47 protein-coding genes and 1 riboswitch are annotated in these 57,141 nt (G+C 73.1%); of the genes, 14 read left to right on the top strand and 33 right to left on the bottom strand.

Annotated elements, in window-relative coordinates:
- The first annotated feature begins 221 nt into the window (after window positions 1-221).
- Window positions 222-434 carry a GlsB/YeaQ/YmgE family stress response membrane protein gene (locus tag AC060L_RS09555; RefSeq protein WP_483798260.1) on the top strand — a complete coding sequence of 71 codons (213 nt, stop codon included), beginning with the start codon at window positions 222-224 and terminating at the stop codon, window positions 432-434.
- Between the two features lie 94 nt (window positions 435-528).
- Here the strand turns inward: AC060L_RS09555 and AC060L_RS09550 are convergent, their stop codons facing one another.
- The 4 genes from AC060L_RS09550 to AC060L_RS09535 all read right to left on the bottom strand — a co-directional run bounded on the left by AC060L_RS09550 (window position 529) and on the right by AC060L_RS09535 (window position 5,376).
- Window positions 529-2,796 (bottom strand): ABC transporter permease, encoded by a 2,268-nt coding sequence (locus AC060L_RS09550; protein ID WP_483798167.1) that lies wholly within the window; start codon window positions 2,794-2,796, stop codon window positions 529-531.
- The gene (locus AC060L_RS09545) at window positions 2,793-3,554 is read right to left on the bottom strand and encodes an ABC transporter ATP-binding protein (RefSeq protein ID WP_483798166.1); all 762 of its coding nucleotides are present in this window, start codon (window positions 3,552-3,554) and stop codon (window positions 2,793-2,795) included. Before AC060L_RS09545 ends, AC060L_RS09550 begins: the two co-directional genes overlap by 4 nt.
- Entirely contained in the window at window positions 3,551-4,075 is a 525-nt protein-coding gene (locus AC060L_RS09540; protein ID WP_483798165.1) for a PadR family transcriptional regulator, read from the bottom strand. Before AC060L_RS09540 ends, AC060L_RS09545 begins: the two co-directional genes overlap by 4 nt.
- Before the next feature lie 89 nt (window positions 4,076-4,164).
- Window positions 4,165-5,376 (bottom strand): MFS transporter, encoded by a 1,212-nt coding sequence (locus AC060L_RS09535; RefSeq protein ID WP_483798164.1) that lies wholly within the window; start codon window positions 5,374-5,376, stop codon window positions 4,165-4,167.
- Window positions 5,377-5,784: 408 nt separating this feature from the next.
- Here AC060L_RS09535 and lepB point away from each other — a divergent pair, with 408 nt between their 5' ends.
- Window positions 5,785-6,807 carry a signal peptidase I gene (gene lepB, locus AC060L_RS09530; RefSeq protein ID WP_483798163.1) on the top strand — a complete coding sequence of 341 codons (1,023 nt, stop codon included), beginning with the start codon at window positions 5,785-5,787 and terminating at the stop codon, window positions 6,805-6,807.
- 83 nt (window positions 6,808-6,890) lie between these two features.
- Here lepB and AC060L_RS09525 read toward each other — a convergent pair whose 3' ends face one another.
- The 11 genes from AC060L_RS09525 to AC060L_RS09475 all read right to left on the bottom strand — a co-directional run bounded on the left by AC060L_RS09525 (window position 6,891) and on the right by AC060L_RS09475 (window position 24,226).
- Window positions 6,891-7,697, bottom strand: coding sequence for a 3-hydroxybutyrate dehydrogenase (locus tag AC060L_RS09525; protein WP_483798162.1), 807 nt, complete (start codon window positions 7,695-7,697; stop codon window positions 6,891-6,893).
- Between the two features lie 104 nt (window positions 7,698-7,801).
- Window positions 7,802-9,004: a winged helix DNA-binding domain-containing protein gene (locus AC060L_RS09520; RefSeq protein ID WP_483798161.1), complete on the bottom strand. Its 1,203-nt coding sequence runs from the start codon at window positions 9,002-9,004 to the stop codon at window positions 7,802-7,804.
- 69 nt (window positions 9,005-9,073) lie between these two features.
- Window positions 9,074-10,678 carry a glycosyltransferase family 39 protein gene (locus AC060L_RS09515; protein ID WP_483798160.1) on the bottom strand — a complete coding sequence of 535 codons (1,605 nt, stop codon included), beginning with the start codon at window positions 10,676-10,678 and terminating at the stop codon, window positions 9,074-9,076.
- 1 nt (window position 10,679) lies between these two features.
- A complete protein-coding gene (locus AC060L_RS09510) occupies window positions 10,680-13,496 on the bottom strand; it encodes a glycosyltransferase family 2 protein (RefSeq protein ID WP_483798159.1) in 2,817 nt (938 codons plus the stop codon).
- Between the two features lie 292 nt (window positions 13,497-13,788).
- Window positions 13,789-18,393: a beta strand repeat-containing protein gene (locus tag AC060L_RS09505; RefSeq protein ID WP_483798158.1), complete on the bottom strand. Its 4,605-nt coding sequence runs from the start codon at window positions 18,391-18,393 to the stop codon at window positions 13,789-13,791.
- Window positions 18,394-18,735: 342 nt separating this feature from the next.
- Window positions 18,736-19,872 (bottom strand): permease, encoded by a 1,137-nt coding sequence (locus tag AC060L_RS09500; protein ID WP_483798157.1) that lies wholly within the window; start codon window positions 19,870-19,872, stop codon window positions 18,736-18,738.
- On the bottom strand, window positions 19,872-20,600 hold the full coding sequence (locus tag AC060L_RS09495; protein WP_483798156.1) for a tRNA-dependent cyclodipeptide synthase: 729 nt from the start codon (window positions 20,598-20,600) through the stop codon (window positions 19,872-19,874). Before AC060L_RS09495 ends, AC060L_RS09500 begins: the two co-directional genes overlap by 1 nt.
- A 69-nt stretch (window positions 20,601-20,669) precedes the next feature.
- Window positions 20,670-21,113 carry a hypothetical protein gene (locus tag AC060L_RS09490; RefSeq protein ID WP_483798155.1) on the bottom strand — a complete coding sequence of 148 codons (444 nt, stop codon included), beginning with the start codon at window positions 21,111-21,113 and terminating at the stop codon, window positions 20,670-20,672.
- A 107-nt stretch (window positions 21,114-21,220) separates the two neighbouring features.
- The gene (locus AC060L_RS09485; protein WP_483798154.1) at window positions 21,221-21,502 is read right to left on the bottom strand and encodes a metal-sensitive transcriptional regulator; all 282 of its coding nucleotides are present in this window, start codon (window positions 21,500-21,502) and stop codon (window positions 21,221-21,223) included.
- Window positions 21,503-21,610: 108 nt separating this feature from the next.
- A complete protein-coding gene (locus tag AC060L_RS09480) occupies window positions 21,611-21,823 on the bottom strand; it encodes a heavy-metal-associated domain-containing protein (protein ID WP_483798153.1) in 213 nt (70 codons plus the stop codon).
- Between the two features lie 72 nt (window positions 21,824-21,895).
- Window positions 21,896-24,226 (bottom strand): heavy metal translocating P-type ATPase, encoded by a 2,331-nt coding sequence (locus AC060L_RS09475; RefSeq protein WP_483798152.1) that lies wholly within the window; start codon window positions 24,224-24,226, stop codon window positions 21,896-21,898.
- A 236-nt stretch (window positions 24,227-24,462) separates the two neighbouring features.
- Between AC060L_RS09475 and AC060L_RS09470 the strand changes: the two genes are divergently transcribed.
- On the top strand, window positions 24,463-25,134 hold the full coding sequence (locus AC060L_RS09470) for an MOSC domain-containing protein (RefSeq protein WP_483798151.1): 672 nt from the start codon (window positions 24,463-24,465) through the stop codon (window positions 25,132-25,134).
- Here AC060L_RS09470 and AC060L_RS09465 read toward each other — a convergent pair.
- Window positions 25,131-26,489 carry a helix-turn-helix domain-containing protein gene (locus AC060L_RS09465; protein ID WP_483798150.1) on the bottom strand — a complete coding sequence of 453 codons (1,359 nt, stop codon included), beginning with the start codon at window positions 26,487-26,489 and terminating at the stop codon, window positions 25,131-25,133. The genes AC060L_RS09470 and AC060L_RS09465 overlap by 4 nt on opposite strands.
- Before the next feature lie 179 nt (window positions 26,490-26,668).
- Here AC060L_RS09465 and AC060L_RS09460 point away from each other — a divergent pair, with 179 nt between their 5' ends.
- Window positions 26,669-27,532, top strand: coding sequence for a neprosin family prolyl endopeptidase (locus AC060L_RS09460; RefSeq protein WP_483798149.1), 864 nt, complete (start codon window positions 26,669-26,671; stop codon window positions 27,530-27,532).
- Window positions 27,533-27,912: 380 nt separating this feature from the next.
- Window positions 27,913-28,926, top strand: a complete 1,014-nt coding sequence (locus AC060L_RS09455) for an ArsR/SmtB family transcription factor (RefSeq protein ID WP_483798148.1) — start codon at window positions 27,913-27,915, stop codon at window positions 28,924-28,926.
- 48 nt (window positions 28,927-28,974) lie between these two features.
- Here the strand turns inward: AC060L_RS09455 and AC060L_RS09450 are convergent, their stop codons facing one another.
- Together AC060L_RS09450 and AC060L_RS09445 are read right to left on the bottom strand one after the other, a co-directional pair.
- Window positions 28,975-30,489 carry a UbiD family decarboxylase gene (locus tag AC060L_RS09450; protein WP_483798147.1) on the bottom strand — a complete coding sequence of 505 codons (1,515 nt, stop codon included), beginning with the start codon at window positions 30,487-30,489 and terminating at the stop codon, window positions 28,975-28,977.
- A 152-nt stretch (window positions 30,490-30,641) separates the two neighbouring features.
- Window positions 30,642-31,244: a UbiX family flavin prenyltransferase gene (locus AC060L_RS09445; protein ID WP_483798146.1), complete on the bottom strand. Its 603-nt coding sequence runs from the start codon at window positions 31,242-31,244 to the stop codon at window positions 30,642-30,644.
- A gap of 514 nt (window positions 31,245-31,758) precedes the next feature.
- Window positions 31,759-31,934, top strand: a riboswitch (M-box (ykoK) riboswitch).
- A 348-nt stretch (window positions 31,935-32,282) separates the two neighbouring features.
- On the opposite strand from AC060L_RS09445, the gene AC060L_RS09440 reads away from it, so the two are divergent.
- Complete coding sequence (locus AC060L_RS09440) at window positions 32,283-33,941, top strand: NRAMP family divalent metal transporter (protein ID WP_483798145.1); 1,659 nt, start codon at window positions 32,283-32,285, stop codon at window positions 33,939-33,941.
- Between the two features lie 114 nt (window positions 33,942-34,055).
- Here AC060L_RS09440 and AC060L_RS09435 read toward each other — a convergent pair whose 3' ends face one another.
- Window positions 34,056-34,562 carry a DinB family protein gene (locus AC060L_RS09435; protein ID WP_483798144.1) on the bottom strand — a complete coding sequence of 169 codons (507 nt, stop codon included), beginning with the start codon at window positions 34,560-34,562 and terminating at the stop codon, window positions 34,056-34,058.
- A 72-nt stretch (window positions 34,563-34,634) separates the two neighbouring features.
- Window positions 34,635-35,633 carry a 1-phosphofructokinase family hexose kinase gene (locus AC060L_RS09430; RefSeq protein WP_483798143.1) on the bottom strand — a complete coding sequence of 333 codons (999 nt, stop codon included), beginning with the start codon at window positions 35,631-35,633 and terminating at the stop codon, window positions 34,635-34,637.
- A gap of 138 nt (window positions 35,634-35,771) precedes the next feature.
- On the opposite strand from AC060L_RS09430, the gene AC060L_RS09425 reads away from it, so the two are divergent.
- Window positions 35,772-36,521 (top strand): SDR family NAD(P)-dependent oxidoreductase, encoded by a 750-nt coding sequence (locus AC060L_RS09425; protein ID WP_483798142.1) that lies wholly within the window; start codon window positions 35,772-35,774, stop codon window positions 36,519-36,521.
- A 77-nt stretch (window positions 36,522-36,598) separates the two neighbouring features.
- Window positions 36,599-36,985, top strand: coding sequence for a MerR family transcriptional regulator (locus tag AC060L_RS09420; protein WP_483798259.1), 387 nt, complete (start codon window positions 36,599-36,601; stop codon window positions 36,983-36,985).
- A gap of 147 nt (window positions 36,986-37,132) precedes the next feature.
- On the opposite strand, the gene AC060L_RS09415 is transcribed toward AC060L_RS09420, so the two are convergent.
- The 8 genes from AC060L_RS09415 to AC060L_RS09380 form a co-directional block, all read right to left on the bottom strand.
- Window positions 37,133-38,647, bottom strand: a complete 1,515-nt coding sequence (locus tag AC060L_RS09415; protein ID WP_483798141.1) for a carboxyl transferase domain-containing protein — start codon at window positions 38,645-38,647, stop codon at window positions 37,133-37,135.
- Window positions 38,648-38,720: 73 nt separating this feature from the next.
- Window positions 38,721-39,236: a DUF4231 domain-containing protein gene (locus AC060L_RS09410; protein ID WP_483798140.1), complete on the bottom strand. Its 516-nt coding sequence runs from the start codon at window positions 39,234-39,236 to the stop codon at window positions 38,721-38,723.
- Between the two features lie 31 nt (window positions 39,237-39,267).
- A complete protein-coding gene (locus AC060L_RS09405; protein ID WP_483798139.1) occupies window positions 39,268-39,750 on the bottom strand; it encodes a hypothetical protein in 483 nt (160 codons plus the stop codon).
- Between the two features lie 115 nt (window positions 39,751-39,865).
- Window positions 39,866-40,636: an anti-sigma factor gene (locus AC060L_RS09400; RefSeq protein ID WP_483798138.1), complete on the bottom strand. Its 771-nt coding sequence runs from the start codon at window positions 40,634-40,636 to the stop codon at window positions 39,866-39,868.
- Window positions 40,633-41,226 (bottom strand): sigma-70 family RNA polymerase sigma factor, encoded by a 594-nt coding sequence (locus AC060L_RS09395; protein WP_483798137.1) that lies wholly within the window; start codon window positions 41,224-41,226, stop codon window positions 40,633-40,635. The genes AC060L_RS09400 and AC060L_RS09395 overlap by 4 nt, the downstream gene beginning before the upstream one ends.
- A 183-nt stretch (window positions 41,227-41,409) precedes the next feature.
- Window positions 41,410-42,918 carry a methionine--tRNA ligase gene (metG, locus tag AC060L_RS09390; RefSeq protein ID WP_483798136.1) on the bottom strand — a complete coding sequence of 503 codons (1,509 nt, stop codon included), beginning with the start codon at window positions 42,916-42,918 and terminating at the stop codon, window positions 41,410-41,412.
- Between the two features lie 232 nt (window positions 42,919-43,150).
- Complete coding sequence (locus AC060L_RS09385; protein WP_483798135.1) at window positions 43,151-44,101, bottom strand: pyridoxamine 5'-phosphate oxidase family protein; 951 nt, start codon at window positions 44,099-44,101, stop codon at window positions 43,151-43,153.
- Between the two features lie 42 nt (window positions 44,102-44,143).
- A complete protein-coding gene (locus tag AC060L_RS09380; protein ID WP_483798134.1) occupies window positions 44,144-44,647 on the bottom strand; it encodes a VOC family protein in 504 nt (167 codons plus the stop codon).
- Between the two features lie 145 nt (window positions 44,648-44,792).
- Between AC060L_RS09380 and AC060L_RS09375 the strand changes: the two genes are divergently transcribed.
- A complete protein-coding gene (locus AC060L_RS09375; protein WP_483798133.1) occupies window positions 44,793-45,383 on the top strand; it encodes a CGNR zinc finger domain-containing protein in 591 nt (196 codons plus the stop codon).
- Window positions 45,384-45,570: 187 nt separating this feature from the next.
- The gene (locus AC060L_RS09370; protein WP_483798132.1) at window positions 45,571-47,265 is read left to right on the top strand and encodes a chitinase; all 1,695 of its coding nucleotides are present in this window, start codon (window positions 45,571-45,573) and stop codon (window positions 47,263-47,265) included.
- A 7-nt stretch (window positions 47,266-47,272) separates the two neighbouring features.
- Here AC060L_RS09370 and AC060L_RS09365 read toward each other — a convergent pair whose 3' ends face one another.
- The 4 genes from AC060L_RS09365 to AC060L_RS09350 form a co-directional block, all read right to left on the bottom strand.
- Window positions 47,273-48,118 carry a nucleotidyltransferase gene (locus AC060L_RS09365; protein ID WP_483798131.1) on the bottom strand — a complete coding sequence of 282 codons (846 nt, stop codon included), beginning with the start codon at window positions 48,116-48,118 and terminating at the stop codon, window positions 47,273-47,275.
- Window positions 48,119-48,201: 83 nt separating this feature from the next.
- On the bottom strand, window positions 48,202-48,642 hold the full coding sequence (locus AC060L_RS09360; protein ID WP_483798130.1) for a cupin domain-containing protein: 441 nt from the start codon (window positions 48,640-48,642) through the stop codon (window positions 48,202-48,204).
- 79 nt (window positions 48,643-48,721) lie between these two features.
- Window positions 48,722-49,870, bottom strand: a complete 1,149-nt coding sequence (locus AC060L_RS09355) for a M48 family metalloprotease (protein ID WP_483798129.1) — start codon at window positions 49,868-49,870, stop codon at window positions 48,722-48,724.
- Window positions 49,871-49,959: 89 nt separating this feature from the next.
- Window positions 49,960-51,321 carry a PP2C family protein-serine/threonine phosphatase gene (locus AC060L_RS09350; RefSeq protein ID WP_483798128.1) on the bottom strand — a complete coding sequence of 454 codons (1,362 nt, stop codon included), beginning with the start codon at window positions 51,319-51,321 and terminating at the stop codon, window positions 49,960-49,962.
- Between the two features lie 148 nt (window positions 51,322-51,469).
- Here AC060L_RS09350 and AC060L_RS09345 point away from each other — a divergent pair, with 148 nt between their 5' ends.
- On the top strand, window positions 51,470-53,017 hold the full coding sequence (locus AC060L_RS09345; protein WP_483798127.1) for an outer membrane protein assembly factor BamB family protein: 1,548 nt from the start codon (window positions 51,470-51,472) through the stop codon (window positions 53,015-53,017).
- On the opposite strand, the gene AC060L_RS09340 is transcribed toward AC060L_RS09345, so the two are convergent.
- Window positions 53,007-53,516 (bottom strand): gamma-glutamylcyclotransferase family protein, encoded by a 510-nt coding sequence (locus tag AC060L_RS09340; protein WP_483798126.1) that lies wholly within the window; start codon window positions 53,514-53,516, stop codon window positions 53,007-53,009. The genes AC060L_RS09345 and AC060L_RS09340 overlap by 11 nt on opposite strands.
- Before the next feature lie 147 nt (window positions 53,517-53,663).
- Here AC060L_RS09340 and AC060L_RS09335 point away from each other — a divergent pair, with 147 nt between their 5' ends.
- The 3 genes from AC060L_RS09335 (at window position 53,664) to AC060L_RS09325 (ending at window position 57,049) form a co-directional block, all read left to right on the top strand.
- On the top strand, window positions 53,664-54,650 hold the full coding sequence (locus AC060L_RS09335) for an EamA family transporter (protein WP_483798125.1): 987 nt from the start codon (window positions 53,664-53,666) through the stop codon (window positions 54,648-54,650).
- Between the two features lie 109 nt (window positions 54,651-54,759).
- On the top strand, window positions 54,760-54,996 hold the full coding sequence (locus tag AC060L_RS09330) for a hypothetical protein (protein ID WP_483798124.1): 237 nt from the start codon (window positions 54,760-54,762) through the stop codon (window positions 54,994-54,996).
- A 190-nt stretch (window positions 54,997-55,186) separates the two neighbouring features.
- Complete coding sequence (locus tag AC060L_RS09325; protein ID WP_483798123.1) at window positions 55,187-57,049, top strand: peptide-N4-asparagine amidase; 1,863 nt, start codon at window positions 55,187-55,189, stop codon at window positions 57,047-57,049.
- Window positions 57,050-57,141 lie beyond the last annotated feature (92 nt).

The following is a 57,141-nucleotide window of genomic DNA, read 5'->3' as shown; positions in this document are numbered from 1 at the left end:
TCGGCACGGAAAAAAACGGGTGGTACCCCGGGCGGCTGTTTTCTCCCTTCCCCCCGCACCCGTCCACAGGCGGTCGGTGCCACTGCTCGTCACCTGCCCCGGATGCCGGGCCGGGGCGTTCGTCCTACGCTCGGGACAGTGCCCGTCCGCATCTTGGAGGCATCGTGTTCCAGATCATCTGGATCCTCATCATCGGCCTCGTGCTCGGCCTGCTGGCCAGGATGCTGCTGCGCGGGCCGCAGGCGATCCCGCTCTGGCTGACCGTGCTGCTCGGGGCCCTCGGGGCGCTGCTGGGCAACGCCGTGTCGGGGTGGATCGGGGTCCGGCACACCTCGGGGATCGACTGGATCCGGCACATCCTGCAGATCCTCTTCGCGGTCGTGCTGGTCGGCACGATCAGCCCGATGTGGGGCAGACGCAAGGTCAGCAGGTAGGGCCCCGGGCACGCGGCGACGACGGCGGCGGTCGGGGCAACCCGGACCGCCGCCGCCGTCATGCCGCGCCAAGGCCCCCCGGCCCCGGGCCCGGCTACTCGTTGCGGGCCGTCTCCGGCCCGGTGATCCGCTTCAGCAGCGGCAGCGTCCCGGCGATCACCGCGAGCGAGGCCGCCAGGCCGGCGACCACCATCGCGTAGTACGTCACGCCCGGTGCCCGCAGCGAGTAGCCGAACTGCGCCTGCAGGAAGAGCTGCGCGGCCAGGAACCCGAAGCCGATCGCGACGGCCGCGACGACCAGCAGCGGGACGGCGCTCTCCAGCAGCACCACCCGCCGCAGCACGGCGAGCCGCACGCCGGTCAGCCGCAGCAGGCTGAACGGGCGCTTGCGGTCGCTCAGGCCGCCGGCCACGCTCACCGCCAGGCTGCACCCGGCGATCGGCAGGCTGACCAGGATCACGATGTCGGCCAGTTGCTGGTATCCCGTCAGCACTGCCTGCCGCGAGCTGCGGTCCTCGCCGATGGTGAGGGGGACCTGTTCGGTGGGATAGGTGGTCGCGAGCAGCGTCCGGGCCTGCTCGATCGCCGACGTCGACCCGTTCGTCCCCACCACCACGCTCTCGACCGGCAGGCTCACCAGCTGTTGCGCGGAGATCGCCGCGGCCGGCCAGACGGTGGGCCAGGTGCCCAGTTCCTTGAGCCCGAAGGCGTCGAAGAACGGTGAGACCGAGGCCGCCTCGGCGCCGGCCGGGCAGGTGCTGAAGACCGGCATGGTGGCCAGCTGTGCGCACGAGGCCAGGCCGGCCTTGAGCGCGTTGCTGTCGGTCTGGTCTCCGAGCGGGGTCGGGGTGCCGAGCGGATTGGTGTGGACCACCGTCACGCCGGTCACGCCCGGTATCCCCTGGAGCTTCGCCAGTACCGGATCGGGCAGCGGGGCGGCGGGGGCCTTCGGGCGGCCGTCGGGCGTGAGGCCGTTGAGGTAGCTGGTGGTCACGGTGCTGCGCACCGTGTCGCTGCCCGCCGGCAGAGCTCGTTCGGCGACCTGGGCGTCGATCACCCCGACCGCGCCGCTGGTCACGCAGAGCGCCAGGATCAGCCCGCTGACCGCGCGGAAGCCGGCCTTGGGATCGTCCGCGAGCCGCCGCCCGGCGACCAGCAGGGCGGGCCGGCCGGTGCGCCGCGCCAGCAGCCGGGCGCCGACCATGGTCAGCCACGGCCCGGCGATCACCAGCCCGCTCATGATCAGCAGGATGCCCGGCACGTACGCCGCGATCTGCCCGTTGCTGGTCGGGGGCCGGCGGCCCACGAAGAACCCGAGTTCGGCGACGCCCAGCGCCAGCGGGATCACCCGGTAGACGCGCGGCGGGCTCGGCGTGACCCGCCGGGTGACGCCGAGCGGGGAGATCTGCACCCGGCGCAGCGCGATCCGGGCCGCGACCGCCGCAGCCACCGGCACGCCGAGCGCCGCGATCAGCACATCGCGCAGGCCGAGCGAGAGATCGCCGAGGAAGAACGGCGTCTTGGTGAAGTTGACCATCAGCACCAGTGGCCGGGCCAGGAAGAAGAGCACGAAGCCCAGCGCGCTGCCGACCACCGCGGCGACCGAGGACTCGACGGCCGAGAGCGCCGAGATCTGCTGCGGCGTCGCACCGACCAGGCGCATCGCGGCGAAGCGCTGCTCCCGGCGGGCGGCCGAGAGCCGGGTCGCGGTCCCGATCAGGATCAGCACCGGGAAGATCAGCGCGACCGCGGTCACGGAGAGGATCAGCTTCATGCCGTCGGGGTTCTCGCCGACCAGGCAGGCTCCGCAGTCGCCCGGCGACAGCGCCGAGATCGCGGTGATCCGGTGCACGTGGGGGTTGCCCGCGAGCTGGTCGGGGGTGTGGCCGATGACGATGATCAGCGAGTTCGGTCCGGGCAGCGCCGCGGGGCCGATCGTGCCGATCTGCCGGCCGGGGTAACGGTCGCCGAGTTCGGCGGCCGGGGTGCCGGCCAGCAGCTTGCCGAGCGCCGGTGAGGCGTAGAACTCGCCGGGGCCCGGCAGGTGCGGGATGCCCGGCGGGACGGGCGAGTTCGGCCCGGTCACGGCGACGTCGACCCGGCCGATCGGCTGGTCGTTGAACACGTCGCGCTGGATCGTCCACCAGACCGGGTCGGCGTTCGGCGCGGCAGCCGCGGCGGGGGCGCCGAGCCCGGTGTTGAGCCAGGCGTTGCGGTCGTTCTGGGTCTTCGTCGCGTTGATCGCGGCCAGCACGCTGAGCAGCATCGCGACGCCGACCGCCACCGCGCCGGCGATCAGGACCAGCCGGGTGATCGCCTCCCGGCCGCCGCTGACCGCCAGCCGCAGTCCGAGCCGGATCACCGGGCCACCCGCTCGGTCCGCCCGGCCGGTCCCGCAGCCGGTCCGGTCGCGGGAACGGCCGAGAGCGAGGTCACCTTGCCGTCGCGGACCACGACTTCGCGGTCCGCGCAGGCGGCCACCCGTGGCTCGTGCGTCACGATGACCACCGTGGTGCCCTCCTCGCGGGCGGCGGCGACCAGCAGGTCCATCACCTGCTCACCGGTGAGCGAGTCGAGCGAGCCGGTCGGCTCGTCGGCGAACAGCACGTCCGGCCGGGAGACCAACGCCCTGGCCAGCGCGACCCGTTGGGCCTGGCCGCCGGACAGCTCGCCGGACCGGCGGCCGCCCAGCCCGTCCAGGCCGAGCCGCCCGAACCACTCCCGGGCCTGCGCAAGCGCGCTCGCCCGGCGGGCACCGCCGAGCAGCAGCGGCATCGCGACGTTCTCCTCGGCGGTCAACTCCGGTATCAGCTGGCCGAACTGGAAGACGAAGCCGAACCGGTTACGGCGCAGCGCGCTGCGCTCGTTCTCGCCGAGCCGGTCGATCCGGCGGCCGTCGAAGCGGATCTCCCCGCCGTCCGGCGTGAGGATCCCGGCCAGGCAGTGCAGCAGCGTCGACTTGCCCGAGCCGCTGGGGCCCATGATGGCGAGGATCTCGCCGGCGGCCACCGCCAGGTTGGCGCCGCGCAGCGCCGGCGTCTGGCCGAAGGAGAGCGTGACGTCGCTCGCTTCGACGATGAACTCCTGTCCGCCCACGCCCTGTTCACCGTTCGCGCTCACTGGCCGACCTCCTCGGCGAGCGGGCCCAGCCGGGCCGCGGTCTGGTCGATCCAGCGCAGGTCGGCCTCCAGGTGGAACAGGCCGTGGTCCGCGAGCAGCCGGTCGACCAGCGAGCCGCTGCGCCGGATCTCGGTCAGCTCGCGCATCCGCTGCAGGTGCGCGGCGCGCTGGGCGTCCAGGTAGCCCGCGGCGTCGCGCCCCAGCATCAGGGCCAGCACCACCTTGGTGAACAGCACGGTCTGCAGGTGCGGTTCGGCCTCGGCCGGTTCGGCCAGCCAGGACTGCAGCTCGGTGGCGCCGAGATCGGTGATGACGTACCGCTTGCGGTCCGGCCCGTCGCCCGGCTCGACCTCACCGATCACCACCTTCCCGTCCCGGGCCAGCCGGCTCAGGGTCGAGTAGACCTGCCCGGGCGGCAGTGGCTTGCCCCGCCCGAAGAAGGCGTCGTAGTCGCGCTTGAGGTCGTAGCCATGGCTCGGAGCTCGCTCGAGTAACCCGAGAAGGGCGAGAGGGACTGTCATACCTAAGTATCTACACTCGGTATCTACTGCCAGTCAACACTCAGTATCTACTGCGTCGGCATGGGACCGGCCCGGAAGTTGACGCCAGGTCAGGCGGCGGGTGCGGTGGCCTGGGTCCGGTCGGACCAGCGGACGACCGGGGGGATCAGCAGGCCGGCGGTGAGGAAGACTCCGCCCATCAGCAGCCAGCCCGGTGCGCCCCAGGTGATGCAGAGGAGGCCGAGGACCGATGGGCCCGCTGCGTCGGCCAGGCCGCTGCCGAGTCTGGTCAGGCCGGCGTACTGGCCCTGGGCGTGGGCGGGGGCCAGGTGGTAGGAGAGCTCGAACGAGCCGGATGCCTGGAGGATCTCGCCGATCGTGAAGACGGCCGCGCCGAGCAGGATCACCAGCACGGCGAGCCGGCCGGTGAGGCCGGCGGCCAGGCCGAACAGGGCCATGCCGGCCAGGAACGCGACGCCCGCGCGGCGCCAGGCGCGGGCGGCGGTGGTGGCGCCGTCGATGCCGCGCCCGGCGCGGACCTGGAGTGCCACCACCATGCAGCAGTTGAGTAGCGCAGTCATCCCGACGAACCAGCGCGGCACGTGCGTGTGCCCGACGATCCAGAGTGGCAGGGCGAAGAGCATCACATCGCCCTGGAGCGAGGTGATCGCGTTCAGCACGGTGAACGCGAGGTACGGGCGGTCGCGCAGGGCCGGCCAGCGGCTGCTCCCCGGCGGCGCCGGCACCGGCGGGACGGACGGCAGCCGGCTGACCACGGCCGCGCTCGCCAGGAAGCTGAGCGCGTTGCCCAGCACCAGGCAGACGTACGCGGCGTGGGTGTCCGCCTGGACGACGAGCGCGGCCAGCAGCGCGCCGATGCCCGAGGCGAGGTTGACGGTCGCCCGCAGGTAGGCCCGGAACCGGGCCGGGCGCTCGCCGGCCAGGCCGCGGTTCAGCGGGGCGCGGGCCGCCGAGCTCGCCGACCCGGCGAGCTCGGTCAGCGAGACCACGGCCACGAAGAGCCAGAACGTGTGCACCAGGACCAGCGCCGCCATCGCGACGGCCTGGACGGCCAGCGTCAGCAGGTAGACCTCGCGCGGGCCGCGCCGGTCGGCCAGCCGTCCGATCGGCATGCCGGAGAGCAGCCCGACCAGCGCGCCGATCCCGAGCCCCAGCCCGACCCGCGTCACCGACAGCCCGACCGACCTGGTGAAGAAGAGCGCGGCGCTGATCATGAAGACGCCGCTGCCGATCTGGTTGACGAACGTCGCCGTGGCGAGAGTGCGCCGCGGGCCGCGTTCGAGCAGCAGGCCGCGGGCCACCGGCCATGACTGCCGGCCGGGCCGGTCGGGCTGCTCGGGCTGGTCGGGTCGGGCGGGCCGAGCGGAGGTATTCGCGTTTATGTCATTCGCCTTTCTCTCATCTTTCTCTCATCGAATGGTGCGACCTCGGAGTATGGAGTCATCGCAGCTCTGACCGGAAGTCATAAAGAGAAGGGGGAAAGTCACAGGCGGCACGGGAACGACCCGGCAGGAGGCCGCGTTGGGAGATATGAGAAACACCGCGGGTAAGGGATGCGGAAATTCGGTGAATTCAGGGCATTACCGGGCAGATGCCACGCAGTCCCGGCCCGGTTCACCCTGCTTACACCGACCACAGCCTGACCACGCGATGATGAGAACCGAACAGGTGGGCGGCCGCGCCCATACAGATCACAGCAGGGAGACGACGTGCGGGACGTGATGGCTGGTGCCGGTGAGCCCGAGGACTCGGGGAACCGGACCGCGGTCTCCGCGCCGGACGAGCCGGGACCGCCGGCGGGGCAGACCGCGGGGCAGACCGCGGGGGAGACGGCCGGCGGGTGGCGCAGCTGGGGCCGGCGGAACGGGTCCAAGCGGCCGTCCGGTCCGGCGAAGCGGCGCCCGTTCTGGCAGGAGCTGCCGATCCTGCTGGTGATCGCCCTGGTGCTGTCGCTGGTGATCAAGACCTTCCTGGTGCAGGCCTTCTCGATCCCGTCCGGCTCGATGGAGAACACGCTCCAGATCGGCGACCGGGTGCTCGTCGACAAGCTGACCCCGAGCTTCGGCGCCAAGCCCTCACGCGGCGAGGTGGTGGTCTTCCACGACCCGAACGACTGGCTCTCCGACGAGCCGGCGCCGCAGCCGAGCAGCAACGCCGTGGTGCGCGGCTTCCAGGACGCGATGAGCTGGATCGGCCTGCTGCCGGCGGCCAACGAGAAGGACCTGATCAAGCGGGTGATCGCGGTCGGCGGGGACACCATCAGCTGCCAGGGCACCGGGCCGGTGTACGTGAACGGCAAGGCGCTGGTCGAGCCGTACATCTACCCGGGTGCGACGCCGTGCGGCGACCACAACTTCGGGCCGTTCAAGGTGCCGGCCGACTCGATCTGGGTGATGGGCGACCACCGCAACGACTCCAGCGACTCCCGCTACCACATGTACGAGCCGGGCGGCGGTTCGGTGCCGGACAAGGACGTGATCGGGCGCGCCGTCGCCGTCGCCTGGCCGGTCACGCACTGGAAGACGCTCCCGCTGCCGGACACCTTCTCGCAGCCGGGCATCGGCACCCAGGCCGCCGGGGCACCGACGCCGGCGCCCGCCGCTGCGCAGCCGGCCGCCGCCGTGCAGCCGAGCTCGCTGCCGGTGCCGCTGAACAGCCCGGCCGCGGCAGGCCTGCTCGGCGCCGTCCCGCTCACGCTGCTGTACCGGCGCCACCGGCTGCGCCGGAAGTAGGGCCCGTCGGGAGAGGGGTGGTCACCGGAGCACTTGCCCTGGTGGCCACCCCTCTCGCGTCGGTGCGTCGGTGCGTCAGCGGGTCAGTGCGCCGTCCAGCCGCCGTCCATGGCGATGGACGTGCCGGTGACGTAACCGCTGTCCGGCGCGCAGAGCCAGAGCGCGGCGCGCGCCACCTCGTCCGGCTCGATCAGCCGCTTGATCGCGGTGCGCTCCAGCATCACCCGCTCGACCACCTGCTCGGCGGGGATCCCGTGCGCGAGCGCCTGGTCGGCGATCTGCCGCTCCACCAGCGGCGTGCGGACGTAGGCCGGGTTGATGCAGTTGCTGGTCACGCCGTGCGCCGCACCCTCCAGCGCGACCACCTTGCTCATCCCCTCCAGCCCGTGCTTCGCGGTCACATAGGCGACCTTGTACGGGCTGGCCCGCAGGCCGTGCACCGAGGAGATGTTGACCACCCGGCCCCAGCCCCGCCGGTACATGTGCGGCAGCGTGCGGCGCAGGATCCGGAACGGCGCCTCGACCATCACCCGCTGGATCAGCGCGAACCGGTCCGGCGGGAACTCGTGCACGGGGGCGACGTGTTGCAGGCCGGCGTTGTTGACCACGATGTCGGCGTCGGCCGGCAGCGCATCGACCGCCGCCGGGTCGGACAGGTCCACCACGTGCGCGGTGCCGCCGGTCAGCTCGGCGACGGCGGCGGCCGGCCCGGCCGCCAGGTCGACCACGTGCACCCGGGCTCCGGCCGCCGCGAAGGCGAGCGCGCAGGCCCGTCCGATGCCGCTCGCCGCGCCGGTCACCAGCGCGGTGCGGCCGGCCAGGAATCCGTCGGGGGTCGTCTCGGAAGGCTCATGGGAAGGCTCGTCAGAAGGCTCAGCTGTCCGCTCCATGCCCGCCACGGTAGGCACCGGACGCGCCGGGCCCTATGGCACCCGGGCCCACAGCGCGGCCGGCCCCCGTGTGCCCGGGCACCACCAGTCAGGCCACCACCAGTTCAGGCGGTCAGCTCCCGCTCCAGCGGCGTCCGGAACCGCGGCGTCACCCGGACCTCGCCGAGCCACCCGGCCAGCCGCTGCGCCTGCACCGCCACCGCCGCCTCCACCGCGGCGCGCTCGCGACTGCCCAGCCCGTCGAACAGCCGCCACACCACCTCGCCGTCCGCCCGCTGCGCCCAGCCGCCGACCACCCGGCCGTTCCACCAGAGCGTCGGCCCGGCGTTGCCGGCCCGGTCGAAGAGCGCGGGGACGTCCTCCGGGCGCAGGTACCAGTCCCGCCCGCGCCAGCCCATGGTGCTCGGGTCCAGTGCGGGCAGCAGCGCGGCCCACGGCTCGGGTTCGGGCACCGGGTCGAGGTCCTCGGGCAGCGCGACCCCCGGCCCGGCCGTCAGCCGGACCTCGACCGCCGCGACGTCGGCGAGCGCCTTGCGGACGTCCCCGAGCGTCCACCCGGTCCACCACTTGACGTCCTCGACCGTGGCCGGCCCGAACCGCGCCAGCCAGCGCCGCACCAGCTCCGCCTTCGCCTCGCGCACCGGCACCTCGGGCCACTGCGCCACCGGCGCCCACGGGTAGCTGCTGCTCAGCCAGGAGCCGAGCGGGCGGCAGCGGCGGACGTGGCCGTCCGAGGCGAGCAGCCGCAGCAGCCGGCTGCCCACGCTCTGCCGGGCCGCGTACGGCTTGTCCGGCGACATCAGCATGGTTTCCCGCAAGGCCGGTACGTCCTGCGCGAGTTGCGCGGTGGTCGCCTCGCCGCGGGCGGCCAGCGCGGCCAGCACCTCGCGCTCGGTCGCGGCGAGCCGGGCCTCGTCCCAGCTGCCGGGCTGCTCGGCGTTCTCGGTCAGGTGCTTCAGCAGGGCGCGCCGCTCCTTGACCGCGATCGCCCGCGCGCTCGACGAACTGACGTACGGCGCGGTCGAGTCGGTGACCGCGAAGATCGTGCGCCGCATCGAGAGCAGCTTCACCAGCGTGACGTCCTGGTACAGCGCCCGCTCGACCTCCGCGGCCGAGGGCCGGGCGAGCCGGGCGCAGGCGCTGAGGTAGACCGTCGCGGCGTCGGTCGCGTGCAGGCCGACCAAGGCGTCCGCGACCTGCTCCACCCGCTCGGCCCGGGCGGCGGGCACCAGCAGGTGCCGCTGCCCGAGCCGGGCGCGGCGCTGCTCGTCACTGATGAAGGGAATGGCTGGGGAGCGCGCTGTCATGGCCGGGAGCGTAGCGGGGGTGTAGGCCGGAATCCGACCTACACCCCCGCTGACACCACCTCGGCCCGCTCAGCCCGCCTCGGCCCGCCAGACGAACCAGGTCCCCGCGCCGTAGCTGCTGTCCGCCTTGACCTTGGCGATCAGCTTGTACCCCTTGCCCGCCGTCAGGTCCCCGTCGATCTGCCGGTCCAGCCCGGCGGTCGGGCCGTACCGCAGCACCACCAGGTCGAAGTACCGGTCCGCGATCGCCGCCTGGTACGCCGGGACGCCGGTGAAGTGCTGGCCCTTCTTGTTCGTGTACTCGAAGTAGTACGTCCCCGACCACTGGTACGGCTGCACCAGGTCGCGCAGGTAGTAGCGCGGGACCTCGGACTCCTCCGCCAGGTAGCGCCCGGTGGTCGGGCGGACCTGGGTGCGCAGCACCTGGACCAGCGGCGTGCTGTCCGGCCACTGCCGGAACAGGTCCGCGGACTGCTGGATGCCCAGGCCCGCGATCACCAGGCAGATGCCGAGCGCCAGCACCAGCCGGCGCGGGTCGTTCAGCCGGGCGCCGAGCAGCCGGGAGAGCGCGTACCCGGCCATCGGCGCCGCGAAGAACAGGCCGTAGCCGACGTGCTTGTGCAGCGAGGTGAGCGTGTGCAGGTGGATCTGGTACGCCGGTGCGAGCAGCGCGGTGCCGGTGAGCAGCAGGCCGAGCAGCAGCCGCCCGCGCCGCCCGCCGCCGCGCTTGCCGGTCCAGCCGTGGTGCGCCCGCACCAGCAGCACCGCGCCGGCGATCGCGAGCAGGAAGACCGCGCCGCCGTACTCGGCCGAGAAGCGCACCAGCACCCCGGTCGGGTCGGTGCCCTCGGCCCGCGCGGTCGTGGTGGCCTGCACGCCGACGATGAAGGCGTGCCCGGCCGCGCGCAGCAGCCCGTACCCGCAGGCGATCGCGGTGACCACGGCGAGCAGACCGCGCAACAGCGCCCGCCAGCGGCCGCGTTCGGGCAGCGCGGCCAGCACCACCAGGACCACCACGGTCGGTACGTACAGCGCCGCCGCGTACTTGGTCAGCGCGGCCAGCACCAGCGGCGGGCCGACCAGCGCCGCGGTCCACTTCGGCAGGCTGGCCGTGCGCACCGCGGTCCAGGAGGCGAGCGCGAGCAGGCAGAGCGCCATCGCGTCGTACGTGGCGAGCCGGCCCAGGAAGAGCGTCGGGCCGGTCACCGCGAAGACGGCCGCCGCCAGCAGCGCCGTCGGGCGGCCGAACAGCCGCTTCGTCAGCCCGTGCAGCATCAGCGTGGTGCAGAGCATGAAGAAGAGGCTCAGCGCCCGGGCGCCGTCCAGGCCGCCGAGCCTGTCGGCCGCGGCGCCCAGCACCGGGTAGAGGAACGGCGCACCGGAGAAGTAGGCCGAGTAGTTGTCGAAGGTCGGCGTTCCGTGCAGCAGGAAGTCGGTCTCCCGGTGCCCGGCGTACAGGTACAGCGACTCGTCCTGGAACGCGCTGTTGTTCAGCCGCCAGCTGAGCGCGCCCTGCAGTACCAGCAGGCAGATCAGCGGGCCGCGGGCCCGGACGGCCGGCCAGTACTCGTACGCCCGGGCCTTCAGCTGCGCGCCCCAGCGCTCGTCCCGGTAGATCCCGGGGTCGGCCGACTCGGCGGTGAGGCCGCCGGCGGGGGAGAGGACGTCGGTCATCTCAGTTCACCTCTCCGTTCGAGCCGGCACCGGCGTTGCCGGCGAGCCCGCGCAGCAGCCGGCTGACCGCGGCGGCGGTCTGCGGGTCGTCGGAGAGCGACCACGGGCGGGCCGCGCTGGTCGGCGGGTCGGCCTCCGGGCCGGTCTCCTGGTAGACGACGCCGGCCACGTCGGTGCGCGCCGCCACCGCCTTGCCCAGCCGGTCGATCCAGGCGGCCCGCTCGGCCGGGTCGCCGGCCGTGGCGACCGCGACCAGCAGCGGCTTGCCCGGGTGCGCGGCCGCCGCGCCGGCCAGCGCGGCGGCCGGATCGGTCCAGGTGGTGTGCGGGTACTCGAAGAGCGTCACGGCCACCGCGTCCACGCCGCCGGCCGGCGGCGTGTAGGCCTGGTCGCGCGCGGGGTCGGCCGGGCCCCAGACCAGCGCGGCGTTGGTTGCCCCGGCCTGGCGCAGGATCTGCCGGATCCGGGCCCAGGCCGGCGCCACGTCCTGCGGGATGCCGCCGTTCGCGACCGCCGAGCTGGCCGCGTAGTTGCGGTCCGCCTCGGGCAGCACGGTCAGGTAGAGCGGCTTGCCGTACGCGGCGATCTGCTGCGCCCAGCGGCGCAGCGGGCCGTCGTCCACGCCGTTCGTCACGGCGGTCAGTGAGGAGTCCAGCCCGGCCGCGCCGTGGTGCGCGAGCGACAGGGTCAGCCACGGGACGCCACCGCCCGCAGCCACCCGCTCGGCCCAGCCGGTGTCGAACTGCGCCTCGATCTCGTCGGTGCGCCCGCGCAGCCCGAAGCCGGTGCCCAGCAACTGCTGTGCGGCGAAGGTCTGACTGTCCGTCATCGAACTCACGCCGCCCAGCGGCCGGCCGGACCGGACGGCCGGCGGCGGACCGCCGACCGGGGTGACGGCCCCGCCGGCCGCCGAGACGGTGAAGGTCACCGCGCCGGCCCCGAGTGCGCAGGCCAGCGCCGCGGCCGGCGCGAACCGCCGCACGCCGCTGCGCTGTTGCCTGCGCTCGCGGACCGGGCGCAGGCGCCGGTCCGGCTCCTCGCCGCGCACCACGCGCACCGCGCCCGCCTCCGGCGCCGCGGCGGCGGCCGCCTTGACGTCCTGGCGGACCAGCGAGAGGTGTACGCAGATCAGCACGCACAGGTAGGCCAGCCAGAAGGCGGCCAGGTAGTAGGCGGGTTCGCGGTGCAGGGTGACCGCGAGGACCAGCGAGACGAAGCAGGCCACCAGCGAGACCAGGTGCCAGCGGGCGGTGCGCCAGGGCGAGTTGGTGGTGCGCTGCTTGGGTGTGATGGTGAACCGGCCGCGGTTGCCCGTGACCGTCATCCAGGTGGCCTTGAGCAGCGCCGGGAAGGAGCCGAAGCCGACCACGATGCTGCGCCAGCTGGTGGTCCGCCAGGCGGCGTGCGCGAAGGCCACCGTGGCCAGCAGGTAGTACGGCACGAAGTGCTGGAGGAACTGCCCGAGCGTCGCACCCTTCACGCCGGTCGCGCCGGTCACCAGGTAGACCACCGGGGCGATCAGGAAGACCAGGTCCCGGACGCCGGCCAGGTAGTGGGTCATCGCCAGGCCGTACTGGAACCGCTGCTGGGCGCTCAGCCCGCCGCGCCGCGGCAGCAGCACGTCGCGCCAGTGGCTGCCGATCACCGAGAGCGTGCCGCGGGCCCAGCGCTCCTGCTGCTTGAGGTAGGAGGGCAGGTCGACCGGGCCGAGCCCGACCGCGAGCACCTCGGGCAGGTAGACGCTGCGCCAGCGCGGGGCGAGCCGGATCGAGGCGGCGAAGTCCTCGGTGACCGAGTCGGTCGGCAGGCCGCCGATCTCGTCCAGCGCGCTGGCCCGCAGTACCACGTTGGTGCCGCAGATGAAGGCGGAGTTGTAGTTGGCCTTGCCGGGGCAGAGCAGCCGGTAGAAGAGCGACTGCTGGTCGTCGGCCCAGCGGGCGACCGGGTTCTCCCGGTTGCCGTAGAACTGGCCGGACTGCACCCAGCCGACCCGCGAGTCCGCCAGCGGCGCGAGGGTGGCCAGCAGGAACTCCTCGCGCGGGATCTGGTCGGCGTCGAAGACGACCAGCAGGGCGTCCCCGGTCGCGCCGAGCAGCTGGCGGGCGTTCTCGATGTTGCCGGCCTTGGCGCCACCGCCGACCTCGCGGGTGATGCAGAGCACGTCGAGCTTCTCGCAGAGCGCGATGATCTCGTCGCTGCACGCGGCGCCGGCCACCCCACCGTCGTTGCAGACGACGATGGTGATCCGGGCGTGCGGGAACTCGGCCAGGTAGGCGTCGCGGGCGGCCCGGATGCCGTCCAGCGTCTCGCCGACGATCTCGGCGCCCTCGTCCACGGTCGGCACGAAGACGTAGACCGGCTGCCGGGACGGGTCGAGGTCCTGCCGGGCGGGCTCGGCCCGGCGCGGCCAGACGGTGACGTGCAGGCCCACCGTGTGGACGGCGGCGTGCAGTTCGGCGAGGAAGAGTGGCAGGCCGAGGTACCAGCCCGACCAGGAGAGCACCGACAGGCGCCAGGCCAGGTAGTCGACGGCACTGACGTAGACGGCCAGTGCCAGCGCGATCGTGCGCAGCGCCTGGCCGTGCCAGCCGCCGACCCAGGCGATGCCGACGCCGAGCAGCAGGGTGGCCAGCGGCAGCAGTGGTCCGGGCTGGTACCAGGCGATGCCGGCCGCGCAGATCGCGACGGCGGCGCGCCCGGCCCAGAGTGCGAAGCGGCCGGGCTCGGTGTGGCCGGCCGAGGTCTGGGCGGTTTCGTAGGAACCGCGGCGGTTCGGTGGAGTGCCGGGAGTCCGCGGCGGTCCGAGCAGGGCGGTCACCGAGCCGACCCCCAGTTCAGGTTCTCGTTCGGAATCCCGTCGTTGCAGTGTCGTTCGCGCGCAGCGCAGCGCGGCGGTGCTGTCCGCACAGCCCGTCCCCCCCGAGCGCCCCCGGGCGCTCGTGCTGATCTTCATTTCCCCTGACGACCATCCTGCTATCTGATGGCCCTGTTGAGCGCGTCAATCCGGATAACGTCACGTCGAATTAACGCTGTGCTTGTTCGGGCTCCCGCTGTGGTGTAGGGAGCCCGAACAAGCGATCCGCCTGAATGGCGAAGGATCTGACCGAGTGTCAGCCTCCGTAACTGACGGTGGGCGTGCTCACCACGTGGTTGTCGCTGAGCCCGCCGGCGCCGCCGGTGAAACCGACCAGCACCTTGGGCGGCAGCGTGACCGCGGTGTCCATGATCTTGTTCCCGTCCATCAGTACCACCAGGTGGCCGGCCGCCGTGACCGTGACGTCCACCGCGTGGGTCGCCCCGCGCAGGGTCGGGATCGCGGTGGTCGAGCTGAGGGTGGTCAGCGACGTGTTGGCCGCCGAAGTGGTACCGATCGACGCGAAGTTGTACGAGTTGACGCCGCCGCCCGGGTAGGTCTGGAAGCCCAGGTAGGTGGCCGGCAGGCCGCCGACGCCCAGCGAGCCGCCGGTGCCGCCGACCGACTTGGCGTTCGCCCCGGCCGGGTCGAGCAGCGCCAGCGCGAGCCCGTCGGCGCCGGACGTGCCGGCCCCGCCGATCTGCTCGTTGAAGGTCACGTGCAGGCCGCTGGACGGCACCGCGGTGCCGTTGATCAGCGAACCGGCCGAGAACTTCTGGCCGTCCGCCGTCAGCGTCGCGGTGCTGCCCGCCAGCACGGTCGTTCCGTTCGCCGTCCAGCTCGGGTCGGCCAGCGCCGGCAGCGAGCTGATGGCGGGCTGACCGGCCGTGATGGAGACGTTGCGGACGATGTGGTTGTCGTCGCTGCCGCCGTTGGCCCCGGTGAACCCTACCAGCACGCTCGGCGGCAACTGGACCGCCTGGTCGAGCACTTGGGTGCCGTCCAGCTTGACCACCAGGTGCCCGGCCGCGGTGTAGTCGACGGTCACGTTGTGCGTGGTGGCACGCAGTGACGGGATCGACGTGTTGGAGCTGCTGTACGTCAGGTCAGGACCGGACCCGGCGGTCGAGGTCGCGACGCCGATGAAGTTGCCCGAGTTCAGCGTGCTGTTCCAGCTGGTGGAGAAGCCGATCGCGGTGCCGGGCAGTCCGGCGAAGCCGAGGCCGCTGCCGGGGGTGCCGAGCGCGGTGGTCGGGTCGGCCGCCGTCGGGTCCAGCAGGCCGAAGGCCAGGCCGTTGCCGCCGGTGCCGCCGTCCAGCTCGGTGGTGAAGGTGGCGTGCAGGCCGCTGCTGGGAACGGCCGTGCCGTAGAAGGAGGATCCGGCGCCGTAGCCGCCGCCGGCCTTGGTCAGCACCAGGTCGGAGCCGTTCAGCGCGGCCGTCCCGTTCCGGTCCCAGGACGGGTCGGTCGGGGCCGGCAGCGTCGAGCCGCCGGTCGCGACCGGGGCCCCGGTGCCGGTCAGCGGCATCGTGGTGGTGCCGCCGGTGGTGGTCACCGAGAGGCTCCCGGTCTGGGTGCCCGCGGTGACCGGTGCGAAGGTGACCGGGATCTGCACGCTGGCACCCGCCGCGAGGGTGGTGCCGGTGGCCGGCATGGTCGCGCTGAACGGGGCGGTGGCCGTGGTGACGGCGCTGATCCCGGTCGGCGCGGTGCCGGTGTTGGTCAGCTGGACGGTCAGGTTCTTGGTGGTGCCGGTGGGCACCGAACCGAAGACCAGCGAGGTGGGCGCGGCCGTCAGCGCCGGGCCGGTGGCCTGGCCGCCGCTGCTGATCGAGACCGCGCTGACGGTGTGCGCGTCCGCGCTGGAGCCGGTGCCCGCGGTGAAGCCGGCGTAGGCCGAGGTGGGCAGCGTGGGCGTGGTGTCCAGGTACTGCGTGCCGTCCACGCCGACCGTCAGGTGGCCGCCGGAGACCTGCACGGACACCTGGTGGGTGCCGGTGCGCAGCGAGGTCGGCAGCTTGGCGGTGGCCAGGTAGGTCAGGTTGTCCGCGCCGCTGTTGGGGCCCTGGGCCACCGCGACGAAGTTGCCCGAGCCGGCCTGACCGTTCCACGAGGTGACCAGGTCGACCGAGACGCCCGGCAGACCGGAGAAGCCGAGGCCGCCGCCGGTCGCGCCGACCGCCGAGGCAGTGGTCTTGGTCGGGTCCAGCAGGCTGAAGCTCAGCCCGTCACCGCCGGTGCCCGGGCCGAGCTGGGCGGTGAAGTTCGCCTTCAGCCCGTCGGTCGGCACCGGGTTGACGAAGAACGCCGAGCCGGCCTGCTGCTGGGTCTGCCCGGTCAGCTGGACGGTGCCCGAACCCGGCAGGGTGGCCGATCCGTTGGCCGTCCAGGTGCCGGTGGCCGGGGCCGGCAGCGCGCCGGTGCCGACACCGGTCAGCTGCTCGTACATCGCGCCCTGGCCGGCGTCGCCGGTCACCTCGTACGCGGAGTTCTCGGTGCCCGGCTGGGTCGGGGTGAAGGTGACGCTCTGGTGGACCGTCTGGTCGGGACCGATCACCAGGCCCTCGGCGAGCGGGTTGGTGCTGGTGAAGTCGTCGTTCGGCGCCTTCGCCTTGGAGACCGTGACCGGCACGTTGCCGGTGTTGGTGATGTCGAAGGAGGAGGTGGCCGAGCTGCCCAGCGGCACGTTGCCGAACGACACCGTCGGCGGGCTGAAGGTCAGGTGCCCGGCGCCGGCCACCGCGGTGCCGCTGATCGGGATGGTCAGCGTGCCGGAGGTGCTGGTCACGGTGATCTGGTCGCTGTTGGTGCCGCCGGCCGTCGGCGCGTACGTCACGGTCGCGACGAACGAGCCGCCCGGCGCGATCGAGGTGCCGTTGGCCGGCATGCCGGCCACGCTGAACGGCGCCGCCGGGGTGGTGCTGGAGCCGATCACCTCGGGCGCGGTGCCGGTGTTGGTGACCTGCACGTTGAAGGTCGCCGAAGTGCCGGCCGGCTGCTCGGCGAAGCCGACCGTGGTCGGCGCCGCCGCCAGGCCCGGCTTGGTGCCGACGCCGTGCAGGCTCAGCAGGAAGCTGCCGGTCGAGGTCTGCACGGTCAGCGTCCCGGTGGTCGCCCCGGCCGCGGTCGGCGTGAAGGAGACCGGCACCGAGAGCTGCTGGCCGGCGGTCAGGCTGACCGGCAGGGTGGGCGCGGTGGCGCCGAACGGCGCGCCGGCGCTGATCCCGGTCACCGTCGCGTTGCCGCTCGCGGTGAGGGCGGCGGTCGCGGTGCCGGTGCTGCCGACGGCGACCGAGCCGAAGTCCACCGGCTGGCCGTTCAGCACGGTCTGGGCCGGCCGGCCGTAGCCGATCAGGTTGCCGTCCCGGGTGCCGACGTAGAGCCGGTTGCCGTCGGTCGCCGGGACGGCGAACTTCACGGCGTTGCCGATCGGCGCGGAGTAGATCTGCTGGAGCACGCCGTTGGCGTCCGGCACGGCGTTGTAGCCGCGCAGCGTCGCGTTGGCGCCGCTCGGGCCGCTCGACCAGACCACCCAGACCACGGCGCTGCCGGAGGTGGAGCCGTCCGAGGTGACCACCGGCGAGCCGCTGGTGTAGTTGAAGGTGTCCTTGCTGGTGCCGGCGAGCGTGAGCGCGGGCAGGCCGGCGCCGGTCACGCCGGACTTCAGCGCGCGCAGCGGCCCGCCGTTGCCGACCAGGTAGACGTAGCCGCCGTCGCCGCCCCAGACCGCGGGGTGGCCCCACTGGCCCTGGTAGGGGCCGGTGACGCTGAGCGCCGCGTCGGTCCCGCCGGGGCCCTGGGAGCGGCCGCCGAGGCTGTCGCGGTCCAGCACGAAGACCCGGCCGTCCTTGCCCTGCTGCACCATCAGGTGCGGGTGAGCGGGCGTGCCGAAGCTGTCCGGCAGGCCCATCGGGCCGCCGGAGGCGAAGTCGGTGTCGTTCTGGTCCAGCGTCGGGGCGTTCGAGGGGGCGAAGAAGTCCGCGGTGGAGAGGCTCTGGTCGGCGTTCACCTGGAGCCGGACCACGGACTCGGAGAGCGTGCCCTGCGGCGTGGTGCCGGGGCCGGGGGCCGGGCTGATGCCGTTGCCGGTCGTGACGAAGATCCGCCCCGGGCCGTCCGACATCAGACCGCCGCCGGCCTGCCAGATGCCGCCGCCGTCGTTGCTCGCGCCGGTCTCGGAGGACCACATCGAGGAGACCGAGGCGGTCGTGGTGCTGACTCCGACGACGTAGCCGCGGTACGGGCCGAAGTCGCAGTGCGAGCCGAAGCCCGCGTAGACCACGCCGTTCATCAGCAGCAGCCCGGGGCGCTGCATCTCGCGGTACGGGTCGAACGCCCGGCTCGGGTCGGCCGGCGGCGCGCCCTGGATGGTGACCGGCCAGCCCGGACGCTCGGCACCGGTGGCCGGGTTGAGCGCGTGCATGTACCAGTGCGGGTGCTGGAGGTCGGGGCCGTCGTTGACCTTGGTGGTCAGGTAGACGGCGTTGCTCGCCGGGTCGTAGACCGCGGTCGAGGTGGAGCCGACGTTGGGCGCCAGGTCACCGCAGTTGATCGCGGAGGACGGCCAGGTCGGGCCGAGGTTGTCGGTCCACTTGATCGCGCCGGTGACCGGGTCGAGCCCGTAGACCTTGTCGTTCTCGGTGTTGGCGATCAGCGTGCCGTTCACCGACAGCGGCTGGGCGTATACCTGCCCGTCCAGCTGTGTGTTGAAGAGCTGTCCGAAGTCCGAGGACTGCACGGAGGACGGGCTCAGGCCCGGTTCGTGACTGTCCCAGCCGGTCCGCAGTGTGTCCGTGTCCACGGTCACCACGTCGGCGTGCGCCTTGCCGGCCATCGCGCTCATCGGCGCTGCCGCCAGCACGAGGGCGAGTACGGCCGCCCAACCCCTGCCTCTCGCCGCCCGTATCCGGGCATGCGTGACTATCCCCACTCTGGCAACCCCTGGCCCCCTGCCCGGTACGCACCGGGCCTCCCGCCGTGAACATGATCTGATGGTGCGAGGGCGCGGGTAGCACCTCACGGCAGGTCAGATTAGCTGCTTTCCATATGGCTTATGGAAGAGTGTGGGTAATCGGTGGATTGCGTCCGCATTTCGGAGCGCACTCCCGTGGCGCGCGCTCCCGAGGTGGGGGAGAGCGTATCCGAGTGAGCTGAGCGCTTCCTGGGTGAGCCGGGCGTGCGTCGGTGATGCGTCAGTGATTTGTCAGTGGTCCATCATTCGGAGCATGGCCAATCCGCCGGTTCGCAGGAAGCGCACCGACAGCGCGCCTGCCAGTAGCAGGAACACGATGTTCAGCCAGGTCGTGTAGTTCCAGGTGACGCCTTCCATCGGGATCCTGGCCGCCGCCTGACTCGGGATCAGCCCGAGCGCGCCGAACAGGAGCTCGACCACGTAACCCGCCCCGGCCATCGCGAGGTAGCAGGTTACCAAGAGGAAGAGCGCCATCCGCTTGCCATAGTACTTTCGATAGATGTTCAGAATCGGCAGGATCAGCAGATCCGCGAAGATGAACGCGATCACCCCGCCGAAGCTGATCCCGCCCTGCCGGAGCACCACGGCGAGCGGCACGTTGCCGATCGAGCAGACGAACGAGAGCAGCGCGACCAGCGGGCCGATCAGCGGTCCCCAGAGCTTGGCGGCAAGCGGGTGGCCGGCGAAGAAGAAGGCGTGCCAGAACGCGTCCGGCACCCAGGCCGCGATCGCGCCGGCGATCAGCAGCCCGAGCACCACGTCGCGCAGGATCGCGGCCCACTCCATCACGAAGACGTGCGAGGTCGCGGTGTAGCCCTCGGCGGAGAGCAGCCGGCGCCGGAACGAGCCCGCGCGCCGCACCGACATGTCCATCGCGGCGTGCCCCTCCATCGATCCGGGCACGCCGCGCTCGGCCTGCTCGCGCGCCTCGCGCAGCAGCGGCTCCCGCAGGAACCGCCGGAACAGCAGCGCGAGCAGCAGGATCATCACCGGCCCGCCGACGAACTCGGCGAGCGTGAACTGCCAGCCCAGCAGCAGCGCCAGGATCACACCGAGCTCGATCACCAGGTTGGTGGAGGCGATCTCGAAGGCCATCGCGGCGGTGAAGTCCGCGCCCTTGCGGAACAGTGAGCGCGCGAGCGCCACGGCCGCGTACGAACAGGACGAGGACGCCGCGCCGAGCAGCGCGGCGACGCCGAGCGTGCGCGGCCGGTCGTCGCCGAGCAGCCGGACGACGGTCGGTTTGCGCACCACGGCCTGCACGACCGCGGAGAGCGCGAAGCCCAGGATCAGCGCCCAGGTGATCTCCCAGGCCATCGCGCCGGTGATGGACAGAGCGTGCAGGATCGCGTGCGTGATCGGGTGCATCAGTGCGGTCGTACCTCCAGGTACCCCTGTGCGGGGACCGGCCGGCAGCCGAGTTCACCGCCGAAGAGGCGGCGCAGGAAGAGTGGCGTCTGGTGGTAGCAGAAGACCGACTCCGGCACGCCCGCGATCCCCGGCGTGTCCAGGAAGAGCGGCAGTTCGCCGAGCAGGTAGCGGCTCGCGGTGGCACGCTGCCCGGCGCTCGGTGCCGTCCCCGGTGGCAGCCGGCGCTCCAGCACCCAGTCGGCCGCCGCCAGGCAGGCCGCGCGGAAGGCCGGCTCGGCCTGGTAGCGCTGCTGCACCTGGGCGAGCAGCATGCGGTACCGCTCGTTGCCCGCGAGCGCCGAACCGTTGAGCACCAGCCGGCCGGGGTCCGGCACACCCAGCGCGGCGAGGGCGGCGGTCACCTTGTTGCACATGTGCTGGCCCTGCCGGCGGGCCTTCCAGGCAGCCCGGTCGGGCGGGTAGCCGATCGCCTCCAGGGTGTGCGCGGCGAGCGTGTCCGGGATGAAGAAGTGCACCTCGGTGAAGGAGTTCACCGCCCAGTGGGCCAGCTCGGCGATCCGCTGGGCGTGGTAGTAGCCGTTGAACGGGCTGATGCCGACGCAGGCGTGCGCCCGGCGGGCGGCGAGCTGGGCGCAGCGGGTGGTCAGGGGAGTGGTCAGCGGGGCGCTGAGCGGGTTTGTGGGAGTGAGGGTGCGGGCGTGCGAGGGTGCGAGGTCGATGGACATGGCGGTGCTCCGGTGCGAGAGGGCGTGCGCGGGCTCGGTCGGGGCGGGGCCTGACGACAGGCCCTGTGCTCAGGTCCGGCTGACGCAGAGGTCGAGCAGCCTCGCCTGCCCCGAGTGCCGCGTCGGCGGAGCGCCGTGGGCCGGGCGGGCGGCGCCGGGGCCGGCCGGGGACGGTGCCTCGTCCTCGGCCGGCCCGGCGGGAACGGGCGCGGCGGGCGGTGGTCCGCTCCGGCCGGCGCCTCCGGTGGACAGACGCAGCGGCGGCTGCTCGGCGTCGAGGCAGCAGTCGTCGGCGGCGGCGCAGTGGGCCACCGCGGGTGCGGGCTCTGCCGCTGCTTCACCCATCGCCATGGCGGCCGTCGCAGTGGGCACCGTGCCGCTCCGGGCCTCGGCCTGCGCCCGCGCGCACTGCGGCGGCAGCGCGAGCAGCACCAGCAGCACCGCGAACAGCGCGGTGACGCTCCAGTGCCGGGCGCGGCCGGCAGGGCGGGCGGGGCGGACGGGACGGGCCATGGTGACCAACGACGTTACCCGCCGACCCGGCGAAGCGCGCGAGCCCTCACCCGTTCAGGTGAGGGCTCGCGCGTCGTACCGGACGGGCGTTCTGACGGCGGGTCGGATCAGGAGCGGACCAGCCGGGCTATCGCCTCGTTGGCCTCCTGGAGCTTGGCCGCCGCCTCGGGCCCGCCCTGGGCGACCGCCTCGCGCACGCAGCCGGCCAGGTGCTGGTCGAGCAGCTGGAGCGCGAAGGACTGCAGGGCCCGGGTGGTGGCCGAGACCTGGGTCAGCACGTCGATGCAGTAGGTGTCCTGCTCGACCATCCGCTGCAGCCCGCGCACCTGGCCCTCGATCCGGCGCAGCCGCTTGAGCACGTCGTCCTGCTGCTTGCCGTAGCCGGTCATGGCTTGCCTCCGAGCCCGTGGATGCGACGGTGGCCCCGCCCTCGCGCGGTGCTCCGCTGCAACGAGGACCGGGCCACCGGTATTCCCCCTGGGGGTATGCGCCGGGTGTTACGCCGGGCCGGCCAGCTCGTAGCCCGCCTCGTCGATCGCGGCGGCGACCGCGTCGTGGGCCAGTGGCACGCTGCTGGCCACGGTGACCCGGCCGCCGGCCAGGTCGACCTGCACCTCGCTGACGCCGGCCAGCTTGGTCAGCTCGGCGGTGACCGCGCTGACGCAGTGGCCGCAGGTCATGCCGTCCACCTGGTAGGTCGTCTCGGTCATGGTGGGGCTCCTCATCATCGTTTCGGTGTCTTCGGTGGGATCGGTGTGATCGGTATTCGGTGTGATCATCGGTTACGGCTGTGCGGTGAAGCCGCGCAGTCGCAGGCTGTTGGAGACCACGAAGACCGAGGAGAGCGCCATGGCGGCTCCCGCGATCATCGGGTTGAGCAGTCCGGCCGCCGCCAGCGGCAGCGCGGCCACGTTGTAGGCGAAGGCCCAGAACAGGTTGCCCTTGATGGTGGCCAGGGTGCGCCGGGCGAGCCGGATCGCGTCCGCCGCCACCCGCAGGTCGCCGCGGACCAGCGTCAGGTCGGCCGCCTCGATCGCCGCGTCGGTGCCGGTGCCCATCGCGAGCCCGAGGTCGGCCTGGGCCAGCGCGGCCGCGTCGTTGACGCCGTCGCCGACCATCGCCACCCGCCGTCCCTCGGCCTGGAGCCGGCGGACCACCTCGGCCTTCTGCTCGGGCAGCACCTCGGCGATCACGTCCTCGGGCGCGATGCCGACCTCGGCGGCCACCGAGCGCGCCACCGCGGCGTTGTCCCCGGTGAGCAGGACCGGGCGCAGGCCCAGCGCACGCAGCCGGCCGACCGCCTCCGCCGAGCCCTCCTTGACCGTGTCCGCGACCACCAGCACGCCGCGCGCCGCGCCGTCCCAGCCGACCACGACGGCCGTCCGCCCGGCCTGCTCGGCCGCGGCCTTGGCGGCCGCCAGCTCGGCGGTCAGTGGCTGCTGCCAGTCGGTCAGCAGCCGCTCGCGCCCGACCAGCACGGCCGTCGTGCCGGTGTCGGTGCCCGTGTCGCTGTCGCTGCTGGTGTCGGCCACCAGACCCTGGACGCCGAGTCCGGGCAGGTTCTCGAAGCCCTCGACGGCCGGCAGCGGGCCCACCCGCTCGGCGGCGGCGAGCGCGATCGCGCGGGCGATCGGGTGTTCGGAGGCGTGCTCCAGGGCCCCGGCCAGGCGCAGCAGCCGCTCGGGCGACACGCCCGCCGCCGGGTGCACCCCGACCAGTGCCATCCGGCCGCTGGTCACGGTGCCGGTCTTGTCCAGCACCACGGTGTCGATCCCGTGCGCCGACTCCAGCACCTCCGGGCCCTTGATCAGGATCCCCAGCTGCGCGCCGCGCCCGGTGCCGACCATCAGCGCGGTCGGGGTGGCCAGGCCGAGTGCGCACGGGCAGGCGATGATCAGCACGGCGACGGCCGCGGTGAACGCCTCGCCCGCGTCGCCGGTGGCCAGCAGCCAGCCCGCCAGCGTGCCGAGCGCGAGCAGGATGACCACCGGCACGAAGATCCCGGAGATCCGGTCGGCCAGCCGCTGGACCTGTGCCTTGCCGTTCTGCGCCTCCTCGACCAGCCGGGCGATCCGGGCCAGCTGGGTGTCCGCGCCGACCCGGGTCGCGCGCACCAGCAGCCGTCCGCCGGCGTTCACCGTCGCGCCCGCCACCGGGTCGCCCGGACCGACCTCGACCGGGATGGACTCGCCGGTCAGCATGCTCGCGTCCACCGCCGAGGTGCCCTCGGTGACCACGCCGTCGGTGGCCACCTGCTCGCCGGGCCGGACCACGAACAGCTCGCCGACGGTCAGCTCGCCGATCACGATCCGCTGCTCGCGGCCGTCCCGCAGCACCGAGACCTCCTTCGAGCCGAGGTCCAGCAGCGCGCGCAGCGCGGCGCCGGCCCGGCGCTTGGAGCGCTGCTCGAAGTAGCGGCCGGCCAGGATGAAGCTGGTGACGCCGGCGGCGGCCTCCAGGTAGATCTCGCCCGCGCCGTCGGTGCGGCCGACGGTCAGCTCGAACGGGTGGGTCATCCCGGGGATCCCGGCGGTGCCGAAGAAGAGCGCGTACAGCGACCAGCCGAGCGCGGCGAGCGTGCCGACCGAGATCAGCGTGTCCATGGTGGCCGCGCCGTGCCGCAGGTTGGTCCAGGCGGCCCGGTGGAACGGCCAGGCGCCGTACGCGACCACGGGCGCGGCGAGGGTGAGCGAGAGCCACTGCCAGTTGGTGAACTGCAGCGCCGGCACCATGGCGAGCAGCACGACCGGCAGTGACAGCACGGCGGAGATCAGCAGGCGCTGCCGGAGCTCGTCGCTCGCCGCGCCCTCGGCGCCGGTGCCCGCCTCGGGGGCGTCCGGCGCGGGCACCGGGGGCAGCGGCAGCGTGGCGGTGTAGCCGGCCTTCTCGACCGCGGCGACCAGATCGTCCGGGGCGATCGCCGGGTCGTAGTGGACCCTGGCCTTCTCGGTGGCGTAGTTGACGGTGGCCTGCACGCCGTCCATCCGGTTCAGCCGCTTCTCGATCCGGGCGGCGCAGGAGGCGCAGGTCATCCCGCCGATCAGCAGCTCGATCTGCTCGCCACCGGGCGGGTCACCCACCGGGCGGGTCCGGTCCTGTGTTGCGGAGCTCATCGCTTCATCTCCCGTCGGGGTCCTCGGCTGAGCAGGCTCTTCATCTTCGCTTCATCCTCGGTGAAACCATACCCCCGTAGGGTATCAGGGGCAAGGAAGGCAAACCGTTGGCCGCGCTGTGCGGCCCCGGGCGATGATGGGCACATGTCTGTGTTCCGCTGCGCGAACTGCGGCGCGAAAGTCACCCACCCGGTCGAGGAAGTGCGGCAGACCGGTCGGCAGCAGAGGAGCGGAGCGTGAAGGTCCTTTCGGTGAACGTCGGCCGGCCCCGGCCGAACCCGTGGAAGGCGGCGCCGGGCGGCGGCGAGTCGCTGACCGGGATCGACAAGCGCCCGGTCGACGGGCCGGTGGCGGTCACGGCTCCCGGGCCCAAGGGAACGGGGGCGGTCGGGCTGGCCGGCGACCGGGTGTACGACCTGCGTCACCACGGCGGGGACGACCAGGCCGTGTACGCCTACGCCCGGGAGGACCTGGACGGCTGGCAGGGCGAGCTGGACCGCCCGCTCGCGAACGGCGTCTTCGGCGAGAACCTCACCACGCTCGGGGTGGACGTCAACGGCGCGCTGATCGGTGAGCGCTGGCGGATCGGGCCGCGGCTGCTGCTGGAGGTCTCCTGCCCGAGGATCCCCTGCTCGACGTTCCAGGGCTGGCTGGAGCAGACCGGCTGGAGCCGGCGCTTCACGGTGGCCGCCCTGCCGGGCGCATACCTGCGGGTGATCGAGCCGGGCGAGTTGCGGGCCGGCGATGCGGTGGAGATCGTGCACCGGCCCGCGCACGAGGTGACGATCGCGCTCACCTTCCGCGCACTGACCCTCGAATCCGAGCTGCTGCCGAGCCTGTCGGCGGCGGACGCGCTGCCGGCCGAGACCCACGAGCGCATCCGCCGCCGCACGGCGGACAGGTCCTAGAACGGCGGGCGGGCCGGGGCGGGGCCGAGGGTGGTGGTGCCCGGGGTGGCCTGGTGGCCGAGGCCGCGGCGGTAGGTGTCCAGGGCGTCTTCGGTGCGGCCGGTGCGGCGCAGCAGGTCGCCCAGCAGCCGGCACAGGTCGGCGAGGTCGGCGGCCGCGCCGGCCTGCTCCAGCACGGAGAGCGCGCTGCGGTAGTGGGATTCGGCGGCGTCGAGTTCGCCGCGCTCCTCGGCGATCAGGCCGAGCAGCCGGTGCGCCGCGCCCGCGTGGACGCCGGTGAGGCCCGGGCGCCGGGCGTCCAGCAGGTCGGCGAGCAGGCCGACGGCCTCCTCGGCGCGGCCGGCGCGGCGCAGGACGTCGGCCAGTTCGACGTCCACCTGATGCGTGTACAGGGTGGCCCGGCGTGCCGCGAGCAGGTCGCGGGCGGTGCGCAGTTCGGCCTCGGCCCGGACCAGGTCGCCCTCCTGGGCCCGCAGGTAGCCGCGCATCCAGTGGCAGTGCGCGAGTTCGCTGCCGATCTGCAGCTGCTGGTAGAGCTCCTGAGCCCGGGCCAGCGCGGCGTCCGCCTCGGCGGCGCGGCCCTCGGCGAGCAGCGTGCGGGCCACCCCGCGGTGCAGCCGGGCGACCAGTGCCGGATCGTCCACCCGGGGTGCCAGCGCCAGGGCGAGTTCGGCCGCCTGCGCGGCGCGGTGGTGCGCGCCCAGGTCCATGTACGGCGCGATCACCGCCGAGTAGAGCAGCAGCAGCGCGTTCGGATCCGGCAGCCCGGTCGCGTTGAGCTGGTCGATCGCGCTCTCCAGCAGGTAGCAGGAGTAGCGCAGGTCGCCCGCGAGCAGGTGGGCGACCGCCCGGCCGCGCAGCGCCGGCACCCGCTGCGGCAGTGGCTCGCCGGCCAGCAGCTCCTCGGCCGCGCTGAACCGGCTGATCGCCAGCTCGAGTTCGCCGGCCTCGGTGGCGCAGTCGCCGAGCCCGGTCAGCGCGGCCGCCTGCTCCAGCGGCAGCCCGTACCGCTCGGCGTCGGCGGCGAGTTCGGCGTACCGGGCGCGGGCGGTGGTCGGGTCGCCGTCGGCCAGCGCCTGGCGGGCCTCGGTCAGCCGTACCCGTAGCTCGGTGGCCAGGTGCGGCGGGCGCCCGGTGGTCAGCTGCTCGACCTCGATGCCCAGCCGTTCGGCGAGGAAGCGCAGCGCCGTCTCGGACGGGCGGACCTTGCCGGACTCCACCGTGGAGATGTACGCGGCGGTGTAGTCGGGGTGGGCCAGTGCCTTCTGGGTCAGGCCGCGTTCGGTCCGCAGCGCGAGCAGCCGGCGGCCGACCCCGGCCGGGTCCGCCTCGTCCGTCACCGTCTTCTTCGCCATCGGGTCGCGCTCCGTTCTGCGTGCGTCGCGCCCAGATTATTGCCGCGCGAGGTATTGCGTGGCCGGTGGCGACGGCGCTAGCTTAACCGCCAAGTTAAGTGAACTTATGTCAGCACTTAACTCCACGACTCGATCGCACGGCTCGACCCCCACCACCGGCACTGCAACGGAGCACCCCCATGCGCCTGGCACGGACGATCATCAGCGGCCTGACGGCTGCCACCGCGGTATTCGGCCTCTCGACCGCGGCCGTGGCCGCCACCCCGGCCGCACCCCTGCCGCCGCGTCCGCTGCCGGTCACCGCGCCGCCGCCCGGCGCAGCGGCGGCCCGCTCGCTGGCGGCCACCGCGGACGGCACCGGCCCGGTCTGCTGGTTCGGCGCCTGCTACGACTACGTGTCGGGCCGTCAGATCACCGACGCATCCGGCGCGACCGTGCGGATGCTGCAGGCCGACCCCGGGATCAAGCCCGGCGACACCGACTCGCACTCGCTCCAGGAGCTGGCCGTGCAGTCGACCGACCGCAAGTCCACCGTCGAGGTCGGCTGGACGGTCGACCTGGGCCTCAACGGCGACGTCCTGCCGCACCTGTTCGTCTACCACTGGGTGGACGGCGCCGAGAGCTGCTACAACGCCTGCGGCTTCGTCCAGGTGGACCGCACGGTGAAGCCCGGCATGGCGGTGCGGGCCGGCACCGCGGCCCGGTTCAGCATCCAGAACGTGGCCGGCGACTGGTGGATCTTCTACAACGAGCACGCCGTCGGCTACTTCCCCGGTTCGCTCTGGGCCGGCAACTACACCCGGACCCAGGTGGTCACGGCCTTCGGTGAGGTCGCCCACGCGACCGGCTCCACCTGCGAGGCGATGGGCGACGGGCGGTTCGGCTCGCAGCGCGGCTCGGGCTGGATCTCGGACTACCACCTGCTCGGGGCCACCGACCCGTCCAAGCTCACGGTGACCGCGACCAGCCCGGCGCTGTACGACGCGGGCGCGGTCCACGACACCTCGTTCCGCCTGGGCGGGCCGGGCAGCGGCAGCTGCTGACGCGCCACTCACGTCAACGGCGCGGTACGCACGCCAACAGCGCGGTACGTACGTCAACGGCCGCCGACATCACGCGATGTCGGCGGCCGTTGACGTGAGTACCGTGGGCAGCCCGGTCGGCTCCTGACAGCCGCCCCTGCCACCCGGATACTGCCGTCCTGGGAGCCTGTGCGGGATGCGCGGGTGAAGGGGGCGCGGGTGGAGGGGGCGAGTCGGCCGCAGGCACAGTGGGGTGGGCGCCCCTGCCGGATGCGCCCTGCCCACCGCCCCCGTTGGCTTCCCCCGTTTCCCGCGGCCGACCCGGCTCCAGGAAACCGGATCGGCGCCCCGGAATCGAATGATTCGATCAGCCTCGAACTGATGGCTCGAAGGGGGGAGACGTGCTGGTCATCGACATGGACGCCGGTGCGCTGGCCAACACCCGTTTCGTGATGTCGCCGCTGCACACCATGGTCGATCGGCTCTGCTCGCTGCGCCCGCGACCGCTGCCGGGGCGGCGCTCGCAGCGCGAACACGTCGGGCAGGTGATCCGGGAGAACGGGCTGACGCTGCTCGCGGCGCTGTTCCAGGGGCCCTGGGCGGGCCTCCCGGACTTCATGACCCCGCCGCCGGCGCGCTACCAGGAGGAGTTGCAGTCCGAACTGCACGCGGTGGCCACCGTGCCGGTCGAACGGCTGCGGGCGGAGATCGAGTCGCTGCTCGACGGCTGCCCCGCCGCTGGACCGGACGGCGGGCCGTCGGCCGGGCCGTCCGGTGGGCCCTGGGCGCGGGCGCTGGTGGAGGCGCTGGACCGGGGCGAGCGGGAGCTGGCCGAGCAGCTGGCCGCCGAACTGGCGCGGCTGTGGGACGCGTTGATGGCGCAGCAGTGGGCGATGCTGCGGGCCAGGATGGAGGCGGACATCGCGTGCCGCGCGCACGCCATCGCGCGGCACGGGATGGCGGGGATGATCGCCGAGCTGCACCCGCGGATCATGTGGAGCGACGACCAGGTCCGGCTGCTGAGCGATCGCCGGGACAGCATCGCGGGGACCACCGCGCTGGTGCTGACGCCGTCGCTCTACCAGTCCGACGTGCACCTGCGACTGGACCCGGTCCCGGGCGAGGAGCCGCGCCGGCCGATGTTCTGCTACCCGGCGCTGCCCGGTCCGGATCCGGAGGCGAGCCGCTCGCCCGCCGCGCCCGCCCAGGAACTGCTCGGCGCGACCCGGGCGATGCTGCTCGCGGACCTGGACGCGCCGCGGAGCACCGGCGAGCTGGCCGACCGGCACTTCCTGGCGAACAGCACCGTCTCGCACCACCTGGGGATCCTGCACCGGGCCGGGCTGATCACCAAGCGGCGGACCAGCCGCCGGGTGCTGTACGAGCAGACGGACCGGGCGGCCGGCGTGCTCTGAGCGGTGAGGCCGGGCGGCACGGCTGCCGCGCCGCCCGGCTTGCGGCGACTACGCCTGCGGGTAGCCGTACACCGACTCCCAGTTCTTCAGCACCTTCTCGCCCACCTCGGTGGGCCAGGCGTGCTGCAGGTCGCCCTTGACCGGGCGGTGCTCCTTCGGGAACCGGTCGGCGAGCAGGCAGTTGTAGACCACCTTGCCGGCCGAGTAGGTGTGCTGCTCCTGCTCGGAGAGGTAGACCGAGAGCGCGGCCGTCGGCTTCGCGGGGAAGATCACCTCGCCGTGCTCGGGGTGGGTGCGGGTCGCGAACGCCCAGACGATCTCGTTGACGTCGGTGATGTCGATGTCGTCCTCGACCACCAGCACCTTCGGCACGCCGAAGCCGGCCTTGCCCTCGAAGACCACCTCGCCGATCCTGCGGCACAGTTCGCCCGAGTGACAGGCGTCGACCGTGCTGAGGTCCATGCCGTCGGCCCAGTCCGGCTTGACCGAGATGATCAGCCAGTGCAGCGCCGACTCGAAGGAGAACCAGGCCGAAGCGGCCGGCAGGCCGGCCTCGCGCAGCTGGTAGAGGATCTCGGCGGCGTGCATGGTGCCGATGCCGGTGTGGTTCTCCTCGACCGGCGGGCCGGCCGCGACGACCGGCAGGATCGCGCCGTCCCGGTAGGTCACGGCGCTCACCTTGAAGTGCGCCTTCGGCGTCGCCTGGTACGCCCGGTAGCCGGGGTACTCGTCCATCGGGCCCTCGGACACCGTCTCGTTGTAGACGATGTGGCCCTCGATGACGATCTCCGCGGTGGCCGGCACCATGAGGTCGACCGTCTCGGCCGGGACGACCTCCAGGCCTTCGCCGAAGTACGCGCCGAGGAAGTGGCTCTCGTCGTCGCCCTCCGGCAGCGGCATGCCGCCGACGTACGGCAGCGCCGGCTCGACGCCGAGCGCGAGCACGATCGGCATCGACTGGCCGAGCGCCGACCACTTGTCGCGGATGATGCCCAGGTGCTGCGGGCCGGGGATCAGACAGGCCAGGCTGTCCTTGTCGGAGATCATCATCCGGTTGACCGACCAGTTGGTCCAGGACCCGTCCGGCGTCTTGACGATGTTCATGCCGAAGGTCTGGATGTACCGGCCGCCGTCGTTGCCGTGGATCAGCGGCGTCGGGAACGTGAACAGGTCGATCTCGTCACCGATTTGGATGTTCTGCTTGCACGGTGCCTGGTCGGCGGCGACGACCACCGGCGCGATGCCGGGGCGCGAGCGCGCGTCGGCCACCGCGTCCATGATCTCCTGGCCGGTCGCGGTGGCCGGCAGGCCGAGCGCGAGCGAGATCCGGGCGAGCGGGTGGCTGGGGCCGGAGACGCCGCCCGGCGCGCCGAGCACCCGCAGGCCGGTGCCCTCGTAGCCGGTGATCGTGTTGAAGAGCGGCGCCGGTGCCTTGAGGTCGTAGGAGCGGCGGATGACCGCGCCGATCTCCAGCTTCCAGTCCACCTCGGCGTCGATCTCCTGGACCTCGCCGATCGTGGCCAGTTCCTCGATGAACTCGCGCAGACTGCGCAGATGCTTCATGGGGGTCCCTTGTCTGAGGAGTCGGATGACTGAGTGCTCGAATGACGGAGCGCTCGAAATGACTGAGTGCTCGAATGACTGAGCGCTCGAAATGACTGAGAGCTCGGGTTTCGTGAGAACTCGGACGCCGGGGAGGCCGGTTCAGCGAGGCGTTATTCGCCCCAGCGGGGTAGCTCTGGCACCTCGATGCCGAGCAGGTCGAGCGCGCGTCCGGCGGTGTGGTCGATGATCTCCTCGACCGTGCCGGGGCGCAGATAGAAGGCGGGCACCGGGGGCATGATGATGCCGCCCATCTCGGTGACCGCGGTCATCGAACGCAGGTGGCCCAGGGTCAGCGGGGTCTCCCGGACCATCAGGACCAGCCGTCGGCGCTCCTTGAGCGTCACGTCGGCCGCGCGGGTGAGCAGGTTGTCCCCGCCGGCGTGCGCGATGGCGGAGAGGGTGCGGATCGAGCAGGGCGCCACGATCATGCCGTCGGTCCGGAACGAGCCGGAGGCGATCGCGGCGCCGATGTCGGCCGGCCGGTAGCTGACGTCGGCGAGTTCGGCCAGCTCGCGGGCGCCGAGCTCGGTCTCGTACGCCCGGGTCTGCTGCCCGGCCGGGGTGACGACCAGGTGCGTCTCCACGCCGGCCTTCCGGGCCAGCTCCAACACCCGTATGCCGTAAGCGATCCCGGTTGCTCCGCTGATCCCCACCACCAGCCGGCGCGGGCGCCGCCCCAGCGATTCGTCGGGGGCGCCGGTGGCCACGATCACGAACTACTCCTCGTCGGCAGGTACCTGAACCAGAAAATGACAGGTCGTCAATTGTATTGCCGGTAAAGCCGGGACCGAACCGGTGACCAGGATCACGCGGCTGTTCTCCGGACCCCCTGACACGCGTTCGTGTGCCGACGACCAAGGGTGCACCGCACTGGGGGGATCCGGGTCCGCCGCCTGTAACTGCGGGGCCCCCGTGTTTCCTTGTGTGAATCAACAATGCAGGACCCTAGTGAGTGTGGCGGAACAACGGGCCGATCGTGAACGAGATCGCGGACACTCCGTCATGTCCCTTTGGTGGCAGGGGTGTTCATGGTTCGGATGTTCACCTGAATGCTCCTCGTGTTCGGCTCGCTGCGCTGCGTGTTCGATGCGGGTGGTGACATGTTCGAACCAGGTGGAGGAGGTGTGATCAGGCCCCCCTCCGAGAAGTTCCGGATCCGAAGGTCAAGTTTCGGTAAACGGTTGCTGAGTGCCGCAAGCGTGGGGCTATGCTTGTCGAGGTTTGAAGAGGGCACCTCGTTCGGTGAGGCGTCTTCACGGACATAGGCCACTGATCCCAACCGTCGAGAGACGCTCCGGATCAGGACAGATCTTCCCGACCTAAGGGTTGATCCCAAGTGGCTTCCAGCTCGCGAGCTGGATCACGCCGTGGAGTGCCAAAGCTCTGACGAGTTGGGGTGAACCAGCAGCCTTTCGGCGTGTTGGTCCGCTCCTTGCCGCGTCGATGACGCGCACCACTCGGTGCGCCCCGGCCGGAAGGAGGCGAGAGACATGGATTCGAGTTGCAGTAGTCCGGGCCACAAACGGCCCCACATCCGCTTGTCCTCGCACTCCACCGGCATGCGGTAACAACCTTCCCTGCGCGTTTCAGTAACGCATCCTCAGCTCCGGAGCGGTCTCCCGTCTCGGCGTCAACTTCCGTTGTGCGCACGATTCCTGACGCCGTTTGCGGATCACTGGTGCGTGCACGCAGGGTTGATTGCTGCTGCTTGCCTCCGAACTCCCCCACCGAGGGGGTAAGGGAGGTTCGTCATGACCGACGTCATCACCGACCCGAAGGTCCCCGCGGCGCAGGTAGCCGCCTCCGGCCCCGCCGTGCTCGACGAGGCGCACCTCGGCGACATCAAGGGCGCGCTCGGCACCATCCGGCTGGACGACACCGCGCCGCGCCACGGTCTCTCCGCCAAGCTCAAGACGCTGCTCGCGATCATCGGCCCCGGCCTGATCGTGATGGTCGGCGACAACGACGCCGGCGCCTTCGCCACCTACGGCCAGGCCGGCCAGAACTACGGCACCCACCTGCTGTGGACGCTGCTGCTGCTCGTCCCGGTCCTCTACATCAACCAGGAGATGGTGCTGCGCCTGGGCGCGGTCACCGGTGTCGGCCACGCCCGGCTCATCCTGGAGCGCTTCGGCAAGTTCTGGGGCGCCTTCAGCGTCATCGACCTGTTCCTGCTGAACGCGCTGACGCTGGTCACCGAGTTCATCGGCGTCACGCTCGCGGCTGGCTACCTCGGCCTGCCGAAGGTCGCCTCGGTCGTGCTCGCGGCGGCCGTCATCATCGCCTCGGCGTTCACCGGCTCGTTCCAGCGCTTCGAGCGGGTCGCGATCGCGCTCTGCGCAGGGTCCCTGCTGCTGATCCCGATCTACTTCATGGTCCACCCGAAGACCTCGCAGATGGCCCACGACTTCGTGGTGCCGAACATGCCGGGCGGCTCGGGCCAGCTCTCCACCGTGATGCTGCTGATCATCGGCATCGTGGGCACCACCGTCGCGCCGTGGCAGCTGTTCTTCCAGCAGTCGTACGTGATCGACAAGCGGATCACCCCGCGCTTCATGAAGTACGAGAAGGCCGACCTCTGGCTGGGCATCCTGGTCGTGGTGATCGGCGCCGCGGCGATGATGGGCTTCACCGCGGTCGCGTTCGCCCACACCGACGGCTTCGGCAACTTCACCGACGCGGCCGGCGTGGCCAAGGGCCTGGAGGCGCACGCGGGGAAGCTGGTGGGCGTGCTCTTCGCGATCGCGCTGCTGGACGCCTCGATCATCGGCGCGTTCGCCGTCTCGCTCTCCACCGCGTACGCGATCGGTGACGTCTTCGGCATCAAGCACTCGCTGCACCGCGGTGTGGAGGGCGCCAAGGGCTTCTACGCGGTCTACGCCGGCCTGGTCGCCATGGCGGCGGTCATCGTGCTGATCCCCGGCTCGCCGCTGGGCCTGCTCACCGAGGGCGTGCAGACGCTGGCCGGCGTGCTGCTGCCGTCCGCCTCGGTCTTCCTGCTGCTGCTCTGCAACGACAAGCAGGTGCTCGGCCCGTGGGTGAACGGCCCGAAGACCAACGCCTTCACGGCCGCCGTGGTCGGCGTGCTGGTCACGCTCTCGATCATCCTGACCGCCTCGGTGCTCTTCCCGAAGATCAGCGCACAGGCGATCATCGACATCATGGCCGGCTGCGGCGTCGTCGGAGTGCTCGCCGCCGGTTACGCCTTCACCCGCCGGCGCACCGCCACCAAGGAGGACCCGATCGACCGCACGGGTCGCGACGACTGGCGGATGCCGGCGCTGGAGACGCTGACCCGGCCGGTCATGTCCAGCGGCCGCAAGATCGGCATGGGTGCGCTGCGCAGCTACCTGCTGGTCGCGATGGTCCTGGTGGTCATCAAGATCGTCGAGGTCGCGCTGAGCCAGTGAGCGCGTGGAGCACGTGGTCCGCGGGGCCGGGGAGTGTGGGGGGAGCGTGGGTGAGGCCTGGAGGGTGCACCCTCCAGGCCTCGACTGTTTCCGCCGTCGGTGTCCGGCGGCTCCTCAGAGCCCCTTGGTGCCGTCCGCCAGCTCGCGCAGGATGTCCAGGTGGCCGTTGTGCCGGGCGATCTCGTCGATCAGGTGGCAGATGATCCAGCGCAGCGTGACCGCGCCGGCGCTGCCCATGTTGCCCTTGGAGAGCGTGTCGAGGTCGCGCTCGGCGACGATCGCGCGGTACCGCTCCGACTGCGTCTCGTACGCGTCCAGCAGCTCCGCGAGCGGCACGTCGGCGGCCGGCCGCATGCCGGCCTCCGGCTCGGCGTCGATCCGGCGGTCCTCCGCCTCGTCGCCGAGCACGATGCCCTCGAACCAGGCGCGCTCGACCCAGTGCAGGTGGCTGACTATGCCCGCGAAGGTCATGTCGGGCGAGCCGGGCAGCAGCGCGAGCCGGGCGTGCTCCTCGGCGAGGCCCTCGCACTTGGCGCGCACGGTGGCCCGGGCGTAGTCGAGGTAGGTGGTGAGGACGGCGCGTTCGTCCGAGCCGGCGGAGTGCTGAGTGCGGGTGATCATGGCGTGATCATCCCAGCAAAGGGACCTCGGTTCAGCTGAATTTCGGCTGGTCAGCCAGGGCCTGGACGAGCCCTAGGCGATCTGTTCGACCGTCACGCGCGGCAGCAGCTGGCGGTAGGCCGCCGCGTCGAACGATCCGGCCAGCGGGCTCAGTACGGTCGCGGCGGAGAGTGCGACCGCGCGGGCGAGCCGCTGCGGCCACGGCTCGCCGTCCACCAGACCGAGCGTCAGCGCGGCCACCGCCGAGTCGCCGGCGCCGGTCGGGTTCCCGGCCAGCGCCTGCGGCGGGGTGGCCAGCCAGCTGCCGTCCCGGGTGACGGCGAGCAGCCCGTCCGGCCCCAGCGAGGCGACGACGGCGCGGACGCCGGAGCCGCCCTGGTTCGCGAGCAGCGCACGCGCCGCCTGCCGGGGGTCGGCCAGGCCGGTCGCCTCGCGCAGCTCGTCGGCGTTCGGCTTCACCAGGTCGGGCCCGGCCGCGAGCGCGGGCAGCAGCCACGGCCCCGAGGTGTCCAGCACCACCGGCACTCCACGGTCACGGGCGGCGGCGACGAGCACGGCGTAGGCGTCCTGCGGCAAGCCGGGCGGCAGGCTGCCGGCCAGCACCACGGCAGCGCAGCCGTCCAGCAGCCGCCCGTAGTGGGTGCGGAACGCGGCCCACTCGGCGGCGCCGACCAGCGGTCCCGGCTCGTTGAACATGGTGACCTGCCCGGCCTGCGCTGCCTGTCCTGCCTGTCCTGGCTGCTCGTCCACCACGGCGACGGTCCGCCGGGTCTCGCCACCGATCTCCAGCAGGGCGTCCACCGGCAGCGCGTCCGCCGATATCGCGTCCACCGGTGCGGACCTCGCCAGCTCCTCGCGCAGCGCCAGCCCGGTGGCGCCGCCGACCAGCCCGGTCACCACCGCCAGCCGTCCGAGCGCGGCGAGCACCCGGGCCACGTTGATCCCCTTGCCACCCGCCCGGGCGCTCACCTCGCGGACCCGGTTGCTGTGGTCCAACCGCACTCCCGGCACGCGATAGGTGACGTCGAGCGCGGCGTTCAGCGTGACGGTGAGGACGGCTGCTGTTGCCAACGGGGTGGCCTTCCTGCGCAGATTCTGCTTGATGATGCGTATTTCATAGCAGTTTCGCACTCATTCGAGCAATGCTTCCCTCGTGCTGGGCCAAGCCCTTGACCCTGACGCTGGCGGCAGGCTTGCAGAGTCCTCCGCATGACCACGCACCCCACCCGCACCGTCCTGATCACCGGCGCCGGCACCGGCATCGGCCGCGCCACCGCCCACGCCTTCGCGGCGCAGGGCGCCCACGTCATCGCCGTCGGCCGCCGCGCCGAGCCGCTGCACGAGACCGCGGCCGGCTCCGACCGGATCACCCCGTTGCCCGCCGACATCACCGCACCCGGCGAGCCCGAGCGCCTCGTCGAGGCCGCCCAGCGGCTGCACGGCAGGCTGGATGTGCTGGTCAACAACGCGGCGACGCTCGGTCGCGGCTCGCTCGGCAGCTACACGGCGGAGCTGATCGACCCGCTGCTCGCCACCAACCTGGTCGCCCCGATCCTGCTGGCCCAGGCCGCCCTTCCCGCGCTGGAGGCCGCCGCGGGCGTGATCGTCAACGTCAGCACCTCGGTCGGTCAGCGCGCCTGGCCGGGCAACGCGGTCTACGCCGCGACCAAGACCGCCCTCGAACTGCTCACCCGCAGCTGGGCGGTGGAGCTCGCGCCGCGCGGCATCCGGGTCGTCGCGGTCGCGCCCGGCGCGGTGGACACCCCGATCGGCGAGCACCAGGGCCTGACCCCCGCGCAGCGGGCCGCCGTCCGCAGTTGGCAGCTCGCGCACACCCCGCTGCGGCGGATCGCCGAGCCGCACGAGGTGGCGTGGGCGATCGCGGCGCTGGCGGCGCCCGAGGCCGGGTTCGTCACGGGCGTGGTGCTCCCGGTGGACGGCGGAGCGGTGGTCGCGTGATGAACTGTCAGCCGGAGGGGCCCCGGGCGGCGACGACGGGGATGCCGGGGGAGTCGGGGGAGACGACGGAGGTGCGCGTGCGGATCGGCGAGCTGGCGGCGCGGACGGGTGCGACGGCGCGGGCGCTGCGGCACTACGAGCAGGCCGGCCTGATCGACTCCGTCCGGGCCGAGAACGGCTACCGCCGCTACGACGCGCATGCGGTCCGCCGGGTGCAGAACATCCGCCACCTGCTCGCCGCCGGCCTCACCCTCGACGACGTGCGGGTCTTCCTGCCCTGCCTGGACGGCGACCTCGCTGCCGCGCCGCCGTCGGCTCGGGCACTGGAGGTGGCCCGGGACCGGCTGGCCGTCTTCGATCGGCGGATCGCCGCCCAGACCGAGGCGCGCGGTCGGCTGTTCGCCGCTCTTCAGCGGGTCGGGGTGGGTGAGGGCGTCGGGGCGGGTGAATCGGTCGGCGCCTGAGCCCACCTGAGCCTGCCGCCCTGCCCCCGGGCACGTTCCGCACCGCCGGCATGCTTCACCCCCGCCCGTCCGCGCCGGCCCCCGCCCGGCGCGGGCGGTCTGGTGGCTCCCGGTCGGCACCCCGGCCGGGGTACACGAGCCGGTGTGTCAGGTGGTGCTGCCGAGAGTCTGGAAGCGCTCCAGGCGGGCCGTCGGTGGGGCGAGGGATGCCGCGGTGGCGAGTTCGGCGGTGAGCATCCGGACGGCCCGGCGGACGAAGGCGGCCGGTTCCGCCGAGGCCGGCACCGGCTCGGGCAGGATCCGGTCGACCACGCCCTCGCGGAGCAGCTCGGCGGCGCCGATCCGCTGCTGCTCGGCCAGTTGCGGGGCCAGGTCGGGCGTGCGGTGCAGGATCACCGAGGCGCCCTCGGGCGGCAGCGGCGAGAGCCAGGCGTGCTCGGCCGCGACCGTCCGGTCCGCGGGCAGCAGGGCGAGCGCCGCGCCGCCCGCGCCCTCGCCCAGCAGCAGGCTCACCACCGGAACCGGCAGCGTGCTCAACTCCGCGACACAGCGCGCGATCTCGCCCGCCAGCGCGCCCTCCTCCGCCGACACGCTGAGCAGCGCACCATGCGTGTCGATCACGGTCAGCAGCGGCAGTCGCAGCTCCGCGGCGAGCCGCATGCCGCGCCGTGCGGTGCGCAGCCCGCCCGGGCCGACCGGCCCGTGCACGGCCGCCGCCGCACGGTCGTGGCCGATCACCACGCACCTGGTGCCGCCGAACCGGGCCAGCGCGAGGCGCAGCACGTCGTCCCGCTCGCCCGCGCCGGTGCCGGAGAGCGGCACCAAGGTGTCGGCCACCGCGAGCAGTTCGGCCAGTCCGGGGCGTCGCGGCTCCCGGGTGAGCCCGACGGACCGCCACACCGGCACGGGTTCTGACGCCGCGTCGGGACTGTCGGAGTCCGTCTCGGCCGCGTCCGGTGCATCACGTACGTCCAGCACATCCAGCGCGTCGGTGAGCCGCTTGCGCAGCTCGTCCGGTGCCAGGACGGCGTCCACCGTCCCGTGCTGCGCGAGGTGTTCGGCCCGCTGCACGCCCTCCGGGAACGCCTCGCCGTACAGCGCCTGGTAGACCCGCGGGCCCAGGAAGCCCACCAGCGCGCCTGGTTCGGCGGTGGTCAGCTGGCCGAGCGAGCCCCAGGAGGCGAGCACGCCGCCGGTGGTGGGGTGCCGCAGATGGACCAGGTACGGCAGCCCGGCGGCCTTGTGCGCGGTCACCGCGTTCGCGATCGCGACCATCCGCACGAACGCCGGGGTGCCCTCCTGCATCCGGGTGCCGCCGGAGGCCGGGAAGGCGAGCAGGGGCAGCCGTTCGGCCGTGGCCCGCTGCACGGCGTGCAGCAGTCGTTCGGCGGTGCAGGTGCCGATCGATCCGGCCAGGAAGGTGAACTCGCTGAGCAGCACGGCGACCCGGTGGCCGGCGATCCGGCCCTCCCCGGTCAGCGCGGCCTCGTCGGCCCCGCTGCGGGCCCGGGCCCGGGCCAGGTCCGCGGCGTACTGCCCGTCGGCCGGGTGCCGGGGCGGGGCGTCCCAACTGCGGAACGAGCCGTGGTCGAGGACCAGATCGGCGAAGTGCAGCGCGGCAGGCCGGGCGGGCGGCGCGGGGGCGGGGGTCGATTCGTCCACGGGGGCCAGTCTCCGCAGCGGCACGGCAGGTGGGCAAGCACGACTTGCTCACTGCGAGCCGCGACACATCGTGCTACGGGGCGCCCGGGGCCGGCAGGGGCGGCTGAGCCGAGTGGGCCGACTGGGCTGGCTGGCCCGGCTGGGCTGTCTGGGTCAGGCGTTGGTCGGCCCACTCGTGGCTCTCCGCGCTGACGATCGCTATCGCCCGCTCCAGCAGCTCCCGCTGCGCGGCGGCGTCGCGTTCGGCTGCCGGGCGCAACAGGTAGCGAGTCGTCTCGTGATCCAGTGAGAGCCGGGCCGAGGCGGTGCTGACCCAGCGTTCGTTCGGCTTGAAGATCTGGCGGAAGCCGGTCAGGAAGAGCGTCAGCGCGGCGAACGAGGCGGTGACGGCCGCAGGCGCGTGCAGCGCGGAGACCACCACGGTGGCCGCGGTGCTGAGCAGCGCGAGCAGCTCACCGATCTGGTGCACCAGTCGCGAACCCCTGGCCGACCTCTCGTACCACCGCAGCTGCCGCAGTGCGTAGGCGAGCGCGGGGTCGTCGGCAGGGTCGTCGGCGGTGTCGGCGGGGGTGTCCGGGCGAGAGCGCATGGTGATCAGTCTCCCAGGACCGGACGGCGAATCAGAAGTCCGATGCCAGGCCCGAGAGCGCGCTGAGCGCGAGCCAGCCGAGCGCCTGGAGCACCAGCAGCGCGGCGAACGCGCCGCCGGCCATCGCGGTCCAGCGTCGCAGCGGTGGCGCCGAGAGCCGGGCCAGTGCGCCGAGGAACGCGCCGAGCAGCGCCGCGCCGCCGACCACCACGCAGGCGAGCAGCAGTTCCTGGCGAGCCGTGTGCCGGGCCTGCCAGTCGGCGGGGGTGGCGAGCCGGACGGCGTGCCGGTACGCCCGGCGGATCGCCAGCAGCGGGACGGCGAGCGCGGCGGCCGCGAGGGCGGTGAGCAGCAGAGCGGTGGCCCGTTCGCGGACCGTCGTCCGGCGCGGCGCCGCGTCGATCGCCCAGCCGGGCCACTCGACCGCGTCGCTCGTGCTGCTCGTGCCGCTCGTGCCGCTCGCGTCGGCGGGGTCCAGTGCGGCGGATGCGCCGTACTGTCTCGTACCGTTCATGCCGCCCCCGTACGGTGGACCGAATCGGAGTCCACCGTACGGGGGCGGGCCGGGCCCGGGGAACCCTCTCTGACCCGCCGTCAGATCTGCCCGCGGTGGCCGAGGGGCGGCCGGGTCAGGTGATCGGCAGCAGCATCAGTGGTGCGCTCGTCGGGTGCGCGGAGCCACCCGCCGGCTCCAGCGTGAGGCCGACGCCGGCCGCGCCGTTCACGCCGCCGGTGAGCAGCAGCGAGCCGCCCGCGCCGGGCAGCAGGCCGGCCGGGCGCATGGTGCCCGCGTCGCTGAACCACAGCTGGTACGTCCGGCCGCTGCCCGGCGCCGGCAGGCCGGTGGCGAGGAAGCCGGCCTGGTTGCGCGAGGGCGACCACACCACGGTGCCGACCGCCGCCGCGGCGCTGCCGGTGCCGGTGCCGGTGCTGGTGCGGGCGTCCGGCGCGGTGAGCAGCGTGGCGAACCTGGCCTGCTGCTCCTGGAGCGCGCTGACCTGCGAGCGGGCCTGTTCGGTCTGCGCGTGCTGCTGGACGGCGAGCCCGCCGAACGAGGCCGCGAGCAGGACGGACGCGGCGAGCGCCAGCCACCGGCCGCGCCGCGCCCAGCCGCCACGCGAACCGGGCGGCGGCGAACTGTTACGGCTGGGGTCCGACGCCTCCGGTGCCACCTGGCGCACGTCGCCGATCAGCGACAGCACCCGCGACTTCAGCTCCGGCGGCGGGGCCACCGCCTCGGCCGCGCCGAGCCGGGCCAGCGTGGCGGTGAACTCCCGGACCTCCTGGGTGCAGGACGGGCAGTCGGCCAGGTGCCGCTCGAACTCCCGGCGCTCCGGCTCGGACAGTGCGTGCGCGGCATAGGCGCCGCTGAGCGTGTGCAGGTCGGCAACCATGCTCATGACTCCACTGACTCCACTCCGAGGCAGTCGCGCAGACGGATCAGGGCGTCGCGCAGGCGGGTCTTGACGGTGCCCAGCGGCTTGCCGAGCAGTTCGGCCACCTCACGGTACGAGTAGCCGCGGTAGTAGGCGAGCGTCACCGACTCGCGCTGGACCTCGGTCAGCGACTGCAGGCAGCGCCGCACCTGCTCGCGCTCCAGCCGGCCCTCGACCTGTTCGGCGACCTCGTCGAAGGCAGGGTGCTGCGCGGCGGCCGCGGCCCGCTGGTCGCGGTCGGCGGCGGCCTGCGCCGAGCGCACCCGGTCCACGGCCCGGCGGTGGGCCATGGTCAGCACCCAGGGCAGCACTTCGCCGCGCTCCGGGCGGTAGCGGGCGGCGGTGCGCCAGAGCTCCAGCATCACCTCCTGGGCCACCTCCTCCGACTGCGCCGGATCGCGCAGCACCCGGCGGACCAGGCCGAGCACCGGTCCGGCCACCGCGTCGTAGAGCTCGCCGAACGCGTCCTGGTCGCCGAAGGTGACCCGGGCGATCAGCTCCTTGAGATCCGGCCCGCGCCGTTGCGGACCGGTGAGGTGCACGACCGTGTTCACCGGGTGACCGCCGTGCTGCGGGCGGCTGCTGGCATGTCGGGGACCTCCTGGAGTGGGGGACGGCACACGGTGTTCGGAGCCGCGGCCCACGCGGATTGCCGCCGCGCCGAATTGCCGCCACCGGAGCCTGTCACGCCGTTCGCGACGGAGCACCGCTGTCCCCACCCCTTCGAGTGAACCTCCCTAGGGTGCGTCGGTGATCCGGGGGAAGAGTGGCTGGGCCGCCGGTAGCCGACCGTCCGGCCCGGGGGTGCACTGGGTGCGGATCCGGGCCGCTGCGTCGGGCAGGAACGGGGTGAGCTGCCGGGCGAGGGTGCGGCAGGTGTGGACGAGCGCGGCGAGTACCGCGTCGAGTCGGGTGTCGTCGGCGGTGCGGGCGAGCTGCCAGGGGCGGGTGCGGTCGATGTGGCGGTTCGCCTCCTCGACCAGCGTCCAGAGCGCGGCGGTCGCGCGGCGGAAGTCGTAGGCATCGACTTCCGCCGCGATGGCGGCCGGGACGGTGCGGCAGAGGGCGGAGAGCTCGTCTTCGGCCGGCCCGGCGTCCGGGACCAGGCCGTCGCGGTACCGGTGGACCATGGTGACCACCCGGTTGACCAGGTTGCCCAGGCCGCCCGCCAGGTCGGCGTTGGCGCGGGCGATCAGCCGTTCTTCCGTGAAGTCGGCGTCGCCGACTTTCGGGACTTCGCGCAGCAGCCACCAGCGCACGGCATCAGTGCCGAACCGTTCGACCAGGTCGCTCGGATCGACGGCCGTGCCGCTGGACTTGCTGATCTTGCGGCCGTCCACCGTGAGGTAGTCGTGCACCAGCAGGTCGGTGGGCAGCGGGAGGCCGGCGGAGAGCAGCATGGCCGGCCAGTACACCGCGTGGAACCGCAGCACGCCCTTGCCCAGCAGGTGGACGCGCCGCTCGCTCTCCACCCACCAGCGCCGGAAGTCGGGGGTGGCGACTTCCGGCGCCGGGCCGAGGCCCAGACTGGTGACGTAGTTGCCGAGCGCGTCCCACCAGACGTAGACCACCTGGTCCGGGTCGTCCGGCACCGGGATGCCCCAGCCCCGGGCGCGGGTGTGCGAGCGCGAGACCGAGAAGTCGTGCAGCCCGCCCGCGATCAGCCCGAGCACCTCGTTGCGACGGGCGGCCGGCTCGATCCGCAGCCGGCCCTCGGTGATCGCGGCGTGCAGCGCGTCCGCGTACCGGGAGAGGCGGAAGAACCAGTTCTCCTCGGCGATCAGCTGCGGTTTTGTGCCGTGCTCGGGGCACCGGCCGTCGGTCAGCTCCTCCGGTGTGTAGAACTGCTCGCAGCCGATGCAGTACAGCCCCTCGTACCGCTTGCGGTAGAGGTCGCCGGCCGCCGCGCAGCGCCGCCACAGTTCCTCGACCCCGGCGCGGTGGCGCGGATCGCTGCTGGTCCGGATGAAGTCGTCGAAGCTCAGCGACAGCGGCCCGCGCAGCGCCTCGAACGCGGCCGCGTTGCCGTCCACGAAGCTGCGCACGTCGGTGCCGGCGGCCTCGGCGGCGAGGACGTTCTTCAGCGAGTTGTCGTCCGTCCCGCTGAGCAGGCGGACCGCCTCGCCGCGCGCCCGCCGATGCCGGGCCAGCACGTCGGCCTGCACGAGTTCGAGCGCGAAGCCCAGGTGCGGGCGGGCGTTGACGTAGGGGATGGTGGTGGTCAGGTAGCTGTGCGCCGGTGTCACGGTGGCTCCTCGGAAGTGGGTGGGTGGGAGAACCCGGATCCGAGGCTGTGAAAACGTCAAAGGCCCCGGAGATCCAGGGCCTTGGGAACGTCGAACGTCCGCTGTCAGCAGCCCCGGTGGCGGGGCATCATCCGACGCGGTGCGCAGCTGGACGCGATGGCGATCATGTTGCCGAGGGTACCAGCGGGCGGGCGCGGAGCCACTGGATTTCCTGCGGGCGTGCTCGGGTCCGTCAGCGCACGGGTGGATTGAAGCGGGAGTACTCGGGGTCGCTCCAGCGCAGTCGGTGGGCGGCGCGGAGTTCCACCACGTTCGTCACGGTGAAGTCCACCAGGCGCTGGGCGCCGGGGACTTCGCCGATCTGCGAGCTGTCCCAGTCGGTCCGGGCGGTGCCGGTGAGCTGGAGGGTGCCGCCGGTCTCCCAGTCCACGAAGAGCAGCCCGGCGGCCGGGTTCTCCAGCAGGTTGCCGAGCGTGGCGAACATCGCGCTGCCGGAGTAGTCCGGCCAGCGCAGCCGGTCGGGGCCGAGGACCTGGACGAAGCCCGGGTTGCCGCCGCGGTGCGAGGCGTCGAGCCGGCCGCGGTGGTCGGCGGTGGCGATGAAGAAGGTGTCGGCGGTGCTGATCGACAGTTGTAGACGAGTCGTCAGGCAAGGTGCTGGTGGCTGGAGTTCTTGAGTGACGGCGGCGTCGGCGAAGTGGAAATCCCGGCTCTGGATGTACTTCGGGCAGTTGGCGAAGACCTCGTCCAGTTCGACGCGCAGGCCCGTCCGGCTCGGCGTGGCCCGGCCGTTCATCCGCATCCGGCGCCGCTGTGCCGGTTCCAGGGCGATCATGCCGACCTCGGCGGGCGCGGCGAGGGTGGCCGCCAGTGGGTCGGCGGCCGTCGGCCGTGCCGCGATCGCGAGTGCGTCAGGGAGTGGGTCGGTGGTGGTGGGCTCGGCAGTCTCCGCGGCCAGGAAGCCGGGGTGACCGGTGAGCAGGCTCGCCCAGATCCGGCCCTCGGCGTCGGCGGCGCCGATCACCAGCATCGGCTGGGCCGTGAGGAACTCCGCCGCGATGGCGGGGATCCGCCGGGGCCTGGACGGCCCGGCATAGCCGGGGCGGGTCCCGGCCCGGCGGCGGATCAGCTCCTCGCCGGAGGGCTGGTCGGTGGTGCGCGGGTGTTCGGAGAGGACGTTCACGGGGGCCTCCCGGGACGGGACGGACGGGGGGAGAAGGGAGGGTCAGAAGAAGCCGCAGGTGGGGGCCTCGCCGCTCGGGGCGGCGCCGGAGCCGGTGGCGGCGGCGGTGTAGATCTCCAGGCGGGTGCCGTCCGGGTCGGTGAAGAAGATGCCGCCGGAGCCGGCGCCCTCGCGGTGCGGCACGACGCCGTCGTAGGCGAACTCGGCGCCCAGTGAGCGCAGCACCTGCTCGGCGGCCCGCACCTGCGCCACGTCCGCCACCTCGAAGGAGAGGTGGTGCAGGCCGGGGGAGCCTGCGGCGAAGCGGCCCTCGCTCTGCTGCCAGAGCGTGATCACCAGCTGTCCGTCACGGCCGAGGAAGAGCCACGGGCGCTCGGGCTCGGTGCTCCGGGCGAGCACCTCGAAGCCGAATACCTGCTGGTAGAAGGCGCGCGAGCGGTCGAGGTCGGTGACGTTGAGGCCGATGTGGCCGGTCTTGAGGCTCGTGATCGGGCTGGAGCTCTGCGGGGTCTCGCCGATCTCGGTTGTCGCGGTGGTCTCGGGCATGGTGACGGCCTCCTGGCTGGGAATGGCTACTGGCTAACCTCTGTTTATGAGTATGAGAGTTAGGCAGGTGGGCGTCAACCACTGACCGCATGGATAGCGGTTAGAATGAGACGGAAGTCAGTCGCGAGTCGCAGGGAGAGAGCCGATGTCCGAGCAGGTGCCGCCGGTCGATGATCCGCGCCCGCTGCCGGGGGAGCCGCTCGGCCTGGATCTGCTCAACACCCGCTGGAACGGTGGCGGAAGTCCCCGCGATCTGCTCGACTCCCTTGCCGGGCTGGAGACCTGGCTCTCGCTGAACGGCCTCGCCGACCGCGCCACCGCCGACCGCGCCACGCTGGACGCCCTGCACGTCACCCGCGCGGCGATCGCCGGACTCGTGGCCGCGGGAACGGCCGACGATGGTGAGGGTGCCGATGGCGAGGGCGCCGAGCAGGCGCGTGCGGCGCTGAATGCGGTGCTCGCGCACGGCTGGATCGGCCGCACGCTCGGCCCCGACGGTCCGATCGACCGGGCGCACGCCGACGACCCCGCCTGGCTGCCCGCCTGGATCGCCGCCGACGACTACCTGCGCCTGCTCGCCGAGGCGCCCGGCCGGATCCGCTCCTGTGCGCACCCCGACTGCGTGCTGCACTTCTACGACACCTCGAAGAACGGCACCCGCCGCTGGTGCTCGATGGCCGGCTGCGGGAACCGCGCGAAGGCGTCCCGCCACTACGCGCGCAGCAAGTCCTCCTGACGCAGGATGTGACGACCCGGCGAACTGACGGCCTGTCGGCCGGGTGCCCCCGCGGCCATTGACAGGGCAGGCCCGGCCCGCTTCAGTGGTCTAGTCCAGCGGGGGCGTCCGGCCGGGTCGCTCCCTGCCGTCGGCACCACGCGGACCTCCCATGTCCCTGGTAGCCGAGGCAGGAGCATCCCCCCACATGCACAGTCTCCGCAGAGCCCGTTCCGCGCGCCCGGATTCGGCGCCCGGCCGGCACGCCGGTCCACGCACCGGCACCCGCAGACTCGCCGCCGCCTGTGTCGCCTGGACGGTCGCCGCAGCGGCGGCGGCCGGTATCACCGTCGGCCTGGCACCGAGTGCGACGGCCGGCGAGTTCCTCGCCAACGGCGGCTTCGAATCCGGTGCGCTGAGCCCCTGGAGCTGCTCCGGCAGCACCGGCAGCGTCGTCACCGGCCATGCCCACAGCGGGACTTACGCGCTGGCCGGGGCGGCGACGGCGAGCGACGACGCACAGTGCGCGCAGACCGTCGCGGTCCAGCCGAACACCGCGTACACCCTGAGCGCGTACGTCAACGGCGCGTACGTCTACCTGGGCGTCGACGGCGGCACCACCGCCAGTACCTGGACGCCGAGCACCGGCGGTGCCTACCAGCAGCTCTCGGTCGGCTTCACCACCGGCGCGAGCCAGACCAGTGCGACCGTGTACCTGCACGGTTGGTACGGGGAGGGCACGTACTACGCGGACGACGTCTCGCTCAGCGGGCCCGGCGGACCCAGCCCGACCCCGACACCGACCCCGACCGGCAGCCCCACGGGCACCCCGACCGGCACTCCGACGGGGACGCCCACCGGTACGCCCACCCCACCCGGTGGTGGCCTGCCGCCGCACGCGCTGGTCGGCTACCTGCACGAGAGCTTCGCCAACGGCGCCGGCTACCTGAAGATGTCCGACGTCCCCGCCTCCTGGAACGTCATCGACCTCGCGTTCGGCGAGCCGACCTCGGTGACCTCCGGTGACATCCGGTTCAACCGCTGTTCGGTCACCGACTGCCCGACCGCCGAGTCCGACGCCGACTTCAAGGCGGCGATCGCGGCCAAGCAGGCCCAGGGCAAGAAGGTGCTGCTGTCGATCGGCGGCCAGAACGGCGAGGTCCAGCTCACCACCACCGCGGCCCGCGACACCTTCGTCAGCTCGGTCTCCGCGATCATCGACCAGTGGGGCCTCGACGGCCTCGACGTCGACTTCGAGAACCAGTCGCTCTCGCTCAACACCGGTGACACCGACTTCAAGAACCCGACCACGCCGGCCATCGTCAACCTCATCTCGGCGCTGCACTCGCTGAAGGCGAAGTACGGCAGCCGCTTCGTGCTGACCATGGCGCCGGAGACGTTCTTCGTCCAACTCGGCTACCAGTTCTACGGATCGGGACCGTTCGGCGGCCAGGACCCACGGGCCGGCGCGTTCCTGCCGGTGATCTACGCGCTGCGCGACGACCTGACGCTGCTGACCGTCCAGGACTACAACTCCGGCTCCATCATGGGCCTGGACAACCAGTACCACTCGATGGGCGGCGCCGACTTCCATGAGGCGATGACCGACATGCTGCTCACCGGGTTCCCGGTCGCGGGCAACACCAGCAACATGTTCCCGCCACTCGCCCCCTCCCAGGTGGCGATCGGCATGCCCGCCAACTCCTATGCGGGCAACGGGTATGTCGCGCCGAGCGTGGTGGACCAGGCGCTGGACTGCCTGACCAAGGCGGTCAACTGCGGCTCCTACCAGCCGCGCAGCGGCAAGCAGCCGGACCTGCGCGGGCTGATGACCTGGTCGATCAACTGGGACCAGTACAACGGGAACGAGTTCTCGAAGAACTTCGAGAGCTACTTCGGCTGACCTGGCGTCAAGTGGTCGCCGGGCGCGGCGTCTTCGGCCCGTGGACGGCGGTGTACTCCGCCGCGAGCCACGGGCCGAGGTCGTCGAGCAGCAGTGCCAGCACGGCCGGGTCGGCCGTGCCCGACCGGGTCGCGGCGGCGGCCGTGCGCATCTGCTCGGCGCGCTCGGCGTAGTACTGGCCGAACACCTCGGCGGACAGATCCAGTTCGCTGGTCCAGCCGTTCCAGCGCGGCATCACCAGGGTGAACCCGGTACGCACGATGGTCCGTGCGGCGCCGCGGATCAGCTTCCGGCGAGCCTGCTCGGCGGCGTCGGTCTCGACGTCGGTCTCGGCACTCGCGGCGGCGGCCGCGCGCTCGCGCCAGCGGGGGAGCAGCCGGGGCAGATCGCCGTTGGTCTCGCGGGCCAGCAGCGTGTCGGGGCGGTAGCGGGGGAGCCGCTCCGCGAGGTCCGGGCCGAGCAGCGGGGTGCAGATGCAGGCGATGAACCAGCCCATGTCATGGCGCTCGAGTTCGCTCAGCAGCGTCTCGGTGGCGTAGAGCAGCACGCTCGCGCCGTCGATCTGCGGGAAGTCGGCGTCCAGCCCGGCGGTCAGCCGGTCGGCGTCGGCCCGGTCGGCGGCGGTCGGCGGCCGGTGCAGCGCCAGCAGCAGGTCGAGGTCGGAGCGGCCGGCGATCGCCGTGCCGCGCGTGATGCTGCCGTAGATGTAGCCGCTGTGCAGCCGGTCCGGGCCGAAGAGCTCCGCGATCCGGGTCCGGGCGGCCGCGGCGACGGGGGCGAACTCCGCGGTGATCAGGCTCAGCGAGCCCTCGCGGATGATCTGCCCGTGTTCGTCCAGCCCAGGTCGTGTCATGGGCCCGATTCTGCCGCCTGTGGATCACCGGGTGCGAACGGGTTTCACGGCAGGGGCTCACGGCGGCCGCTCACGGCAGGGGCTCACGGCAGGCGTGGAGCCCAGTGGCCGGTCTCCGGAAGGGCCTCGGCGTCCCCCGGCCAGGCGGGGACGGTGGTGGCGACGACCACCAGCGGCGTCGCGGGCGCACCGTCGGGGCCTGCGGTGTCGTCGGCGCGGAACTGGAAGGCGGTGCCGAGTGGGATGCTGACCGTGGTGCCGACCACCAGCGGCGTCACGCTCTCGTGCACCCCGAGCGCCTGCTGCTGGCGCCGCCAGAGCTGCCCCGAGCCCGCCACCACATGCCAGATCTCCTGGACCGTGCGGTGGGAGACGGCCCGGGTCACCGCGCCGGGTGCCAGCTCGAACCGGGCCAGCCCGGCCACCTCGGGCAGTTCCCCGAGCAGTCGCACCGATGCGCCGTCGGGCGCGGGCACCACGCTGGTCTGCGCGAACTGCCAGGTCTGGAAGGGCTGGTGGGCCATGCGAATCGGGTCCTCTCCGGAGCTGCCGGGGTCACCAGGGTAGACGGAGAACTGACGTACGGTCAGGAAGGCTTCGCGCTCAGTGAGTCGCGCCGCGGGCGGCCCAGCTGCGGGCGGCGGTGATCCGGCGGGCGGTGCTCGGGTGGCTGGCGAAGAGCAGTTCGAGTGCCCGCGGCGGGTCCACGTCGGCCACGTTGGCCAGCGCGAGCCTGCGTTGCATCGCGATGAACTGCTCGGGGTCATCGGTGAGTTCGAGGGCGTGTCGATCGGCCCTGGCCTCGATCCGGCGGCTGACGGCGGCCTGCGGCGGCCCGCCGAGCGCGCCGAGGACGGCGGCGCAGGCGGCGAGCAGCGGCAGCGAGCGCGGGTCGGCCACCGACGGCACCCCGGCGGCGGCGAGCAACGGGTGCAGCGAGAGCAGCAGCCCGAGCAGCGCGACGACCGCCGCCGCGCCGACTGCGCCGAGCGCGGTGCCGGTCGGAACGTCGCGGTGCTTCACGTGTCCGAGCTCGTGCGCCACCACCAGCTCGACCTCGCGCGGGGTGGCCGTGTGCAGCAGCGTGTCGTAGGCGACGATCCGCCGGGTCGCACCGAAGCCCGAGACGTACGCGTTGAGCGCGGTCGTGCGGCGCGAGGCGTCGGCCACCAGGACTTCGCGCACCCGGACGCCGTCCCGCCGGGCCAGGCCGAGCAGCGCGCCGCGCAGCTCACCGTCCGCCATCGGCGTGAAGCGGTTGAAGACCGGCTCGATCACCAGCGGGAAGAGGAACGACATCGCGACCGTGAGCAGCGCGGCCGCCGCGGCGGCCGGCAGCCACCAGTGGCTCGCCGACCACCCGGTCAGCGCGTAGACGCCGAGCGCGACGGGCAGCGCGAGGGCGAGGGTGAGCGCGAGCCCGCGCAGCTGGTCGAGCAGCCAGCCACCGACGCCCTGGGTCACCAGCCCGTACCCGCGCCGCACGCTGCGCGCCCGGGCGCCGAACGGCAGCCCGAGCAGCTGTCCGAGCAGCACCAGCGCCGCAGCGCCGGCCAGCACCTGCGCGCTGCGCGAGCCGCCGAACAGCCCGCCCGCCCAGCCGACCAGGTGCGCGCCGGCCGGGGTCAGCCCGAGCAGCAGGCTGAGCGCCAGCCCGGCCGCCCGCCCGCCGAGCACCCAGGGCACCTGGGCCCGCCGCAGCGCCCGGCCGCGGGCGAGTTGCTCGGGGGTGAAGTCGGCGGTGACGTCCATGACCGCAACGATAGGGCCCGCCCAAGGGCCTGTCGTCAGACCCCGCCCCTCGCTCAGTCGCTCGGGGCCGGGCCGCCCGCGGCCGCTGCTCAGCCCGTCCGCTTCACCCGGTCGGCCACCCGATCGGCCGATTCCAGCGGCCCGCCGAGCTCCGCCCGCGCCGCCTGGCCGAGCCGCCGGGCCTGCTCCACCGCACCCGTCCGGCCGTTGCGGCCCACCCGTCCGGCCTTCTCCACCCGCTCGACCGCGACCATCGCCGCGTCGTCGCCGAGCCGGCCGCCCGCGTGGCTGAGCAGGTCGCGGCGCAGGTGCTGGAGCAGCGAGCCGGGGCTCTCGGAGGCCCAGGCCTGGACCCGGTCGGTGAGCGGGTAGAACGCGCGGTCGGCATCGCGCGCCTCGATCACGCCGTCGGTGTAGATCAGCAGCCGGTCGCCGGCCGTGAATGGGAAGACCTCGACCTCGTAACCGGAGTCGAGCAGCAGCCCGCCCAGGCCCAGCGGTGGCGCCGGGTGACGGGCGTCCAGCGTCAGCACCTGGCCGTCGCGCAGCAGCAGTGGCGGCGGGTGGCCGCAGTTGATGATCTGGATCTCCGTGCCGTCGTCCGGGATGTCCAGGATCACCGCGGTGATGAACGACTCGCCGGCCTCCGGGCTGATGCCGCCGACGGCCTCCTCGTCACCGGAGCCGGAGCCGGAGCCGGAACCGTAGGCCGCCGACGTGGAGCCGGAGCCGAGAGCCGCGCCAGGGCCTGCATCAGGGCCCGTGCCGGAGCCCGGACCCGGCCCGCGGCCGCCGATGTCCGCCGACCGCGCCGGCTCCACCGCCGGCAGCTCCAGCTCCGCGTCCAGGTCCCAGCTCACGCTGCCGTCCAGGTAGGAGGCCAGCTCCGGCAGCGCGGCCTGCAGGTGCGCGGCCGCCCGGAACGCGCCGAGCAGCAGCGCCGCCTCGCCGAGCGAGGTCAGCCCCTTGCCCCGGACGTCGCCGACGAGCAGCCTGGTCCCGCTCGCGGTGCGGGCCGTCGCGTACAGGTCGCCGCCGATCTGCGCCTCGGCCTCGGCGGCCAGGTAGACCGAGGCGAGCCGCAGTGAGCCGATCCGGCTCGGCAACGGGCGCAGCAGGACGCGCTGCGCCGCCTCCGAGACGGACCGCACCTGCACCAGTTCCCGGGCATGCCGGTCCCGCAGCGCGCAGAAGCCCACCACGATCGCGGAGACGGCAACCAGAGCGGCTATCTGCGTCTCGTGGTTCGAGGTGGTCAACCCGTCCCGCATGATCCCGATGATGAAGAGCGCCGCCACCGCGATCAGGCTGACCACGGCGGTGAGCCGGGTGCCCGCGAATGACGCGGTGATCGCCGGCGCCACCACCAGCAGCGGGCCCAGGTGGATGTTCGGCGGCGAGAGTATGTCCACTGTGGTGATCACCACGATCAGCACAAGCGGCAGGAGCACCAGGGCACGGCCGGACCGCCGAGGCCGGTGGAGAGCATCGGAACGCTGTCGCACGGGCACCCCTCCTCTTTACACCCCGGCTGCCCGCAGCGCACCGCGAGGTAGGCTCGGCGGATCGTTCGGAGTGGGACGGGGGGAGCAGCGGATCGTGGCCAGGCGCTTTGCGGACCAGAGTGATGATCAGATCGGCGAGCACGGGCCTGGGCCGGTCGGGTTCATCGGTGAGCTGGAGGCGGACGGGGGCAGCACGGCGGCCGCCGCGGCACCGGTTCGCTCCACCCACGCTGACGCCGACAGCAACGCTCACGCTGACGCCGACGCCCGCACGCGCACCGACACCGTGGGCAGTGGCCCCGAGCCCGAGCCGCCGCGCTCCCGGCCGACCCGCCGGCAGCTGCTGCTCGGCGCGGGCGCGGGCATCGTGCTGGCGGCGGGCGCCGCCTGGGAGCTGAGCCGTCCCTCCGGCGGCTCGAAGCCCGCGCCCGATGCCGACCAGCCGGACCAGAACGGTCCGAACGGCCCGCTCGGGCCCGCCCCGCGCGCCGTCGGACCGAAGCCGCTCTGGACCTACCTCGGCCCGGGCCCGCTCAGCCTCGAACAGCTGGTGGGCAGCGCCGGGCTGCCGCTCTTCGTGACGCCCGACGCGCTGGTCGCGCTCGACCCGGACAGCGGCGCGGCCCCGGTCCGGATCCCGCTGCCGGGTCAGAGCCCGCTGCTGGTCAGCGGCAGCCTGCTGATGACGTACGCCATCGAGTCGGCGCCGGGCCCGAGCCCGATCACCGCCTACGACCTGACCACCGGCAACGTCGCCTGGCGGCTGGGCCCGGACGGCGCTTCGACCGCCCCGGACCCGAGCGCCCCTGACCCCAGCTTGCGCGACTCCAACGACCTGGCCAACGCCCCGGCCACCGGCTCGTCCGGCTCCGGCGCGGCGGACCTGCGGGGCTGGGTGCTGGAGCCGATCGGCAGCGACGGCACCGCGCTCTACTGCACCGCCACGAAGCCGTACACCGGTAGTGGCAGCGACCAGTCGGTCAAGATCGTGGCCGTCTCGCTCGCGACCCGGCACGTGCTCTGGTCGGCGGGCCTGGCCGCCGGTCGGCTCGTCCTCCGGGGTCACCCGGCGCCCGGCGGCCGGCTGCTGCTCCCCGCGACCGACGGGAGCCTGACGGCGCTCTCGACGGCCGACGGCCGGCAGCTCTGGACCGTCGCCACCGGCGCCTCGCCCACCGTGCCGCAACTGGGCTGCTGCGCTGCCGACGATCACCAGTACTTCGGTCTGACCGACGGCGGCGCCTACGCGGCGAGCCTGGACGACGGCCGAAAGCAGTGGACGGTCGGCCCGACCAGCACCGAGACCTGGCGGTACCTCGCCATGGTGGCCGGCGGCGGCATGCTCTACCTGTTCACCGACAGCGGCGTGGTCAAGGCCGTCGCCGGCGCGGACGCCACGCCGAAGTGGAAGTTCCAGCTGCCGTTCCGGCTGGACAGCCGCACCCGCCCGCTGCTGCTGAACGGCACGCTCTTCGTCCCCGGCCCGTCCGCGAACGGCGTGGTCGCGCTGGACACCCGGACGGGCGTGCCGCTGTGGACCTTCCACGACGGCAAGCCGGGCACCGACGTCTGGTCGGTCAGCACGGACGGCCGGACGCTCTTCGCCGGTCGCGACCAGCTGCTGCACGCCGTCAAGGTGTGAGACGCGTGCCCGCCCGGCCCTGACGGTCGGTCCAGTCGCCGCTGGGGATCAGCGCGGGGTACGCGCGCAGCCGGGCGCTCTGCGCCGGGCCGGCCAGGTAGACCCAGGCGTCCTCGCTCGGCGCGTCCGATCGTGCGGCGGTAGCGGCGGTAGCGGCCGTGGTGGGGGTGGCGGCGGTGGCGCCGAGCAGGACCGGCAGCCGGACCCGGACGTACAGCCCGGTGCCGTCCGGGCGGCACTCCTCCAGCTCGTCCAGCTCGGCGAGCACCTGGGCGAAGTGTCCGGGCCGGACGGTCAGCAGCTCCCCGTGCACCTGCCGCCCGGGGTCCGGCACGGCGTAAGGGTAGCCGGGGCCGTCGTGCAGCGCCGCGCCCGCCAGCACGGCGGGCCGGGCCGCGAGGCAGCGGCCGGCCAGATGACGCGCGTGGTTGTGCAGCCCGGGGCGCAGCGTGCCGTAGACGAAGAACGGCAGCGGGGGAGTGGCGAGCTGGTCCGGCACGGCGTCCTCCTCCTTCTCCTCCGCCCGGTGGCACCCTCGGCGCCGACGGGTCGGGTCCGTTCCGTTCGCCGAAACGGGCTGGCGCCCCGGGGCTCCGATGCGCTCTGATGGCCTCGCACTGTACAGCAGCAACCCAGGGAGATGCCCGTGACATCCGCCGGAACCCAGCAGCCAGCAGGGCCGCCGTCCCCAGGGTCGATACCGGCGCAGGGGGCGGGCCCAGGAGACGGTCCGGCCGCCGGCGGCCCCCGGATCTCCGGCGCCGTCTGGGCCGCGCTCGGCGTGGTCTACATCGTCTGGGGGTCCACCTACCTGGGCATCCGGGTCGTGGTGGAGACCATGCCCTCGCTGCTCTCCGCCGCGATCCGGTTCCTGGCCGCCGGTCTGCTGCTGCTCGGCCTGCTCGCGGTGCGGCAGGGGCCGGCCGCGCTGCGGGTGACCCGGCGCCAGCTCGGCTCGGCGGCGCTGGTCGGCGTGCTGCTGCTGCTCGGCGGGAACGGGCTGGTGACGATCGCGGAGCGCGAGCTGCCGTCCGGCCTGACCGCGCTGCTGATCGCGATGGTGCCGCTCTGGGTGGTGCTGCTGAAGACCTTCGCCGGCGAGCGGCCGGGCGGCGCGCGGCTGCTCGGCGTGCTGCTCGGCCTCGGCGGGCTCGTGGTGCTCGCGCTGCCGGGGCTCAGCGGCGGCGCGTCGCTCGGCGGGGTGCTGCTGCTGATCGCCGGTTCGATCTCCTGGTCGGTCGGCTCCTTCATCTCCTCCCGGCTGCCGATGCCGGGCAACCCGCTGGTCGCCAGTGGCTACGAGATGCTCGCGGGCGGGCTGGGCTGCCTGCTCGTCTCGCTGGCCCGCGGCGAGCAGCACGGGCTGGACCTGGGGGCGGTCAGTACCCGCTCCTGGCTCGCGCTGGCGTACCTGGTGCTGATCGGCTCGGTCGTCGCGTTCAGCGCGTACGCCTGGCTGCTGCAGTACGCGCCGCTCGGGCTGGTCGCCACCTACGCGTACGTGAACCCGGTGGTGGCGGTCTTCCTGGGCTGGCTGGTGCTGGCCGAGCGGCTGAACCTCAGCGAGCTGATCGGCGGGGCGATCGTGGTCGCGGCGGTCGGTGTCGTGGTGAGCACGGAACGGCGCCGCTGAGGCCCTGGGCTCCTCGGACCTGCCGTCACCGCCCGTAGTCGCGCGCCGCGCGGGTGGCGGCCGCCGGTCGTACGGTGGAGACGGGACGAGTGAACGAATGGAGTCCGTGATGCCTGGTTCCGTCACGATCGGCCACCACGCCGAGACCATGGCGACTGTCGAACACACCGATGCCCAGCGCCTCGCCGTGCTGCTGGACGAGATCGGCCACCTGCTGGCCGCCGGTGGCCCCAACCGGCTCACCGATGCGCAGGTCAGCGCGCTCTGCGAGGGCGAGACCGGCCGGCGCGAGGAGCTCGCGCGCTGGTGCCGCAGCCTGTCGGCCCAGCTGCACGACCGGCTCTGAGCCGCCGCACGACCGGCGCTGAGCTCCGCAACGGCGATCCGGGGGCGATGCAGGGGGTGACGCAGGGGTGATGCGGGGAGGACACGGCAACCGCCGGGTCCTCCCCGCAGTGCTGTCCGATGGTGCGTCAGAGCACGGGTGGGACGGGTGTTGTCGGGAGCCTTGACACTGCTCGACGGCCCGTGAGTACATGCCAACCGTGCCGATACCCTCACCCCTCCGCGCCCGCGCCCGCGCCGGCCTCCACGCCGGCCTCCACGCCGGCTTCCGCGCCCGCCGGGCCGCCGCCGGCGTACCCGCCGTGGTGCTCGCGCTGGCCGCCGCGCTCTGCCTCCCGACGGCCGCCGCCTCCGCCGCCCCCCTCGCACCCGCCCCCGCCGCGTCCGCTCCCGCCGCCGGGGTGGCCGCCGCCCGGGCCGCCGTCCGCGCTCCGGCTGCTGCCGCCGCCGCGCCCGGGGCGGGGTACATCGAGACGAACTACGGCAACCCGACCACGGCGTTGCCGCCGGTCAGCCGTCCGGACACGCCGCACTGCACGGTCACCGCGATGCAGCACGACTTCGCGAACAGCTACGGCCAGCCGTTCACCGGCACGCTCGCCCCGCCGGCGAACTGCCCGGGCCCGTGGACGAAGGTGGTGCTCGACTGGTCCGGCAGCGTCGCGGGCCGCCAGTACGACCGGCTGGCCGGCGTCTGGATCGGCGGCTCCGAGGTGTTCCGCACCAGCACGCCCGAGCCGGACGCGGCGGGCATCAGCTGGCACGTCGACCAGGACCTGAGCAGCTACATCCCGCTGCTGCGCACCCCGCAGCCGCTCGTGGTGGACCTCGGAAACATCGTCAACTCGACGTACACCGGCGTCTACCACATGGCCATGACGGTCACGTACTACCAGGCTGACCGCCACCACCCGGCCGCCCAGACCGCCGACCAGGTGCTCCCGGTCTCGCAGTCCACCACCGCGCCCGGCTGGTGGACGCTGACCAAGGGCCAGACCGCCACCGCGACCCTCGACTTCCCGCGGAACCTCACGGCCGCCCGGCTCCAGGTCTACGCCCGTGGCGGTGGCTGCGAGGAGTTCTGGTACTCCAACGTGCCGGACGACTACGCCGCCGCGCACCCCGGCTACGGGCTCTGCGGCGGCGGCACCTACCGCGAGGTCCAGGTGCTGGTGGACGGCCGGCTCGCCGGCACCGTGCAGCCGTTCCCGGCGATCTACACCGGCGGGATCAGCCCGCTGATGTGGCGGCCGATCCCGAGCATCGACGCGTTCCGCACCCAGCCGTACGACGTCGACCTGACCCCGTTCGCCGGCACGCTCACCGACGGCAAGCCGCACACCGTCACGCTGGTCCCGCCGGCCGGCATCAGCGACGGCTGGACGCTGGACGGCAGCCTGTTCCTGAGCACCGACCCGCTGCTCGCGCAGACCGGTGGCGCCGTCACCGCCGACACCGTCACCGCCGCGCCGCAGATCGACACGGTCGAGAGCACGCAGCCCGACGGCAGCGACCTGATCACCGCGACGACCGGGCGGGACTGGACGCTCGCCGGGTACGTCGACACCTCGAAGGGCCGGATCAGCACCACGGTCGAGCACCATGGTGCGTACAGCAACACCGACACGATCGCCGACCAGGGCCAGAAGCAGGTCACTTCGCAGCGCGACAGCGGCTGGACCGTCACCACCACCGACCGCGGCCACGGCCACTCGGACGCGACCCGGAGCAGCTGGTCGTATCCGATCGACGTGACCAGTACGTACACCCCCGGCACCGGCTCGGACAGCTTCCTGGCGAGCGGTCAGGTCACGGTGGCCCGCAAGCTGGTGGACGCGACGCGCCAGGGGCAGCACTGGAACGAGACGGCGAGCACCGACGACGAGCTGTCGGCGCAGGGCGTCCTCCAGCGGCAGAACGGCACCGAGGTGCAGGCCGACGGCAGCTCGCAGGAGAAGTACAAGGGCCGTACGCCCGGCGGCGGTTGCTATGAACACGAGCTGGTCTCGGACCACGGCTACCTGACCCGGGACGAGGTCGAGGACTGCCGCTAGCCGCAGCCGTCGTGATGACGCATCGGGCCCCGGGGGGGGGGGGGGTTAATCCCCCCCTGGGCCCCCCTTTCTTTCCCCCCCCCCCTTTTTCT

It is taken from the genome of Kitasatospora sp. NEAU-69 (assembly GCF_057158765.1).
Note: the sequence above shows the minus strand (reverse complement) of the source record. Positions and strands in the feature narration are given on the sequence as shown.

Excerpts from the sequence above, each read along its gene's own strand:
- AC060L_RS09330 (WP_483798124.1), top strand. The coding sequence starts at position 54,760 with ATGCCTGGTTCCGTCACGATCGGCCACCACGCCGAGACCATGGCGACT.
- AC060L_RS09425 (WP_483798142.1), top strand. The coding sequence starts at position 35,772 with ATGACCACGCACCCCACCCGCACCGTCCTGATCACCGGCGCCGGCACC.
- AC060L_RS09365 (WP_483798131.1), bottom strand. The coding sequence starts at position 48,118 with ATGACACGACCTGGGCTGGACGAACACGGGCAGATCATCCGCGAGGGC.
- AC060L_RS09465 (WP_483798150.1), bottom strand. The coding sequence starts at position 26,489 with ATGGCGAAGAAGACGGTGACGGACGAGGCGGACCCGGCCGGGGTCGGC.
- AC060L_RS09405 (WP_483798139.1), bottom strand. The coding sequence starts at position 39,750 with ATGAACGGTACGAGACAGTACGGCGCATCCGCCGCACTGGACCCCGCC.
- AC060L_RS09540 (WP_483798165.1), bottom strand. The coding sequence starts at position 4,075 with ATGACAGTCCCTCTCGCCCTTCTCGGGTTACTCGAGCGAGCTCCGAGC.
- AC060L_RS09380 (WP_483798134.1), bottom strand. The coding sequence starts at position 44,647 with ATGCCCGAGACCACCGCGACAACCGAGATCGGCGAGACCCCGCAGAGC.
- AC060L_RS09555 (WP_483798260.1), top strand. The coding sequence starts at position 222 with ATGCTGCTGCGCGGGCCGCAGGCGATCCCGCTCTGGCTGACCGTGCTG.
- AC060L_RS09480 (WP_483798153.1), bottom strand. The coding sequence starts at position 21,823 with ATGACCGAGACGACCTACCAGGTGGACGGCATGACCTGCGGCCACTGC.
- AC060L_RS09485 (WP_483798154.1), bottom strand. The coding sequence starts at position 21,502 with ATGACCGGCTACGGCAAGCAGCAGGACGACGTGCTCAAGCGGCTGCGC.
- AC060L_RS09435 (WP_483798144.1), bottom strand. The coding sequence starts at position 34,562 with ATGATCACCCGCACTCAGCACTCCGCCGGCTCGGACGAACGCGCCGTC.
- AC060L_RS09400 (WP_483798138.1), bottom strand. The coding sequence starts at position 40,636 with ATGAGCATGGTTGCCGACCTGCACACGCTCAGCGGCGCCTATGCCGCG.
- AC060L_RS09475 (WP_483798152.1), bottom strand. The coding sequence starts at position 24,226 with ATGAGCTCCGCAACACAGGACCGGACCCGCCCGGTGGGTGACCCGCCC.
- AC060L_RS09370 (WP_483798132.1), top strand. The coding sequence starts at position 45,571 with ATGCACAGTCTCCGCAGAGCCCGTTCCGCGCGCCCGGATTCGGCGCCC.
- AC060L_RS09375 (WP_483798133.1), top strand. The coding sequence starts at position 44,793 with ATGTCCGAGCAGGTGCCGCCGGTCGATGATCCGCGCCCGCTGCCGGGG.
- AC060L_RS09525 (WP_483798162.1), bottom strand. The coding sequence starts at position 7,697 with ATGGAGCGGACAGCTGAGCCTTCTGACGAGCCTTCCCATGAGCCTTCC.
- AC060L_RS09515 (WP_483798160.1), bottom strand. The coding sequence starts at position 10,678 with ATGACCGACGTCCTCTCCCCCGCCGGCGGCCTCACCGCCGAGTCGGCC.
- AC060L_RS09490 (WP_483798155.1), bottom strand. The coding sequence starts at position 21,113 with ATGGCCCGTCCCGTCCGCCCCGCCCGCCCTGCCGGCCGCGCCCGGCAC.
- AC060L_RS09520 (WP_483798161.1), bottom strand. The coding sequence starts at position 9,004 with ATGACAGCGCGCTCCCCAGCCATTCCCTTCATCAGTGACGAGCAGCGC.
- AC060L_RS09440 (WP_483798145.1), top strand. The coding sequence starts at position 32,283 with ATGACCGACGTCATCACCGACCCGAAGGTCCCCGCGGCGCAGGTAGCC.
- AC060L_RS09495 (WP_483798156.1), bottom strand. The coding sequence starts at position 20,600 with ATGTCCATCGACCTCGCACCCTCGCACGCCCGCACCCTCACTCCCACA.
- AC060L_RS09355 (WP_483798129.1), bottom strand. The coding sequence starts at position 49,870 with ATGGACGTCACCGCCGACTTCACCCCCGAGCAACTCGCCCGCGGCCGG.
- AC060L_RS09325 (WP_483798123.1), top strand. The coding sequence starts at position 55,187 with ATGCCAACCGTGCCGATACCCTCACCCCTCCGCGCCCGCGCCCGCGCC.
- AC060L_RS09360 (WP_483798130.1), bottom strand. The coding sequence starts at position 48,642 with ATGGCCCACCAGCCCTTCCAGACCTGGCAGTTCGCGCAGACCAGCGTG.
- AC060L_RS09460 (WP_483798149.1), top strand. The coding sequence starts at position 26,669 with ATGCGCCTGGCACGGACGATCATCAGCGGCCTGACGGCTGCCACCGCG.
- AC060L_RS09450 (WP_483798147.1), bottom strand. The coding sequence starts at position 30,489 with ATGAAGCATCTGCGCAGTCTGCGCGAGTTCATCGAGGAACTGGCCACG.
- AC060L_RS09500 (WP_483798157.1), bottom strand. The coding sequence starts at position 19,872 with ATGCACCCGATCACGCACGCGATCCTGCACGCTCTGTCCATCACCGGC.
- AC060L_RS09410 (WP_483798140.1), bottom strand. The coding sequence starts at position 39,236 with ATGCGCTCTCGCCCGGACACCCCCGCCGACACCGCCGACGACCCTGCC.